The organism is Streptomyces cahuitamycinicus (genome assembly GCF_002891435.1).
Lineage (GTDB): Bacteria > Actinomycetota > Actinomycetes > Streptomycetales > Streptomycetaceae > Streptomyces > Streptomyces cahuitamycinicus.
This window is the reverse complement of record NZ_POUC01000011.1, coordinates 1-52,156: the sequence shown is the minus strand read 5'-3', so window position 1 is coordinate 52,156 and position 52,156 is coordinate 1. Positions and strand designations below refer to the sequence as shown.

Genomic DNA, 52,156 nt, shown 5'->3' with positions numbered 1-52,156 from the left:
CGGGTGGGCCCTCGGTGTGGCTGAGGTGGGCCTCGAAGGTGCCGAGGCCCAGCTCCTTGCGGAGTACTCCGTGGCAGTACTGGTCCACCAGTGACGGCGTTTCGATCATCCGGGCCTCCCGGTGTGGACCCTGTTGTTCTCAAGGGTCCTAACGGGTGAACCGTGTTCGAGGTCGCGGTCCCGGAGGGGGCAGCCGGTGCCGTGTGGCGGGTGCGGGCCTTGTGTGGTTGCTCTCGCAGTTCCCCGCGCCCCCGGAAACCAGCAGCCGGTTGCTCAGCCGTTCTTCGGGCCGCCCACCTGGATGCCCGCCATCCGCGACCACTCGTAGGGCCCCGTCTTGACCTTGGCCGCGAATTCGCCGTCGAAGGACTCGTGGGTCGTGATGCCCGACTTCTCCACGGCCTTCTCGGCGATCTCGTAGGAGGGGGCGACCAGGTCGCCCCAGTTTCCGTCCTCGCCGACCAGGACGATGCGGGCGCCGCGCTGGCCGAGGTAGGCGACCTGACCCTCTGCGCCGCCGTGGGCCGCGGAGAAGGAGGAGATCTGCTGGGCCAGCCGGGCCACCTTGCGCTCAGCCTTCGGGTCAACCTGCTGCGTGTCTGCCATGGCCAGGATGCTACTCACGGGTAGATCATCCCGCGAGGGCAGGGCGGTGTGACGTACGTCAGCGCAGGAACGGGTCGACAGCGACCGCCACGAACAGCAGCGAGACGTAGGTGATCGACCAGTGGAACAGGCGCATCTCCTTCAGCTTCGCGCCCGTCACCTCCGCCTTCGCCCGGTTCTGCAGGCCGTGCGCCTCCCAGAGCCAGAAGCCGCCCGCGACCAGCGCCACCGACGTGTAGAACCAGCCCGTGTAGCCGAGCGGGGTCAGCAGCAGCGAGACGGCGACCATGACCCAGCTGTAGATCACGATCTGCTTGGCGACGACCTTGTTGGAGGCGACCACCGGCAGCATCGGCACGCCCACGCGCGCGTAGTCCTCCCTGACCTTCATGGACAGCGGCCAGTAGTGCGGCGGCGTCCAGAAGAACATGACGAGGAACAGGATGACCGGCGCCCACGACATGGAGTTCGTGACCGAGGACCAGCCGATCAGCACCGGCAGGCAGCCGGCGATGCCGCCCCACACGATGTTCTGCGAGGTCCGGCGCTTGAGGATCATCGTGTAGACGACCACGTAGAAGAGGAGCGCGCCGAGGGAGAGCCAGGCGCTCAGCCAGTTCACGGTCAGGCCGAAGAGCAGGGTGGAGGTGATCGCCAGGGTGATGCCGAAGGCGAGACACTCGCGCGGGCTGACCATGCCGGTGACCAGCGGCCGCTGTGAGGTGCGGTCCATCAGCGCGTCGATGTCGCGGTCGATGTACATGTTGAGCGCGTTGGCGCCGCCCGCGGACATGTAGCCGCCGAGGCACGTCAGCAGCACCAGCGTCAGGTCGGGCACGCCCTGCTGCGCCAGGAACATCACCGGCACCGTGGTGATCAGCAGCAGCTCGATGATCCGCGGCTTGGTGAGAGCCACGAACGCCTTGACACGGGCCCCGAACGGCCGGTGGGCCGGGCTCTGGTCCGCCCCTAGCATCCCCGCTGGACGGGATTCAACGGCCGTCACGCACACCCCTACAGAGACATCCCAGCAAGCCTCGTCCCTGTGAAGTCCCGGTAAAGGCTCGCGCGTACCACGCCACTTTAGACGTTGCCCAGACTCGGACATTCGCGGGGGTCGGCTCGTGTTGGAGGGGGGCTTCCGAAGGGCGCGCCGAAGCTCGATTGAGCACCCGGATGAGCGGCTCCGTATTCACCTGTCGAATGCGGTACGCCCCAGTCAGGAGGCGGACCGGGATCAGCCCCGGCACTCTGGAGTGACCCGAAAAAACGCACGTCCCACGGGGGTAGGCTCGGCTGCGGCCGGTGGGCGCCCCGATACACCGGCATCCGACATGTGGAGAGGAGCCCTGACCCAGGGTGAGCACCAAGCCGACCACCACAGACCTCGAGTGGACCGAGTTGGACCAGCGGTCCGTCGACACCGCGCGTGTCCTGGCCGCCGATGCCGTACAGAAGGTCGGTAACGGCCATCCGGGTACGGCGATGAGCCTGGCGCCTGCCGCCTACACCCTCTTCCAGAAGGTGATGCGGCACGACCCGGCGGACGCCGACTGGGTCGGGCGGGACCGCTTCGTGCTGTCCGCCGGCCACTCGTCCCTGACCCTCTACACCCAGCTGTACCTGGCCGGTTTCGGCCTGGAGCTGGACGATCTGAAGTCCTTCCGCACCTGGGGTTCGAAGACCCCCGGACACCCGGAGTACGGGCACACGACCGGTGTGGAGACGACGACCGGCCCGCTCGGGCAGGGTGTCGCCAACGCGGTGGGCATGGCGATGGCCGCCCGCTACGAGCGCGGCCTGTTCGACCCGGAGGCCGCCGAGGGCGAGTCGCCCTTCGACCACTTCGTCTACTGCGTCGCCGGTGACGGCTGCCTCCAGGAGGGCATCTCCGCCGAGGCCTCGTCGCTGGCGGGTCACCAGAAGCTGGGCAACCTGATCCTGCTGTGGGACGACAACCACATCTCGATCGAGGGTGACACCGAGACGGCCGTCTCCGAGGACACCGCCAAGCGCTACGAGGCCTACGGCTGGCACGTGCAGCGGGTCGAGCCGCAGGAGAACGGCGACCTGGACCCGGCCGCGATCTACGAGGCGGTCCAGAAGGCGAAGGCCGTCACCGACCGGCCGTCGTTCATCGCGATGCGCTCGATCATCGCCTGGCCGGCCCCGAACGCGCAGAACACCGAGGCCGCGCACGGCTCGGCGCTGGGCGAGGACGAGGTCGCGGCCACCAAGCGGGTGCTGGGCTTCGACCCGGAGCAGTCCTTCGAGGTGGCCGACGAGGTCATCACGCACACCCGCAAGGCGCTGGAGCGGGGTCAGGCGGCCCGCGCGGTGTGGGAGAAGGCCTACCAGCAGTGGCGGGACAACAACCCCGAGCGCGCGGCCGAGTACGACCGCGTCGCCCGGGGTGAGCTGCCCACCGGCTGGGAGGAGAAGATCCCGGTCTTCGAGGCCGGCAAGGGCGTGGCCACGCGTGCCGCCTCCGGCAAGATCCTCCAGGCGCTCGGCGCGGTGATCCCGGAGCTGTGGGGCGGCTCGGCCGACCTGGCGGGCTCGAACAACACCACGATCGACAAGACCAGCTCCTTCCTCCCGGCGGACAACCCGCTGCCGGAGGCGGACCCGTACGGCCGCACCATCCACTTCGGTATCCGCGAGCACGCGATGGCCGCCGAGATGAACGGCATCGCGCTGCACGGCAACACCCGGATCTACGCCGGCACGTTCCTGGTCTTCTCCGACTACATGCGCAACGCGGTGCGGCTGTCGGCGCTGATGCACCTTCCGGTGACGTACGTGTGGACGCACGACTCCATCGGCCTCGGCGAGGACGGCCCGACCCACCAGCCCGTCGAGCACCTGGCGTCGCTGCGGGCGATCCCGGGCCTGAACGTCGTGCGCCCGGCGGACGCCAACGAGACGGCCATCGCCTGGCGCGAGATCCTGGCGCGCTGGACGAAGGAGTTCGGCAAGGGCCAGCCGCACGGTCTGGCGCTGACCCGTCAGGGCGTGCCGACCTACGAGCCCAACGAGGACGCCGCGAAGGGCGGTTACGTCCTGTTCGAGGCCGAGGGCGGCGAGCCCGACGTGATCCTCATCGCCACCGGCTCGGAGGTGCACGTCGCCGTCGAGGCGCGTGAGCAGCTCCAGGGCGCCGGCGTGCCCACCCGCGTGGTGTCCATGCCGTCGGTCGAGTGGTTCGAGCAGCAGGACCAGGGGTACCGGGACAGCGTCCTGCCGCCGTCCGTCCGGGCTCGTGTCGCGGTGGAGGCCGGGATCGGTCTCACGTGGCACAAGTACGTGGGGGACGCCGGCCGCATCGTTTCCCTGGAGCACTTCGGTGCTTCGGCCGACGGCAAGGTCCTCTTCCGCGAGTTCGGCTTCACTCCCGAGAACGTGGCCGCCGCCGCGCGGGAATCGATCGCCGCGGCTCAGCGCTGACGCTTATATACGACACGTAGGAGATGGAATTTCCATGACAGACGCACTCAAGCGCCTCTCCGAGGAAGGCGTGGCGATCTGGCTGGACGACCTGTCGCGCAAGCGGATCACGTCCGGCAACCTCGCCGAGCTGATCGACCAGCAGCACGTCGTGGGCGTCACCACCAACCCGTCGATCTTCCAGAAGGCGATCTCGCAGGGCGACGGCTACGACACGCAGCTGACCGACCTCGCCGCCCGGAAGGTCACCGTCGAAGAGGCCATCCGCATGATCACGACGGCGGACGTCCGTGACGCCGCCGACATCCTGCGCCCGGTCTTCGACGCCACCGGCGGCAAGGACGGCCGGGTCTCGATCGAGGTCGACCCGCGCCTGGCGCACAACACGCGGGCGACGGTCGCCGAGGCCAAGCAGCTCGCCTGGCTGGTGGACCGGCCCAACACGCTCATCAAGATCCCGGCGACCGAGGCGGGCATCCCGGCCATCGCCGAGACCATCGGCCTGGGCATCAGCGTCAACGTCACGCTGATCTTCTCGCTGGAGCGCTACCGCCTGGTCATGGACGCGTTCCTGACCGGCCTGGAGAAGGCCAAGGAGCGCGGCCTGGACCTGTCCCGGATCCACTCCGTGGCGTCGTTCTTCGTCTCCCGCGTGGACACCGAGATCGACAAGCGGATCGACGCGCTGGGCACCGACGAGGCCAAGGCCGCCCGCGGCAAGGCCGGTGTCGCCAACGCCCGTCTGGCCTACCAGGCGTACGAGGAGGTCTTCTCCTCGGACCGCTGGAGCGCGCTGGAGAAGGCGGGCGCCAACAAGCAGCGTCCGCTGTGGGCGTCCACCGGCGTGAAGGACAAGGCGTACAAGCCCACCCTGTACGTCGACGAGCTGGTGGCTCCCAACACGGTGAACACCATGCCGGAGGCGACCCTGTTCGCCACGGAGGAGCAGGGCGAGATCCGCGGCAACGCCGTCTCCGGCACGTACGAGCAGGCCCGCGCCGACCTCGACGCGGTCGAGAAGCTCGGGATCAAGTACGACGACGTGGTCCGGCTCCTGGAGGAGGAGGGCGTCGAGAAGTTCGAGGCGTCCTGGACCGACCTGCTGAAGTCGACCGAGGCCGAGCTTCAGCGCCTCGCCCCCTCGGAGGGCTGAACAGGTGTCGAGCAGCAACCCGCTGCGTGACCCCGCGGACCGACGGCTCCCGCGTATCGCGGGGCCGTCGGGCCTGGTCATCTTCGGCGTCACGGGCGACCTGTCCCGGAAGAAGCTCATGCCCGCCGTGTACGACCTCGCCAACCGGGGTCTGCTGCCGCCGGGCTTCTCGCTGGTGGGCTTCGCCCGCCGCGAGTGGGCGCACGAGGACTTCGCACAGGAGGTCCACGACGCGGTCAAGGAGCACGCCCGCACGCCCTTCCGCGAGGAGGTCTGGCAGCAGCTCATCCAGGGCATGCGCTTCGTGCAGGGCACGTTCGACGACGACGACGCGTTCGAGCGCCTGCGCTCCACGATCGAGGAGCTGGACAAGGCACAGGGCACGGGCGGCAACTTCGCCTTCTACCTGTCCGTGCCGCCCTCGTCCTTCCCGGTGGTCATCCAGCAGCTGAAGAAGCACCAGCTGGCCGACCAGACGGGCGGATCCTGGCGGCGCGCGGTCATCGAGAAGCCGTTCGGCCACAACCTCGCCTCGGCCGAGGAACTCAACAAGGTCGTCCACGAGGTCTTCGCCCCGGACCAGGTCTTCCGCATCGACCACTACCTGGGCAAGGAGACCGTCCAGAACATCCTGGCGCTGCGCTTCGCCAACACGATGTTCGAACCGATCTGGAACCGGTCCCTCGTGGACCACGTGCAGATCACCATGGCCGAGGACATCGGCATCGGCGGCCGGGCCGGCTACTACGACGGCATCGGCGCCGCCCGTGACGTCATCCAGAACCACCTGCTCCAGCTCATGGCCCTGACGGCCATGGAGGAGCCGGCCTCCTTCGACGCGGACGCGCTGGCCGCCGAGAAGACCAAGGTCCTCGGCGCCGTGAAGCTGCCGAAGGACATGGGCCGGGACACCGTGCGCGGTCAGTACTCCGCGGGCTGGCAGGGCGGCGCGAAGGTGATCGGCTATCTCGACGAGGACGGCATCGACGCCTCGTCGAAGACCGACACCTACGCCGCGATCAAGCTGGAGATCGACAACCGCCGCTGGGCGGGCGTCCCCTTCTACCTGCGCACCGGCAAGCGGCTGGGCCGCCGGGTGACGGAGATCGCCGTCGTATTCCAGCGGGCCCCGCACTCCCCCTTCGACTCGACGGCCACCGAGGAGCTCGGTTCCAACGCGATCGTCATCCGCGTCCAGCCGGACGAGGGCGTCACGGTCCGCTTCGGCTCGAAGGTGCCGGGCACGTCGATGGAGATCCGGGACGTGTCGATGGACTTCGCGTACGGCGAGTCCTTCACGGAGTCGAGCCCGGAGGCGTACGAGCGTCTGATCCTGGACGTTCTGCTCGGTGACTCGAACCTCTTCCCGCGCACGGAGGAGGTCGAGCTGTCCTGGAAGATCCTCGACCCGATCGAGGAGTACTGGGACAAGAACGGCAAGCCCGCCCAGTACCAGGCCGGTACCTGGGGTCCCGTCGAGGCGGACGAAATGCTCGAGCGACACGGACGGAGCTGGCGCCGGCCATGAAGATAGACCTCACGGACACCACCGCGAGCAAGGTCAACAAGGCGCTGGTGCAGGGCCGTCGGGCGATCGGCACCCCGGCGGTCGGCATGGTGCTCACGCTGGTCATCGTGACGGACGAGGAGAACGCCTACGACGCGCTGAAGGCCGCGAGCGACGCCGCGCACGAGCATCCCTCGCGCACGCTCGTGGTCATCAGGCGCGTCTCCCGCTCGCCCCGCGACCGCACGCAGTCCCGCCTCGACGCGGAAGTCCGGGTCGGCGCCGACGCCGGTTCCGGTGAGACGGTCGTGCTCCGGCTGTACGGCGAGGTCGCCGACCACGCCCAGTCGGTCGTGCTGCCGCTGCTCCTGCCGGACGCCCCGGTGGTGGTGTGGTGGCCGGTGAACGCGCCGCTCGACCCGGCGAAGGACCCCCTGGGTGCCCTCGCGCAGCGCCGCGTCACCGACACGTACGCCTCCGAGCAGCCGGTACGGGACCTGGCCACCCGGTCCCGGGCCTACACGCCCGGCGACACGGACCTGTCCTGGACGCGCATCACCCCTTGGCGTTCCATGCTGGCGGCGGCCCTCGACCAGGTCACCTGCGAGGTCCGGGCCGTCGAGGTGGAGGGCGAGGAGTTCAACCCGAGCTGCGAGCTGCTGGCGATGTGGCTCGCGGACCGGCTGGACGTCCCCGTGAAGCGCTCGCTGTCCGGCGGACCCGGTCTGACGGCGGTGCGGATGGACACCAACTGCGGCCCGATCAAGCTGGACCGTGCCGACGGTTCCCTGGCGACGCTCTCCATCGAGGGCCAGCCGGACCGGGCGGTGGCGCTCAAGCGCCGGGAAACCGCCGAGCTGATGGCGGAGGAGCTGCGGCGCCTGGACCCGGACGACACGTACGCGTCGGCGCTGCGGTACGGGGTGGACCGGCTGAAGTCCTCGTCGTCGGAGCAGTCGACGCCGTCGGTGCCGTCGGTGCCCAAAAGTGAAGGGCGAGCAGGACTCGCCCTCCCCGCTCCCGTTGAGGCGGCTGCGAAAGCACCCGCTGCGGAAGCGACGGCGCAGGCACCGGTGAAGGCGGAACCGCCCAAGCTGGAGCCGGTACGGAAGGCGACCACGAAGTGAGGGCGACGACGAAGTGAGTACGGCACCACAGCTGGTCGTGCACCGCGACAAGGAGCTGATGGCGCAGGCCGCGGCGGCCCGGCTGATCACCAAGATCGTGGACGCGCAGGCCTCCCGGGGCTCGGCGTCCGTGGTCCTGACGGGCGGCCGCAACGGCAACGGCCTGCTGGCCGCCCTCGCCGCGGCGCCGGCCAGGGACGCGATCGACTGGAGCCGGATCGACCTCTGGTGGGGCGACGAGCGGTTCCTGCCCGAGGGCGACCCGGAGCGCAACGTCACTCAGGCGAGGGAGGCTCTCCTCGACTCGGTGCCGGTCGATCCGAAGCGCGTGCACGCGATGCCCGCGTCGGACGGGCCGCACGGCACCGACGTGGACGCGGCGGCTGCCGCGTACGCGGAGGTACTGGCGCGGGCGGCCGGCCCGGAGAACCACGGCCCCGTGCCCACGTTCGACGTGCTGATGCTGGGCGTCGGGCCGGACACGCATGTCGCGTCACTGTTCCCCGAGTTGCCGGCGGTCAGGGAGACCGACCGCACGGTGGTCGGCGTCCACGGTGCGCCGAAGCCGCCGCCGACCCGGGTGACGCTGACGTTGCCTGCGATCCGAGCGGCGCGTGAGGTGTGGCTGCTGGCGGCCGGGGAGGACAAGGCGCAGGCCGCGGCGATCGCCCTCTCGGGGGCGGGCGAGATCCAGGCCCCGGCGGCGGGGGCGTACGGCCGCAGCAGGACGCTGTGGCTGCTGGACGGGCCGGCGGCTTCGCAGCTGCCCCGTTCCTTGTACCCGCCGGCGTCTCCCTGAACGTCTTCGGGCCCCCACTTCGTAGCGAAGTGGGGGCCCGACTTGCATGCGCTACTTCACCGATCCCGCCATCACGCCCTGCACGAAGTGCCTCTGGAACGCGAAGAACACGACGACGGGGACGACCAGGGACACGAACGCCCCGGGCGCGAGGACGTCGATGTTGCTTCCGAACTGCCTTATCTGCGACTGGAGTTGCACGGTCAACGGCTGTGAGGAGCTGTCCGCGAACAGCAGCGCCACCAGCATGTCGTTCCACACCCACAGGAACTGGAAGATGGCCAGGGAGGCGATCGCGGGCCGCCCCACGGGCAGGACGAGCCGCGTGAAGATGCGCCACTCGCTGCCCCCGTCCATGCGGGCCGCCTCCAGCATCTCCTTCGGCATTTCCGCGAAGTAGTTCCGCAGCAGGAACACCGCGAAGGGAAGGCCGTACGCCACGTGGAAGAGCACGACGCCGGGGATGGTGCCGAACAGGCCCAGCTGTCCGAAGAGTTTGGCGACCGGCAGCAGACCGATCTGCACCGGCACCACCAGCAGCGCGACCACGACCAGGAAGACCGCCTCCCGCCCGGGGAAGTCCAGCCACGCGAAGGCATAGCCCGCGAGCGCCGCGAGCACCACGACCAGCACCGTCGTCGGCACCGATATCAGCACCGTGTTCCAGAACGCCTGGGTGATCCCGGCGTTCCCGAGCAGCGACGAGTAGTTGTCGAAGGACAGCTGCCCGGGGCTGGTGAACACCGTCCACCAGCCGCCCTTCGCCGTGTCCTCGGCGGATCGCAGCGAGGACAGGAACAGACCGGCCAGGGGCGTCATCCACACCAGGCCGACCACCACGAGGAAGGCCTGGACGACGCCGTTGCCCAACCCGCGCCGAACCGCGTTCATCCGGTCTCTCCTTCGTGGATTCCACGGCCTTCAGGCCGCTCACCGGTCACCGGTCGACATCCTTTGCTCACACGGAAGTTGATAGAGTGTGAGGCATGACACAGCAGGTCAAGCGGGCGTTCAAGTACCGCTTTTACCCCACGACCGAGCAGGCAGCTGAGCTGTCCCGCACGTTCGGCTGTGTCCGCCTCGTGTACAACAAGGCGCTGGAGGAGCGCACGCGGGCCTGGTACGGCGAGCAGCGCCGGATCTCCTACGTGCAGTCGTCCGCCGCGCTGACGGAGTGGAAGAAGACCCAGGAACTCGCCTTCCTCTCGGAAGTGTCCTCCGTCCCGCTCCAACAGGCACTGAGGCACCTTCAGGCGGCGTTCGGGAACTTCTTTGCCAAGCGGGCCAAGTACCCCAGGTACAAGAGCCGGAAGAAGTCGCGTGCGTCGGCCGAGTACACCCGCAGCGCCTTCAAGTGGCGCGACGGACAGCTCACGCTGGCCAAGATGGCGGAGCCCTTGAGTGTCCGCTGGTCTCGGCCCCTCCCGCAGGGATCGGAGCCGACGACCGTCACCGTATCCTGCGACGCGGCCGGACGCTGGTTCGTCTCGATGCTCGTCGAGGACACCATCGCCCCGGCACCCGCCGCGAACGCGGTGGTTGGCATCGACGCCGGGATCACGTCGCTCGTGACCCTGTCCACCGGCGAGAAGATCGCCAACCCGAAGCACGAGCGGCGTGACCGAGCTCGTCTGGCGAAAGCCCAGCGGGACCTGTCGCGCAAGGCGAAGGGCTCGGCGAACCGGGGAAAGGCCCGGCGTCGCGTCGCCAAGCTCCACGCGCGGATCGCCGACCGGCGCCGGGACTTCCTGCACAAGCTGTCGACTCGGCTCGTCCGTGAGAACCAAACGGTCGTGATCGAGGACCTGGCCGTCCGCAACCTGATGAGGAATGGCACGCTCGCGCGCGCCATCTCGGACGCGGCCTGGACGGACCTGCGCAGGATGCTGGAGTACAAGTGCGCCTGGTACGGGCGTGAACTCGTCGTGATCGACCGCTGGTTCCCCAGCTCGAAGCTGTGTGGAACCTGCGGAACGATCCGCGGGAAACTGCCGCTGAACGTCCGCGAGTGGACGTGCGGGTGCGGAACCGTGCATGACCGCGACGTGAACGCGGCACGCAACACCCTGGCCGCCGGGCTGGCGGCGTCTGCCTGTGGAGACGGTGTAAGACCTCAACGGGAGTCCTCCCGGACGGGGCGGTCGTCGGTGAAGCAGGAATCCCAGCGGGCGACCGCTGGAGTCCCCCGCCTTCCGGCGGGGGAGGAAGTCAACGTTGACTCCTTCGGAAACGGCGGACGTTGAACACCATGGCCGGGACGACCAGCAGCAGGAGCAGCACGCCGAGCGCACTGCCGAGCCCCTGGTTGTTGCCGCCGCCGAACGACACCAGCCACATCTGCGTCGCGAGTACGGTCGCGTCCTCCTGCACGGGCCCGGGCGCGATGATGTAGACGAGGTCGAAGACCTTCATCACGTTGATGACGAGGGTGATGAAGACGACCGACAGGACGGGTGCCAGCAGGGGCACCGTGATCCGGCGGAAGATCTGCCACTCGTTGGCGCCGTCCATCCGCGCCGCCTCCAGGGCGTCCCTGGGCAGCGTCGACAGTCCCGCGCCGATCAGCACCATGGCGAAGCCGGTCCAGATCCACAGGTAGGCGCCGATGATCGCCGGGGTGACCAGCGCCGGACCGAGCCAGGAGACACCCTCGTAGGGCGGGGCGAAGTTGGAGGACGGCAGTTTCACCTCGTAGGAGCCGGGTTCGAGCCCTTCGAAGCGGAAGGAGCCGTCGGCGGCGGTGGTGGTCGAGGCGACCTGCTCGCCGTCGCGGACCGCCTCGACCTTCATGTCGGGCAGTCCGCTCTCCCGCCGGTCGACCTTGCCCTGCTCCCCTCCCCCGCCGGGCGTGAAGTCCAGGTAGACGACCCCGCGCAGTTCGTCGGCGGCGGCCTTCTGCCCCGCCGCCGTGTACGCCGGCTCGGCCCCGCCCGGCAGGTCGCCGGGCTGCACGCCGACCAGGCCCAGCGCCACCGCGTCCCCGGGGGACACGCCGGCACTCGTGCGGTACGAGCCGTCCTTGTCCTTCGTCAGGCCCTGCCCGTCACGCCCACGGGCCGTCGGGTACGAGGACTGCTCCTCGAAGGCGTCGTGGACGGAGACCACCGCGGCGTTGAGCACGCCCTTGTCGGGGTCCTCGTCGTAGGCGAGCCGGAAGATGATGCCGGCGGCGAGGAAGGAGACCGCCATCGGCATGAAGAGCAGCAGCTTGAAGGCCGTCGCCCAGCGGACCTTCTCCACCAGCACGGCGAGGATCAGCCCGAGTCCGGTGAGCAGGGCCGGGGCGATGACGACCCAGATGGCCGTGTTGCGGACGGCCTTGAGGGTCGCCGGGTCGCGGAACATCTCGGCGTAGTTGCCGCCGCCGACGAAACTCGTCCCGGAGGCGTCGAAGAAGCTGCGGCCGATGCTGAACAGCACGGGGTAGACGACGAGCGCGCCGAGCAGCAGCAGCGCGGGCAGCACGAACAGCAGGGCGATGATCTTCCCGCGCCGGCGCAGTCGCCGGGTGCGGTCGGCGACCGGGCCGGGCGGTGGGGAGCTCGTCTCTTGGACGAGGGTCGCTGTCATGGCGTATCAGTCCTGGTAGGCCTTGGCCGCCGCCGCCTCCAGCTTCGCCGCGGTGCCCTTCGGGTCCGACGGGTCGCGCAGGAAGTCCTGGAGCAGCTTCCACTCGCCGGCGCCCTTCGTGCCGCCGAACGCGGCCGGGGCCTGGTCGGACATGTCGAAGCGGACCGAATCCCCGGCGTCGACGAGGGACTTGGCGGTGGCGCGGGTGACGTCGTCGCCGTAGGACGCGAGGTCGAGCTTCTTGTTCGGGGAGAGGAAACCGCCCGCCTCGGCCCAGACGGCGGAGGCCTCGGGGGTCGCGAGGTACTCCAGGAGGGCCTGGGCGGCCTTCTGGTTCTTGCCGTCCTTGAGGACGACGGCGGCGTCTCCGCCGCTGACGACCGGTGCCTCGCCGCCGCCGACGGCCGGGAACGGGAAGAAGTTCGCGTCCTCGCCGACCTTCTTGCCGAACTGGTCCTTGGCGACACCGGCCACGAAGTCGCCCTCGTAGACCATGCCGGCCTCGGGTTCCGGCCCGAAGACCTTCTCGACCGAACCGGGGAAGTCGGTGTTCAGGGCGCCCTTCTGGCCGCCGGCGATGAGCTGCTTGTCCTTGAAGAGCTTGCCGAGGGTGGTGAGGGCGTCGACGACGGACGCGTCGGTCCACTTCAGCTTGTGTGCGGCGAGGGCGTCGTACTTCTCGGGTCCGGCCTGGGAGAGGTAGACGTTCTCGAACCAGTCGGTGAGCGTCCAGCCGTCCTGTCCGGCGACGGAGAACGCGGCGAGGCCGGAGTCGGACACGGTCTGCCCGGCCTTCAGCATCTCGTCGTAGGTCTTCGGGGGCTGCACGCCGGCCTGGGCGAGGGCGTCGGGGCTGTACCAGACGGTCGACTTGTGGGCGGCCTTGAAGTACAGGCCGTAGAGGGTGCCGTCGACGCTGCCGTACTCCTTCCACACGGGGGCGTAGCCCGCGTCGACGGACTGCTCGGTCTTCTTCGACAGCGGCTTGAGCCAGCCCTTCTGCGCGAACTGCTTGAGCACGCCGACCTGCGGGACCATCACGACGTCGGGGGCGTTGCCGCCCTCGATCTTGCTGCCGACGACGGTGGAGACGTTGTCGCCGGTGGACGTGAACTGCGTCTTGGCGCCGGTCTTCTCGGTGAAGGCGTCCAGCACCTTCTGGAAGTTCTTCTGCTCGGTGCCGGACCAGACACCGGCCACGGTGATGGTCTGGCCGTCGAGCGCCTTGTCGCCGCCGCCGGCCGCGACGGGGCCGCCGCCGCAGGCGGTCGCGCCGAGCGCCAGGACGAGGGTGGTGCAGCCGGTGAGCAGGGTGGTGCGTCGTCGCATCATCGTTGATGTCCCTTCGGGGAGTTGACTTGCGGGGAGTTCAGGAACGGATCCACCAGGCGGCCGTCGAGCCGGAGAGCACTCCGGACGGGCAGTGGCCGCTGGCGAGCAGGGGGGAGCCGGAGACCGGCGCGGGGGTGGGGGCGGTACCGAAGTTGACGGCGCAGACCAGGTCGTCGCCGCGTTCGAAGGCCAGGACGCCGGGCGGGGCGTCCAGCCAGCGCAGCGTGCCCTCGCCCAACTGCGGCAGCGCGGCGCGCAGTTGGAGGCCGTCGCGGTACAGGTGCCAGAAGGAGCGGGTGTCGGCGAGGGCCCGGTCGGTGGCGTACTCGGCGAAGTACTCCGGCTGCGGGAGCCACGGCTTGGCGCTCTCCACCCCCGGAGTGAAGCCGAACGGCGAGGCCTGGCCCGACCAGGGCAGGGGGACCCGGCAGCCGTCGCGGATGCGGGCCCTGCTCCCGGTGCGGCGGAAGATCGGGTCGGTGAGCACGTCGTCGGGCAGGTCCACGACCTCGGGCAGGCCGAGCTCCTCGCCCTGGTAGATGTACGCGGCTCCGGGCAGGGCCAGCATCAGCAGCGCGGCGGCACGGGCGCGGGCGGCGCCGAGGCCGCTGCCCTCGGTGGCGGGTTCGCCGTAGCGGGTGACCGTGCGGACCTGGTCGTGGTTGTTGAGGACCCAGGTGACGGTCGAGCCGGTGCCGGCGATGTCGTCCATGGCCTCCGAGATGACCTTCCGGAAGGCGTCGGCGTCCCAGGAGGCGCTGAGCAGGTCGAAGAAGAAGGCCTGGTGCAGCTCGTCGGGGCGGACGTACTGCGCGTGCTCGCGGGCGGTGGGGACGGACACCTCGCCGACGAGGAGGCGTTCGCAGCCGTCGCGCTCGGTGTACTCCTCGCATATGGAGCGCCAGCGCCGCCACACGTCGTGCACCTCGGGCTGGTTCCAGGCGAGCGGGTTGACCGAGTCGCGGGTGCGGGCGTCGGCCTCGGGGTCGTCCGAGTCGGGCAGCTCCGGGTGCTTGTAGAGGCCGGCGGCGACGTCGATGCGGAAGCCGTCGATGCCCCGGTCCAGCCAGAAGCGCAGGACCCTGTCGAACTCGGCGCCGATCTCGGGGTTGCGCCAGTTCCAGTCGGGCTGCTCGGGCGCGAACATGTGCAGGTACCACTGGCCGGGCGTCCCGTCCGGCTCGGTCACCCGGCTCCAGGCGGGGCCGCCGAACATGGAGTGCCAGTTGTTGGGCGGCTCGGCGCCGTCCGGACCGCGGCCGTCGGCGAAGTGGAAGCGGGCCCGGGCCAGGCTGCCGGGAGCGGCGGCGAGCGCCTCGCGGAACCAGGGGTGCTCGCTGGAGCAGTGGTTCGGGACGATGTCGAGCAGCACCTTGACGCCGAGCCGCCGTGCGGCCCCCCCCAGCTCGTCGAACTCGCCGAGGTCGCCGAAGAGCGGGTCGACGTCGCAGTAGTCGGCCACGTCGTAGCCGTGGTCGTGCTGCGGCGAGGGATAGAAGGGGCTCAGCCAGATCCCGTCGACGCCGAGCTTCTTGAGGTACGGCAGTCCGGCCCGGACGCCGGCGAGGTCGCCGATGCCGTCGCCGGTGCTGTCGAGGAAGCTGCGGACGTAGACCTGATAGATCACTGCGTCACGCCACCAGTGGTGCCTGTTCAACCCATCGACCTGTCTCTGAGAAGGGCAGCGGTTATGCATGCATGTTAAGTAGCCGTGTCGAGAGGGTGTCAATGAAAAGACAGAAGCAACTGACTGGTTGAGGCGCGGAACCAGGACTTATCGGGCGCCATGAGGCAAGATGAGATCCCCGCGTTACCTAACAAGTAACTAGAGGGGTGCCCGAGTGAAGCTAGCGGTGCGAGATGACCGCGAGCTCTCGCGCCAGCCGCCGCACCGCTGCCGCGGGCGTCCGGTGCCCGGCCATCGCGTCGTGCACGACCGCCTGCACGACGAGACTGACCTGGTCGTAGCGCGGGCTCTTGGGGCGCGGCTCGGCCGCGAGCACACTCGTCCGCAGAGTCGGCAGGTACGGGAACCTGCGGATGAGAGCCGGGTCCTGGTAGAGATCGGCCCGCACGGGCGGCAGCGCGCCACGGGTGAGGACCTGGCGCTGGACGCGCTCACTGGTGAGGTACGCGATCAGGCGGGCCGCCGAGTCGGGGTGCCGCGCGTGGGCGCTGACGGCCAGGTTGGAGCCGCCCAGAACGCTGGTTCCCGGCCCGTCGGGTCCGGGCAGGGGGACGGCGCCGATCTTCCCGGCGACCTTCGAACCGGGGGCGGAGGCACCGACGTAGGCGTAGGGCCAGTTCCGCAGGAAGAGCAGCCGGCCGTCCTGGAAGGCCTGTTTGGACTCCTCTTCCTTGTACGTCAGCGCTTCCCGGGGGATCCACCCCTCGCGCACCCCACGCGCCAGGAACCCGATGCCCTCGCGGGCCGCCGCCGAGTCGACGGTGACGCGCTCGCCCTCGTCCCCGAGGATCGACCCGCCCGCCGAGTAGACGGCCTCGGCCGCGTTGACGGTGAGGCCCTCGTACGGCAGGAACTGTCCGGCGTAGCCGTCGAGGCCGTGCTTCGGGGCGATGGTCTTCGCGTACCGCTCCAGCTCCGCCCAGGTGCGCGGTGGCTCGACGCCCTCCTTCGCAAGGACGTCCTTGCGGTACAGGAGCAGGCCGGCGTTGGTGACGTACGGGACGGCGTAGAGCTGCCCGTCGTAGGTCGCCGTGTCCACGACCGGCTGGAGGAAGGCCCTCAGCGGGAAGCGGTCCCGGGGCAGGGGCCTGATCCAGCCCGCCGCGGCGAACTCCGGGGTCCAGTTGACATCGATGTTGAGCACGTCGAACCGGCTGCGGTCGCCGTCGCGCAGGTCGGTGACCATCTGGGCCTGGGTCTCGTCGGCCGAGTCCGGCAGCTCGACGAGGGTGACCTTCTCGCCGGGGTGGGTGCGGTTCCAGCCCTCCAGCAGGGGGCCGAGGTAGCCGGTGAGGTCTCCGGCGGTGGCCAGGGTGAGGGGGCCGCGACCGCTCTCAGGGGGCTCGCCCGCCTGCGCTCCGGCGGCAACGTAGCCTGTCAGGACCACGACCAGAACGAGAAGGCCCCTACCCGCGGCATGGATCCACCGCATAGGTTCCTCCCTGTACACCGGCGCTGGGCACCCTTGCCCGGAATCAGAGGCCATGTATACCTGTTAGGTATGGGCGATACTAGGGCCTGGAGCACATTGGACCGGACAGGAGGACTGCACGCGTGCGCCTGCCCCTCCTGGCCCTCCTCGCCCGCGGGCCCGCCCACGGCTACGAGCTCAAGCAGGACCTTGAGCAACTGCTGGGCTCCGCGTACCCTCAGCCGAATGTCGGCCAGATCTATGTGACCCTCGGCCGCCTCGAGAAGTCGGGACTGATCGAGGGCGAGGACGTGGCGCAGTCCAGCCGACCCAACAAAAAGGTCTACCACCTCACCGACGCCGGGCGGGAGGCGCTGCGCGCCTGGTTCGAGGAGCCCGAGGACGAGCCGCGGGTGCGGGACGAGTTCTTCATGAAGCTGGCGCTCGCTCCGCAGACCGGTCTCGCCGAGCAGATCACCCTGATCAACCAGCAGCGGCGCCAGTACCTGAACACCATGCGGCAGCTGTCGAAGCTGGCCGCCGCAGAAGACCGCGACAACCGCATCGCCCAGCTGCTGATCGAGGGCGCGATGCTGCACCTGCAGGCCGATCTCGACTGGCTGGAACGGTGCCAGGAAGAGCTGGAGGAGCTGGAGTGAGCGACGACCGTCCGGCTCCTGTGCTGCGCGCCGAGGGCCTGGTCAAGACCCACCACGGCGAGGGCGCCCCGGCGCATGCCGTGCGCGGGGTCGACCTGTGCGTACGGCAGGGCGAGTTCGTGGCGATCACCGGCCCGTCCGGCGCCGGCAAGTCGACGCTGCTGCATCTGCTCGGCGGGCTCCAGCGGCCGGACGCGGGCAGCATCTGGCTCGACGGCGAGTCCACCGACACCTATGGCGAGGCCCGCTGGGCGGTGGAGCGCCGCAAGCGGATCGGGATCGTCTTCCAGTTCTTCAATCTCGTCTCGAACCTGTCCGTCGCCGACAACGTGGAACTGCCCGCCCTGCTCGCGGGCACCTCGCCGAAGCAGGCGCGCGCCGAGCGTGAGGCGCTCCTGGCCGAGCTGGGCCTGACGGGCAAGGAGCGCAGCATGCCGGGCGAGCTGTCCGGTGGTGAGCAGCAGCGCGTCGCCCTGGCCCGGGCCCTGGTCAACCATCCGCCGCTGCTGCTGGCCGACGAGCCGGCGGGCAGCCTCGACAGCAAGGGCACCCGCGAGGTGATGCGGCTGCTGTCCCGCTTCCACCAGCGCGGCCAGACGATCGTGCTGGTCACCCATGACGCCCGGCTGGCGAGCGCCGCGGACCGGGTGATCAGCTTCTTCGACGGCCGGATCGCCGACGACGCGGAACTCGACGGCGGCGCCACACCGCCGCGCCGCGCCGGGATTTCCGGAGTGCTGGAGCTCAGGGACTGACATGCGCGACGTCCACGACGACTGTGCGGCCCTGCGCGTCCACGACCGCGCGGCCCGCGGGCCGAGGGGCTGAGGCCCGTGCGAGCCACCCTGCGCTGGGCCCACTCCGATCTGCGCACGCACCGCGGCGAGGCGCTGTTCCTCGTCCTCGCCACGGCGGGCATCGTCGCCTCCCTGCTGCTGGCCACGGCCCTGTTCGGCTACGCGACCAACCCCTGGCAGCGCGTCTTCACGCAGTCGCACGGCGCTCATGTGTGGCTGCACACCGACAAGGCGGCCGACACCGGCAAGCTGGCCGGTCTGGACGGCGTGGACACCGTCGCCGGCCCCTACCCCACCGCCTCCGTCACCGTCTCCGCGCGCGGCAGCCGCGCATCCGTCGAACTGCGCGGGACACCGGAGCGGCCCTCGGTCGGCCACCCGCCGATCGTCTCCGGCCACTGGCTGGACCCCTCGGCCCCGAACGGCGTGGTGCTGGAGAGCCGTCTCGCGCGGGCCCTGCTGGCCGAGCCCGGCGACACCCTCACCGTGCCCGGCACCGCCCGCGAGCTGACCGTCGTGGGCGTCGCGGACAGCGCCGAGCCGCGCTACCGGCCCGGTGAGCAGCCAGGCCTGGTCTGGGCACTGCCGTCAGCCGTTCCGGACCCCGGCGGCCAGGTGATCGGGCTACGGCTGACGGACCCGGGTGACACGTCCTACATCGTCCAGCGCGCCGTGACGGTGCTGGGCTCCGGGGCGATCGGCGAGGTCTCGACCTGGCAGCAGGCGCGTGCCGAGGCTCAGGGCGACAACCGGTTGCTCGGCCAGGTGCTGGGGCTGTTCGGGCTGGGAGCGCTGGTCGCGGCCGGGTTCGCGGTGCACGGGGCGATCGGCACGCGTATCCGCGGACACCTGCGCGACCTCTCCGTGCTGAAGGCCATCGGCTTCACTCCCGGCCAGGTCGTCCGGGTCTTCCTGCTCCAGCACCTCGCCTACGCCCTGCTCGGCGCCCTGGCCGCCGCCGGGCTCGCCGAGGCCCTGGGCAGCCGCATCCCCGGGCGGCTCGGGGACGCGGTCGGTGTGTGGCAGGGGCTGCCCGGCCACACCGTGGCGCTGATCGTGGTGCCGGTCGGCGCGGTGCTGTTCATCGGCGCGACCACCGGCCTCGCCGCCTGGCGGGCCGGACGCGTGCCTCCGGTACCGGTGCCTCGCCCCGCCACGACCTCGGGCGGACGGCTTTCCGGCGTGGCGCGCCGGGCCCTGGGCCTGCGGATTCCGCCCGCGCTGGTGCTGGGCTGGCACACGGCGTTCACCCGCCGCCCCCGCTCCCTGGCCACCGTCGCCCGTCTCACGCTGCCGCTGCTGCTCATCGTCGTCGCGATGAGCGCCTGGACCACCATCGACCGCTTCCACAGCGAGCCCGAGCAGGTCGGCCTGCCCGCCGCGCTCAGCGTCCGCGCCGACGCCGGGCGCAGCGAGCAGCAGATCCGCACCCTGCTGGAACGCGACCCGGGGGTGGCCGCCGCATACCCGGGCGTCGAGACGGCCGCCCTGGGTCCGAGCCAGACGGCGACCATCGCGCTGCGCGGCCTCGGCACCCACCGGGATCCCTACCCGCACACCCTCGCCGAGGGCCGCCCCGCCCGCGGCGCCGACGAGGCCGTGGCCGGGCAGGGGCTGCTCGATCTGCTGGACGCGCGGGTCGGCGACTGGGTCCGGATGACCGTCGGCGACCAGCCGCTGATCCTGCACATCGTGGGCCGCAGCATCGAGCCGGAGAACGCCGGCCGGGTCATCTCCACGTCCCTCGACACCCTCCGCGAGAACGATCCGGGGCTCCGCCCGACCCTCTACGAACTCCGCCTTCACCCCGGCGCCGACCCGCGGGAGGTCGCCGACCGGCTCACCACGGCCGGAGGCGGCCACCTGGACGTGCATACGGTGGCCAACCCGGCGGACGGACTGTCCCCGCTGCGCGCGGTCGTGGCCGGGCTGATCGCCGTGCTCGCCCTCATCGGGCTCATCGAGCTGCTGACCGCGATCGGCGGGACCGTCCGCGAGAGCGAACGGGACCTGCTGGCCCTGAAGGCCATCGGCCTGTCCCCCCGGCAGATCACGGCGATCACCGTCACGGCCACCGGCCTCACGGCCCTGGCGGCCGTCCTCGTCGCCACCGCCCTGGGCCTGCCCCTCGCCCACTGGCTGATCGACGCCCAGGGCCGCTCCAGCGGCATCGGCGCGGGCCTCGCCCAGGGCCCCTCCGCGATCCTCGTGGTGCCCCTCGGGGCGGCAGCGGTCCTCTGCGCCGCCGCGCTGGCAGCCGTCCCCGCGGCCCGGGCCGCCCGCCGGCGCCTCGCGGACACGCTGAGCGCGGTGGCCTGACCTCGACGCCGCTCAGCCGTTGTAAGGGCGCTGCGGGTTGTACGGCGGCTGCGGGTGCGGGGCGTACGGGCGCTGCGGGTTGTACGGCGGCTGCGGGTGCGGGGCGTACGGGTGCTGCCCGCCCGGCATGTGGGGACGGCCGTGCGGGTTCGCCTGCGGCGGCAGGTACGGCGCTCCCGCCGGGGGCATGCCCGCGGGCATTGCAGGCACCGGCCCGGGCGCCGGTGCCTGCGTCGTCGGATGGGCCTTCAGCCGGATCCCGTACCGTCGCTTCAGCCGCCCCATCTCCAGCAGCGCGATGGCGGTGACCGTCACCGGCGCCCCCAGGATGAAGATGATCCCCAGGGTGAGGCTGAGCCCGTGCAGATCACCGGTGACGAGGTCCGGGACGGCCATCAGCCAGCTGGTCACCACGGCGAGCAGCGGCGGCAGACAGCGGTGCACTGCGGCCGTGCCGAAGAAGTTGCCGGAGACCCGCACCGCTCCGTAGGCCGTGAAGATGAGCATCCACATCATCGTCAGGCCGACCCCGATGATCACGGCGGGGTTCGCCGTCCCGTTCACGGTCTGCACCAGCACCAGCACGGCGGCAACGCATCCGACGAACAGCAGGAGCAAGAGGAGGGAGTTGACCAGGGGCACGCGCAGTTGCCGTACGGTGCCGCCGCGCCGCCAGACCCAGAGCATCGCGCCGACCGTCAGCGGGGTGAGGAAGAGCAGGACGACGGAGGCCGTCATCGCGTTCTCCAGCAGCTCCCTGAAGTCGAAGCCGCCCTCGATGAAGGTGAAGACCCCGAGGGACGCCACCGCCCCGGCGATGACGCGGAACCTCTTGAGCCGCTCCACCGACGGATCGAGCGGCTGCGGTATCCACGCGGGGTGGAACACCGCCCGCGCCACGTCCTGGGGTTTGAGCAGGGACCGGGCCGTCAGGGCGCCACCGGTCCAACTTCCGCGTGTGCGTGCCACTTCGCGCTCCCCCGAGCACTCGCCGTGATGATCGTCCGGGAGTCTACGGGAAGCGGACGGCGCGCTGCCGCCCGCCTTCCCGTCCGGCTCTCGTCACTGCCGGCCGCGCAGCTCCCGGTAGGTGGCGACCAGCGCCGTGGTCGACGCGTCCAGGCCCTCGACCTCGGCACCCTCCGTCAGCGCGGGCTCGACGCGCTTGGCGAGGACCTTGCCGAGCTCGACGCCCCACTGGTCGAAGGAGTCGATGTTCCAGACCGCGCCCTGCACGAACACCTTGTGCTCGTAGAGGGCGACCAGCTGGCCGAGGACCGACGGGGTCAGCTCGGGCGCGAGGATCGTGGTCGTCGGGTGGTTGCCCTGGAACGTCTTGTGCGGCACCAGCTCCTGCGGCACGCCCTCGGCCCGCACCTCCTCGGGCGTCTTGCCGAAGGCCAGCGCCTGCGTCTGGGCGAAGAAGTTGGCCATCAGCAGGTCGTGCTGCGCCTTCAGCTGTTCGCTCAACTCGGCGACCGGCCGGGCGAAGCCGATGAAGTCCGCCGGGATGAGCTTGGTGCCCTGGTGGATGAGCTGGTAGTAGGCGTGCTGCCCGTTGGTGCCCGGCGTGCCCCACACCACCGGCCCGGTCTGCCAGTCCACCGGGTTCCCGTCGCGGTCCACGGACTTGCCGTTGGACTCCATGTCGAGCTGCTGGAGGTAGGCGGTGAACTTGGACAGGTAGTGGCTGTAGGGCAGCACCGCGTGCGACTGGGCGTCGTGGAAGTTGCCGTACCAGATGCCCAGCAGGCCCAGCAGCAGCGGCACGTTGGACTCGGCGGGCGCGGTCCGGAAGTGGTCGTCGACGATGCGGAAGCCGTCGAGCATCTCCCGGAAGCAGTCCGGGCCGATGGCGATCATCAAGGCCAGGCCGATCGCGGAGTCGTAGGAGTAGCGGCCGCCGACCCAGTCCCAGAACTCGAACATGTTGTCGACGTCGATGCCGAACTCGGCGACCTTCTCCGCGTTCGTCGACAGTGCGACGAAGTGCCTGGCGACGGCGTCGTCGTCACCCAGCGCGGCCAGCAGCCAGGAGCGCGCCGACATCGCGTTGGTGACCGTCTCGATGGTGGTGAAGGTCTTGGAGGCGATGACGAACAGCGTCTCCGCCGGGTCCAGGTCCCGTACCGCCTCGTGCAGGTCGGCCCCGTCCACGTTCGACACGAAACGCACCGTCAGCGCCCGGTCGGTGAAGGCCCGCAGCACCTCGTAGGCCATCGCCGGGCCGAGGTCGGAGCCGCCGATGCCGACGTTGACGACGTTCCGGATCCGCTTGCCGGTGTGTCCGGTCCACTCACCCGAACGCACCCGGTCCGCGAAGGCGGCCATCTTGTCGAGCACCGCGTGCACGCCGGGGACGACGTTCTCGCCGTCGACCTCGATCACGGCGTCGCGCGGGGCGCGCAGCGCGGTGTGCAGCACGGCCCGGTCCTCGGTGGTGTTGATCTTCTCGCCGCGGAACATGGCGTCCCGCAGCCCGAAGACATCGGTGGCGGCGGCCAGTTCACGCAGCAGCCGCAGGGTGTCGTCGGTGACGAGGTGCTTGGAGTAGTCGACGTACAGATCTCCGACCCGGAGGGTGTACGCGGTGCCGCGGCCGGAGTCGGCGGCGAACAGCTCGCGCAGCCGGATGTCGCCCAGCTCCTCGCGGTGCTTGGCCAGCGCCGTCCACTCGGGTGTCTGGTTGAGCCTGGTACGGCCGTCTGCGTTCATCTCGGAGTTCAGCCTTCTTTCCTGTCCTGCCTGCGTACCCTGCCCCGCTGCCGGTCCCAACCTAGTTGATCAGCGCGTGACATCGGCTGTCGTGGCGCCGTCCTCCGGCTCGGCAACAGATACGTTCACCTGGCGCACCGGTATCAGTGCGATGACGGCGAGGGCGAAGAAGGCGGCCGTGAGCAGGGGTGGGGTGTGCGGCCCCCGGGCGGCGGCGACGGCACCGCCCAGCAGGGCGCCGAGGGGCACTCCGGCGAAGGCCAGCGTCCGGAAGGCCGAGCTGACCCGGCCCAGGAGCCCGGCGGGGCTGCGCTCCTGCATGAGGGTCGTGGTGTTGACGTTCCACACCATGCCCAGGAGCCCGAAGACGGCCAGCGCGCCCACCAGCACGGCCAGGCTGCGTACGGTGCCCATCACGACGAGCAGCGCGGTCTGCACCGAGCCGGCGAGCAGCACCGACCGGAGCCGGCCGAGCCGCGCCACCAGCCGGCCGTTCACCACTCCCCCGGCCAGGCTGCCCAGCGTGAAGGCGGTGCCTGCCGCCGCATAGCCCGCGGGGCCCGCCCGGAGCCAGTCGGTGACGAGGACGACCAGCAGGGCGATCAGGGTGCCCATGCCGATGTTGCACAGGGCCGTGGCGGCGCACAGGGCGCGCAGGGCGCGGTCGTGCCAGAGGGTGCGCAGGCCCTCCGCGATCTCCCGGCGCAGTGTGCTGCCCGCCGGTCTGGGCTTCCGGCCGGACTCGGCGGCCGGCAGGGAGGCGATCAACGCGGCGGCCAGGAGGTAGGTCACGGCGTCGGCCGCGAACGGCACGGCCGCCCCGGATGCCAGCAACAGGGGCACGACGGGCCCGCCGAGCAGACCGCCGGCGATGCGCTGGCCGGTCATCAGCCGGGCGTTGGCGCTGCCGAGCGCGCCTCGGTCGACCAGGGTGGGCAGCAGCGCCGTGGCAGCGTTGTCGAAGAGGGTCTGCAGGGTGGTGAGGGCGACGGCCAGCACGATGAGTAGACCGATCGAGGCGTGTCCGAGCGCGACGGCGACCGCGAAGGCGGCGACCAGCAGCCCGCGTAACGCGTCTGCCATCCACATGGCCCGCCGCTGGTCCACCCGGTCGGCGACGGCCCCGCCGAGCAGGCCGAAGACGATCCAGGGCAGATAGCCGCAGGCCGTGACGGAGGCGATGAGCAGCGGATCGTCGGTCAGGGTGACGGCCAGCAGGGGCAGTGCGGCCGTCCGCAGCGCGTCGCCGAAGCTGGACAGCACGGCGGCACTCCACAGCCGCCCGAAGCCCCCGCGCCACGCGGGCGGAGCACTGCTCCCCACCTCGACCGTCGCCACCGCTCCCCCTCATGGTTCGTCCGATGCACAAACCGTAGAGGGCACCACTGACATTGATACTCGTAGCGGGTTCCGGTGGTCGTGGCTCTGCCACTGGCTGACGACCGGCCGGCGGTGACGGCGGGGAAGCAGCTCCGGCCGGGCACCTGCTGGTGCCCGGCCGGTTTCGACTTCTAGATCTCGCCCCGCAGTTTGGCGAGAGCCTCGGCGAGGATGGCCTCGCCGTCAGCGTCGCTGCGCCGCTCACGCACATACGCCAGGTGCGTCTTGTAGGGCTCGGTGCGCGGCGGGTCCGGGGGGTTGTCCCGGTCCTGGCCTGCCGGAAAGCCGCAGCGGGGACAGTCCCAGGTATCGGGCACCTGCGCGTCGCTGGCGAAGCTCGGCTGGGTCTCGTGTCCGTTGGAGCACCAGAAGGAGATGCGCAGCCGCGGCGCGGACTCGCCGCGCTCGGCCTCGCCCATCGGCCCCGCCCCGACCCGGCTTCCCCGGATCGCGTTGCCACTTGCCACGGTCGTAACTCCCTGCGTGATGGTGCCGCGAAGCGAGTCGGCGTTCCGCTTCGCTGCGAGCGCCTCAGTCTACGTAAGGCCCAACGCGCGTCCAGTGATTGGAGTTACAACCCTCACACCTAGACGCAAGCCCCATGATAGGCCGCGCTCAGCTGCGCGTACCGAACATGGGGCCTTACGTACGGGTTCCGTGCGGATTGCGGCTCGGTCAGTTGTTCACCTTCATCAGGATGCCGAGCACGATGATGCACGCGAACCACAGCAGACCGATCACGACGGTGATCCGGTCGAGGTTCCGCTCGGCGACCGAGGAGCCGCCGACGGAGGACTGCATGCCACCGCCGAACATGTCGGAGAGGCCGCCGCCCTTCCCCTTGTGCATCAGCACCAGCAGCATCAGCAGCAGGCTGAAGACGATCAGGGCGATCGAGAACCCCAAAACCACGGCTGGACCAACTTCCTCGGATTCGGATGACGACGCGGGGCCCAGCACAGCGCTGGACCCCGCAAGGGTACGACGGATCGCCGCTACCGCATACTCGCTGTTTACCGGGTCGCCTACGGGGCGCTCCGAGACGGTGTCGAGAGGCCGACCGTGCTCAGCGCATCAGGCCTCAGCGTGCTCGTCCTCTCGATACCGGCCGCGCCCCTTCGGCTCACTGGTCGCGGAAGCGCACGATCTTGACGAACTCGTCCGCGTCGAGCGAGGCGCCGCCGACCAGGGCACCGTCGATGTCGGCCTGGGCCATGATCTCCGCGACGTTGCCCGCCTTGACCGAGCCGCCGTACTGGATGCGGATCTTGTCGGCCAGGTCCTGCGAGTACAGCTCGGCGATCTTGCCGCGGATCGCCGCGCAGACCTCCTGGGCGTCCTCGGCGCCGCAGACCTTGCCGGTGCCGATGGCCCAAACGGGCTCGTAGGCGATCACGACGGTCTCGGCCTGCTCGGCGGGGAGGTCCTTCAGACCGCCCTCGACCTGGGCGAGGGTGTGGGAGACGTGGTTGCCCGCCTCGCGGACCTCCAGCTCCTCGCCGACGCACAGGATCGGGGTCAGGCCGTGCTTGTAGGCGGCCTTGACCTTGGCGTTCACCAGCTCGTCGGTCTCGGCGTGGTACTGGCGGCGCTCGCTGTGGCCGATGGCGACGAACGTGCACTTCAGCTTGGCCAGCATGGGGCCGGAGATCTCGCCGGTGAAGGCACCGCTGTCGTGCGCCGAGATGTCCTGGGCGCCGTACTTGATCTTGAGCTTGTCGCCGTCGACCAGGGTCTGCACGGAGCGCAGATCGGTGAAGGGCGGCAGGACGGCGACCTCGACGGCCTCGTAGTCCTTGTCGGCCAGGGCGAAGGCGAGCTTCTGGACGTGGGCGATGGCCTCGAGGTGGTTGAGGTTCATCTTCCAGTTGCCCGCCATCAGCGGCGTGCGCGTGCTCATATGGGGTCAGTCCTCCAGTGCGGCGAGGCCGGGGAGCGTCTTGCCCTCGAGGTATTCGAGGGAGGCGCCACCACCGGTCGAGATGTGGCCGAATGCGTTCTCGTCGAAGCCCAGGATGCGGACGGCGGCGGCGGAGTCGCCGCCACCGACCACCGTGAAGGCCTGGGAGTCGAGGAGAGCCTGGGCGACCGCCTTGGTGCCCTCGGCGAAATCGGGGTGCTCGAAGACGCCCATGGGGCCGTTCCAGAAGACGGTGGCGGCGTCGGCGATCTTCGAGGCGTACAGCTTGCGGGACTCGGGGCCGATGTCCAGGCCCATCTGGCCGGCCGGCATGGCGTCGGCGGCGACCGTGGTGGGCTGGGCCGGCGCCTTGGTCTTGAGATCCGGGAACTCGGGCGCGACCACGACGTCCACGGGCAGGACCAGCTCGACGCCGTTCTTCTCGGCGCGCTCGACGTACTCCCGGACGACCGGGAGCTGGTCCTCCTGGACCAGGGAGGAGCCGATCTCGTGGCCCTTGGCCTTGAGGAAGGTGAAGACCATGCCGCCGCCGATGAGCAGGCGGTCGGCCTTGCCGAGCAGCTGGTCGATGACCGCGAGCTTGTCGGACACCTTGGCGCCGCCCAGGACGACGGCGTAGGGCCGCTTGACGTCGTCGGTGAGCTTCTTCAGGACGCCGACCTCGGTGGCGATGAGGTGGCCGGCGTAGTGCGGCAGCCGGGCCGGGAGGTCGTACACGGACGCGTGCTTGCGGTGCACCGCGCCGAAGCCGTCGCCGACGTAGACGTCCGCGAGGGCGGCGAGCCGGTCGGCGAAGGCGCCGCGCTCGGCGTCGTCCTTGCTGGTCTCACCGGCGTTGAAGCGCAGGTTCTCGACGACCGCGACCCGGCCGTCGGCCAAGCCGGCGACGGTGGTCCGGGCGGACTCGCCGACCGTGTCGGCCGCGAAGGCGACCTCCGCCCCGAGGAGTTCGCCGAGGCGCGCGGCGGCCGGAGCGAGGGAGAAGGCCGGGTCCGGGGCGCCCTTGGGGCGGCCCAGGTGGGAGGCGACGACGACCCGGGCGCCGGCGTCGGCGAGGGCCTTGACCGTGGGCAGCACGGCGCGGATGCGGCCGTCGTCGGTGATGCGTGTGCCGTCCAGCGGCACGTTCAGGTCGGCGCGGACGAAGACCCGCTTGCCCGCTACCCCTTCGGTGAGGAGTTCGTCGATCGTCTTCATGAGGGGACTCCTGAAAGAGCTCGTAAGCGCTCGAAAGTGCTCGTGATCGAACAGCTCTGATCTGTACGTGAGTCAGGGCTCGGACGGCGCGTCCTCGCGCCGCCCGAGCCCTGCTCTCACATGGACGTGCCTGCTCGGTTGATCAGAGCTGGTTGCCGACGAAGACCGTAAGGTCCACGAGGCGGTTGGAGTAGCCCCACTCGTTGTCGTACCAGCCGATGACCTTCACGCTCTTGCCCTCCTGGACCATGGTCAGGGAGGAGTCGAAGGTGCAGGACGCCGGGGCGTTCACGATGTCGGAGGAGACGATCGGGTCCTCGGTGTACTCGAGGATGCCCTTCAGCTCGCCCTCGGCCGCCTTCTGGAAGGCGGCGTTGACCTCTTCCTTGGTGACCTCGCGGCCGAGCTCCAGCACCAGGTCGGTGACCGAGCCGGTCGGGACCGGGACGCGCATGGCCATGCCGTCCAGCTTGCCCTTGAGCTGCGGCAGGACCAGCGCGGTGGCCTTGGCGGCACCCGTGGTGGTCGGAATGATGTTCTCGGCGGCGGCACGCGCGCGACGCAGGTCCTTGTGCGGGAAGTCCAGGATGCGCTGGTCGTTGGTGTACGCGTGCACCGTCGTCATCAGGCCCTTGACGATGCCGAAGTTCTCGTCGAGGACCTTCGCCATCGGCGCCACACAGTTGGTGGTGCAGGAGGCGTTGGAGATGACGTGGTGGTTCGCCGGGTCGTACTGGTCCTGGTTGACGCCCATCACGATGGTGACGTCCTCGTCCTTGGCCGGGGCCGAGATGAGGACCTTCTTCGCGCCACCGGTGATGTGCTTCTCGGCGTCGGCCTTCTTGGTGAAGATGCCCGTCGACTCGATGACGATGTCGACGCCCAGCTCGCCCCACGGGATGTCGGCGGGGTTGCGCTCGGCCAGGACCTTGATGGTCTTGCCGTCGACCGTGATCGTGTCGGCGGTGTGCGTGACCTCCTGCTTGAGGCGGCCCAGGATGGTGTCGTACTTCAGCAGGTGGGCGGTGGTCGCGGTGTCACCCAGGTCGTTGACAGCCACGATCTCGATGTCTGCACCCTGCTCCAGCAGCGCGCGGAAGTAGTTGCGACCGATACGACCGAAGCCGTTGATGCCTACGCGGATCGTCACGAACCGATCTCCTCGTTGGTACGCCGGCCACGAGGTGCCGGCGAGCTCTGTTTGGGATGTCCCCGACCGCCTACGACCCTACCTCTCTGAAGCACTGGTAGTGACATTCAGATGCCTCATACACGGCAGGGCGGTCCGTACCCGCCAGTAGGGGTACGGACCGCCCACGGCCGAAAGCGGAACCACTCGATTTCGCTATCGCACGAGTTCCCCGTTGACCAGGGATGTCACCCGTCCAGGGAAGCGAGGGCCTTCCTCATCAGTGCCGTCCGGTCGGCCGCCGCGGTGACGTGCTCCAGGCCGAAGCCCAGCAGCACGGTGTCGTCCGTGGTGACCGCGCCGTACGTCTGGAACAGGGCGCCGGTGCGTGCCCAGTCCTTGAGGACGGCCGGGCTGCCCTCGGGCGGTCCGGCGACCTTCCAGGCACCGAGCGAGGTCTCGAATCCCTCGGTCTCCTTCGCCGTGCCGCCGGCGACGAGCGAGGCGTCGTCGGCGAGGACGCCGTGCCCGCCGCTGCCCGGATCGGTGACGTAGCTGATCGAGACCTCGACCGTCCTGCCGGCGTAGGCACTCAGATCGAAGTTCACCTGCTGCCAGCCGTCGGAGGCTCCGGTGAGGCTGTTCCAGGTGCCGGTGGTGCCGGTCGCGGTGCAGCCGTCGTCCGCCACGGTGAGGTAGTGCTTCAGCCAGGGGTGCTCGTTGACGTAGAACCCGGCCTGGCACTCCGCGGGAACGGCCGTTCCGGTGGCGCCGCCCGCCTCGGGAAGGGTGGTCCAGTCGTCGGCGCCCGCGGTGCGGGCCTCGACGATGGCGTGGTCGTAGCCGGACTCGGTGTCCCAGAGGAGCTGGGTGCGCAGGGTCGGCTTCTCGGCCGCGGGGGTGCCGGTGAGGTCCACGGTGCGGGTGAGGCGCTTGTAGGAGTCGTCGGTGTGGACGGCGGCGGCCATCGACGATCCCGCGTACGGGCCGTACGGGTTGACCGTGCCGGCGAACTGCCCGGCGCCCTTGCTCGCGAACTGCGGGAACGCGTCGGTCCCCAGTTCGTCGGAGGTGACGCTGTAGGTGCCGGCCCGGTCCAGCGGGTTGCCGGGGGCCGCGCCCAGCGTGCCCGTGACGCCGCCCAGCTCGCCGGAGCCGGTGAAGCCGGTGGCCCCGGGCGTGGCGGTGCGGGTGTAGGCGCCCAGGTAGTACTGGCTGAAGTCGTTCGACAGCACACCGCCGCCGAGGTCCACGTTGCCGCCGGCCTGCTCACCGGCCTCGATCAGCCGGCCGCCCTCGTTGAGGAAGGCCCGCAGCTGGAGCTGGGTGGCGACGCCCGGGACGCTCGCGCCCGTGTAGTGGACGGCCGTGTCGAAGTGGCTCAGCACGCCCAGCGCGTCCGGCACGCCCTGCTCGGCCACGTCCCACACGACCGCCTTGCGGCCGCTCGCCTTGAGCGCGTCCACGTACGTCTGTGCCTGCGTGGCGGCGGCGCCCTCCTCGGCTACCACGAGGGTGTTCGCCCGGGGCCGCTCGGCGACGGTGTAGGTGAAGCGCTCGCTGGAGACCTTCTTGCCGCTCCTCGCCTCGCCGGTGAACCACACCTCGACCTTGTCGCCCGGCTCACCGTCCTTGACCTTCGCCCGGTACTCGTCGAAGTAGAGGTTGTCCTCACCGCCGTAGGTCTCGCCCCCCTTCCACGGCTTGAGCGCCATGTCCTCGGTGCGGCCGCCGTTCACGCGGTACTTGAGCTCCTTGTCGCGCACGGACTTCCGTACGACGACGGAGACCTCCTGGTCGGCGCCGCGGGAGTACGACGTGCCGAACGCGGCCGGGGTGAAGTCGGCGGCGTTCAGGCCGACCGACGACGACGGCCGGTCCGGACGGGCGGCGGACTCGGCGACGGAGAGCGCGAACGGGACGTTCTTGGCGTACTCCTGCTGGATCAGCTTCTCGTCGTCCGGGAAGGTGAAGACCGACTGGCAGTCGGCCGCCTTCCACTCGTCGTCGGGGTAGAGGTCCGAGACGGTCTGGCAGGTCGACATCTCGGGGGTGAACATCGCCAGGCCGTTGACGTTCGCCGCGTGGCCGTCCGCCTCGCCGTTGGTGGTGTACAGCTCGGAGGAGAGCTGCGGGTGGTAGCCGGGGATCGCGGAGTTGTCCGGGGTGCCGGCGAGGGCCTCGTACAGGACGTCGTCCGGGGTGTGCGTGGCCACCTGCCAGCCGACCCCGTAGAGGAGGAGTTCGGCGGCGGAGTGGTAGTTGATGCCGTACGTGAAGCCGATCCGCTTCTGGAAGGCGTCCAGGGCCTTGGTCTCCGGCTCGGAGTTCGGACCCGCGCCGCGGTAGGTCTGGCTGGTGGGGTTGGGGGACGAGCCCTCGTCGTCGTAGCCCCACTTGTAGGCGAAGTTGCGGTTGAGGTCGACGCCGTCGCCGGTGGTGATGGTGCCGTCGCCGTTGACGTCCCGCAGGTTCTTGCGCCACTGCCGGTTGGCGGGGTCGGCGAAGGTGTAGTCGTAGCCGTCGGGGTTGGCCGACAGCAGGAACCACAGTTCGGTGGAGTCGACGATCTTCTTGACGCGCCGGTCCTTCTTGTAGTTGTCCAGGTAGTGGTGCATCAGGCGCCGGGTCATCTCCGGCGTGATCCACTCGCGCGCGTGCTGGTTGGACATGTAGAGGACGGAGGGCTTGGAGCCGTCCTTCGTCTTCTTCGCGCCCTTGGTGAGCTTCAGCGCGAGGATGTCCTGGCCCTTGATCGTCTTGCCGATGGAGACGACCTTGGTGAGACCCGGGTTCTCCTGCGCGGTCCGCAGGAGTTCCTCCCGCAGGCCGCCCTTGCCGCTGTACGGGCGGAACACGCCCTCGGCGGCGTCCTCGACACGGGCCTCGGCCCGGGCGGAGATCTCGTGCTCGGTGAGGCCGACGCCCTGTTTCTCCAGCTTCTTCGCCTGCTGGTCCGTCAGGTAGACCTCGACGGTCGCGGTGCCCTTCTCGGGCACCCGCTCACTCAGCTCGTGTCCGTCCTGGCCGGCGGCCAGCAGCAGGGGTACCTGCTTCTGGGTGACCTCGGCGCGGAACACCTTGACCTCGTCCGGGTCGGACGGGTTCGGACTTCCCGGTTGTGCCTGGGCGATGGGTGCGAAGCTCGCTCCGCCGATCAGGAGCGCGCCGACGGCGAGGATCGATCTCGCTCTTCGTCTCATGAACCCCCCTAGCGTGGGTCCGCCACAGCAGCGAACAGATGCCAGGCTCATGACAGTCCATGATCGAGTCAAGGGCGCCTCAGCGACACGCGAAAGCCGGTGCCGGTCACCCGAGTGGGGGTCGGCACCGGCTTTTTGACGTCGTGTGGGATCAGCCCACCAGGTTGTCGGCCAGCTCCTCGCTGAGGTTGGCCTCCGTGCCCGGGATGCCGAGGTCGGAGGCGCGCTTGTCGGCCATGGCCAGCAGGCGGCGGATCCGGCCGGCAACCGCGTCCTTGGTCAGCGGCGGGTCGGCGAGCGCGCCCAGCTCCTCCAGGGAGGCCTGCTTGTGCTCCATGCGCAGCCGGCCCGCGGCGGCCAGGTGCTCGGGCACCTCGTCGGCGAGGATCTCCAAGGCGCGCTGCACCCGGGCACCCGCTGCGACGGCCGCGCGGGCCGAGCGGCGCAGGTTGGCGTCGTCGAAGTTGGCGAGCCGGTTCGCCGTGGCGCGCACCTCGCGGCGCATCCGGCGCTCCTCCCAGGCCAGCACCGACTCGTGCGCGCCGAGGCGGGTCAGCAGGGCACCGATCGCGTCGCCGTCCCGGACGACGACGCGGTCCACACCGCGCACCTCACGGGCCTTGGCGGCGATCGACAGCCTGCGGGCGGCGCCGACCAGGGCGAGCGCGGCCTCGGGGCCCGGGCAGGTCACCTCCAGGGAGGAGGAGCGGCCGGGCTCGGTGAGCGAGCCGTGCGCCAGGAACGCGCCACGCCAGGCGGCCTCGGCGTCGCAGGTGGCCCCCGAGACCACCTGCGGCGGCAGGCCGCGGATCGGGCGGCCCCGCCCGTCGACCAGGCCGGTCTGGCGCGCCAGCTGGTCGCCGCCCGCCACCACCCGTACGACGTACCGCGAGCCGCGGCGCAGGCCGCCCGGAGCCATCACGATCAGTTCGGAGCTGTGGCCGAAGATCTCCAGGATGTCCCGCTTGAGACGGCGGGCCGCCATCGCCGTATCCAGCTCCGCCTCGATCACAATCCGACCGCTCACCAGGTGAAGGCCGCCGGCGAACCGCAGAATGGCGGAGACCTCCGCCTTTCTGCAGCAGGTCCGGGTGACGGGGAGCCGGGAGATCTCGTCCTTCACCGCTGCCGTCATCGCCATGGGCCGATCCTTCCATGCATCCGAAAAATACGGTCGTACGCGGCGGCCAACAGCTCCGGGTCGTGCCTCGGGGTTCCGTCGGGTCCGGCCACCGGCGCCAGCTCGACCGCGGCCCCGAACCGTTTGGCGGCATCGGTCAGGGAGTCGCGGTCGGGCACGGCGGCCTCGTCGGCCAGCACCACGTCCAGGGCGAGTTTAGGGGCGTGTCGTCCCAAAACCTCCAAATGACGCTGCGGGGAGAAGCCGTCGGTTTCTCCGGGTTGCGGCGCGAGGTTCAGGGAGAGCACCCGGCGGGCCTTCGTCTGGATGAGCGCGTCCAGCAGCTCGGGGACGAGCAGGTGCGGAATGACCGAGGAGAACCAGGAGCCGGGGCCGAGCACCACCCAGTCCGCGTCCAGGACGGCCTCGACCGCCTCGGGCACCGCCGGCGGGTCGTTCGGCACGAGGTGCACGGACTGCACCTCACCCGGGGTGAGGGCGACGGTCGCCTGGCCGCGGACCGTGTCGACCTCCTCCGGACGCGCCGGGTCGTGGCCCTTGACCAGGGCCTGGAGCTCCAGCGGGACGGCGGACATCGGCAGCACGCGCCCCTGGGCACCCAGCAGCCGTCCGACCAGGTCGAGGGCCTGCACATGGTCGCCGAGCTGCTCCCACAGGGCGACGATCAGCAGGTTGCCGACCGCGTGTTCGTGCAGGTCGCCCTGCGACTGGAAGCGGTGCTGGATGACCCGGGCCCAGGTCTGGCCCCAGTCGTCGTCACCGCACAGCGCGGCCAGAGCCTTGCGCAGGTCTCCGGGCGGCAGCACGCCGAGCTCGTCGCGCAGGCGCCCGCTGGAGCCGCCGTCGTCGGCCACGGTGACGACGGCGGTGAGGTCGCCGGTGATCCGGCGCAGCGCGGCGAGCGAGGCGGACAGGCCCATGCCGCCGCCGAGGGCGACGACCTTGGGCTGGGTGCCCCGGCGGCGCGCTCTGCCGCCCCGGGCCTCGGCGGGCCGGGCGGCCTTTCCGCCGTTGCCCTCGGGCACCACCCGGCGCAGCCGGCTCAGCCGCGGTGTACGTCGTGTCATTCGCGTCCCATGTCCCGGTGTACGACCACCGTCTCCACGCCCTCGGCGGCGAGCCGGGCGGCGAGCTTCTCCGACATGGCGACCGAGCGGTGCTTGCCACCCGTGCAGCCCACGGCGATCGTCACATAGCGCTTGCCCTCCCGGCGGTAGCCGGTGGCGACGAGCTGGAGGAGCTCGGTGTACCGGTCGAGGAACTCCTTGGCGCCGGGCTGGTTGAAGACGTAGCCCGCGACCTCGTCGTTGAGGCCGGTGTACGGGCGCAGCTCCGGGACCCAGTGCGGGTTCGGCAGGAACCGGCAGTCGACGACGAGGTCGGCGTCGACCGGCAGGCCGTACTTGTAGCCGAACGACATGACCGTGGCCCGCAGCTCCGGCTCCTCCTCGCCGGCGAACTGGGCGTCCATCTTGGCGCGCAGCTCGTGCACGTTCAGGCTGGAGGTGTCGATCACCAGGTCGGCGTCGCCGCGCAGCTCACGCAGCAGCTCACGCTCGGCGTCGATGCCGTCGACGATGCGGCCGTCGCCCTGCAGGGGGTGCGGGCGGCGCACCGACTCGAAGCGGCGGACCAGGGCCTCGTCGGAGGACTCCAGGAAGACGATCCGCCGCGTGACGTTCTTCGCCTCCAGGTCGGCGAGGGACTCGCGGAGGTTGTCGAAGAAGCGGCGGCCGCGGACGTCGACGACGACGGCGATCCGCGCCACGTTGCCCTGGGAGCGGGCGCCGAGCTCCACCATGGTGGGGATCAGCGCGGGCGGCAGGTTGTCGACGACGAACCAGCCGAGGTCCTCCAGGCACTTCGCCGCCGTGGAGCGCCCGGCTCCGGACATGCCGGAGATGATCACCAGCTCGGGGATGGCCGCGTCGGGCGCCGGGGCCTTCTCGTTGGGCGCCGGGGCCTTCTCGTTGGGCGTGCCCGTACTCACCTGTGCTCCGTCTGTGGCTTGCTCTGTGCGGCCGTCGTGCTCGTTCACATTCATGTCTCCTGCCCCCGTCGTTCGTCCGGGGCTCCCATCGTCACGGGTTCCCCACTGGAACCCATGGTGCCGGGTTCCTCCTCCATGATCTCTCCCGTCGCCGTGTTGACGGCGGGTGCGGCCGGGGCCGAGCGGGCGAGGGCCACGGCGATCGTCTCGGCCGTCTTGCGGCCTATGCCGGGGACCTCGCAGATCTGGTCGATGGTGGCGGCTCGCAGTCTCTTCAACGAACCGAAGTGCTTCAGAAGTGCCTGCTTGCGGGTGTCCCCCAGGCCGGGGACGTCATCCAGGGGACTGGAGCGGAAGCGCTTGGACCGCTTGGCGCGCTGATAGCTGATCGCGAACCTGTGCGCCTCGTCACGGACGCGCTGGAGCAGGTACAGGCCCTCGCTGGTGCGGGGGAGGACCACCGGGTCGTCGTCGCCGGGCAGCCAGACCTCCTCCAGGCGCTTGGCCAGGCCACACACGGCGATGTCGTCGATGCCGAGTTCGTCAAGGGCGCGCCGGGCCGCCGCGACCTGCGGGGCGCCGCCGTCGACGACGACGAGCTGGGGCGGGTAGGCGAACTTCTTGGGGCGGCCGTCGTCCTCGGTGAGGGTGCCGGCCATGGTGAGCTCGCCGTCCTCGGTGCTCTCGGGGACCTCGCCGTCGGTCCACTCGCCCGTCTTCTCCTTCTCGGCGAGATAACGCCGGAAGCGACGGGTGATCACCTCGTGCATCGAGCGGACGTCGTCCTGTCCGGCGAAACCCTTGATCTGGAAACGCCGGTACTCGCTCTTGCGGGCGAGCCCGTCCTCGAAGACGACCATGGAGGCCACGACATCGTCGCCCTGGAGATGGGAGATGTCGTAGCACTCGATCCTGAGCGGGGCGCTGCCCAGGTCGAGCGCGTCGGCGATCTCCTCCAGGGCACGCGAGCGCGTGGTCAGGTCGGAGGCCCGCTTGGTCTTGTGCAGCACGAGCGCCTGCTGGGCGTTGCGCTGCACGGTCTCCATGAGCGCCCTCTTGTCGCCGCGCTGCGGGATGCGCAGGGAGACGCCCGAGCCGCGCCGCCCGGCCAGCCACTCCTGGACGGGCTCCACGGGGTCGGGCAGTGCCGGGACCAGGACCTCCTTGGGGACGGCGTCGCCCGTCTCCTCCCCGTACAGCTGCTGCAGGGCGTGCTCGACGAGGGCGCCGGTGGTGATCTCCTCCACCTTGTCGGTGACCCAGCCGCGCTGGCCGCGCACGCGTCCGCCGCGCACGTGGAAGATCTGGACGGCCGCCTCCAGCTCGTCCTCCGCGACCGCGATCAGGTCGGCGTCGGTCGCGTCGGCGAGCACGACCGCGTTCTTCTCCATGGCCTTCTTCAGGGCCTCGATGTCGTCGCGCAGCCGGGCCGCCCGCTCGTACTCCATCTCCTCGGCCGCCTCGGCCATCTGCTTCTCCACGCGGCGGATGTACGTGTTCGTCCGGCCGGTCATGAAGTCGCAGAACTCGTCGGCCAGTTCGCGGTGCTCCTCGGCGGAGACCCGGTCGACGCAGGGCGCAGAGCACTTGCCGATGTAGCCGAGGAGGCAGGGACGGCCGGTACGGGCGGCGTTCTTGAACACGCCGGCCGAGCACGTGCGCACGGGGAAGACACGCAGCAGCAGGTCGACCGTGTCACGGATCGCCCACGCGTGCGCGTACGGCCCGAAGTAGCGGACCCCCTTCTTCTTGTGACCACGCATCACCTGCACGCGCGGGTACTCCTCGTTCATCGTCACCGCGAGGTACGGGTAGCTCTTGTCGTCGCGGTACTTGACGTTGAACCGGGGGTCGTACTCCTTGATCCACGAGTACTCCAGCTGGAGCGCCTCGACCTCCGTGGACACCACCGTCCACTCCACGGACGCGGCAGTGGTCACCATGGAGCGGGTGCGCGGGTGCAGGCCCGCCAGGTCCTGGAAGTAGTTCGCCAGGCGCTGGCGCAGGCTTTTCGCCTTTCCGACGTAGATCACCCGGCGGTGCTCGTCACGGAACCTGTAGACCCCCGGCGAGTCGGGGATCTCACCCGGTTTGGGGCGGTAGCTGGAGGGGTCGGCCATGTCTCACACCCTACTGGCGAGCACCGACAGTCCGGCGCGGCCCGGGACACGATCAGGGCCCCGGCGAGGGGGCAGTTTCCAACGGCATGTCCCGCCCCGGGGTTACGGCCCCCCGGGAGCGGGAATGGGGCTCACCCACGGGACATGGCGACGTCCGGCGGACGGAGTCCGTCCCGGTGCAGGCACAGGTTGTCGGTGCGGACCGTCGTTCCCGGTGCGGAGCGGGCGGGCCACGGGTCGGAGGGCTGCGCACATGAAGCAGATGCGGATCGAGAAATCCCGGCGGGCGGCCCGTACCCGCCACTACACGGACGAGCCGTTGGCGCTGCGCGACGCCCTGGACCCGCGCGATCCCGACATCGCGCGCGCCAAGCGCCTAGCCCTCCGGAAACAGGGCGGAAGCGACCACTCCTAGAAGCACACATCCACAGCACGCATCCACAGCACGCATCCACAGGGAACGCCCGGGGCGCACGCCCCGGGCGTTCGCATGTCCGGACGGCACCGGCGGGTGCGTGTACGTCACTGTCCGGCATCAGGTGTTGTCGGGACCAGGTCAACACGCTTCAATGCGGGGGAACTCGGGGCCCTGAACGACGGCGTACGCATGTGAAGACCCGCCCCGCGCCGGCGGGACGGCACCCGGGCGGCCCGCGCGAACGGTCTGACCAGCCGTCGCCGACTCACAGAGAGGCCCCTGCATGCCGCACGCCCCACAGCACGCGGACGTCGCCACCGCGGAACTGGACTCGGCCCTGCGAGGCGGCCCCTTCCACGTCGCCCTGCGGGCCGCGATCGCCGCCCGCGGGCTGCCACTGCAACGCGTGCAGCACCATCTGTCCCGCCACGGGGTGAAGGTCGGCGTCACGAGTTTGAGTTACTGGCAGCAAGGGGCCAGGCGTCCGCAGCGCCCCGAGTCGCTGCGGGCCGTACGCGCGCTGGAGGAGATCCTGGAGCTTCCCGAGGAGTCGCTGATCCGACTGCTCGTCGAGTCCGGGGAGGGCCCGTCCGGGCTGCGGCCCGCCGCCCGCTCCTACCGCTCCCTCGTCGAGGCCTCCGGTGTGCTGGACCAGTTGCTGGCCGAGCTGGACTGCCCACCGGACGGGGGCCTGCACACCCTCGGCCACCACGAACGGCTCCGGATCGGGGCCCGGCGCGAACTGGCGGAGCGCGAGTCGCATCACATCGTGCGCGCCCACCGGGACGGCATCGACCGCTTCGTGGCCGTCCACCACGGCGACCAGGGAGCCGTGCCCGAGCGCATGCGGGTGCACGCGCTGGAGAACTGCCGCACCGGCCGCGTCCGTTGGCACCGCGACACGGGAGTGCTAGCGGCCGAACTGCTATTCGACACCGGGCTGATGGCCGGGGAAACCTTCCTGTTCCGCTACGGCGTCGAGGACGGCACAGCGGATGCGTCACGCGAGTACGTCCGCGGCTTCGACTCCCCCGGCGGCCAGTACGCCCTCCAGGTGTGCTTCGACGCGGCGGCCCTGCCGGTGCGCTGCCACCGCTTCGCCCAGCACTCGGCGGCGGCGCCCCGCAGCGGACGCCAGGACCTGGCACTGAGCGGCCGGCACCGGTCGGTCCATCTGGTCGAACCACGGGTGCGGCCGGGGTACCTCGGAATCAGCTGGGACTGGGAGTAGCGGACCGGGCCCAGAACGCCCTCCCGCAGCTGCGCCCCGGCGTCGGACGTAAACGATTGCGCAAACGTTTACGTCCGGCGCTTCATGCGATATCTTCCCCGGCGAAAGCGCCGGAAGCGGAGGAAGCGCCGTCAGCGGAGGAGGGAACGTCCATGACGACCATGGCCGACGTCGCGCGGAGCGCCGGTGTCTCCGTGGCGACGGTCTCGCACGTGCTGAACGACACCCGGCCCGTGCTGCCCCACACCCGCCAGGCGGTCCTGGACGCCGTGGAGGAGCTCGGCTACACCACGAACACACTGGCCCGTTCCCTGGTGACGGCCCGCACGCGGTCCATCGGGCTGGCGGTCTCGGCGATCAGCAACCCGTACTTCACGGAGATCCTCCAGGGCGTCGAGGCCGCCGCGCTGGAGGCCGGCTACAGCCTGCTGATCGCCGATCCGCACGACGACCCGGAGCACGAGCGCAAGGTCGTCCAGCTGCTGCACGAGCGCCGGGTGGACGGCGTGATCGTCGCGCCCTCGGCCGATCCGCGCGGACTGCTCGCCTATCTGAAGCGGCACGACGTACCGGCCGTGTTCCTGGACCGGCTGGTGGACGGACCCGGGACCGACGGCGGTCCGCGCTTCGACCAGGTGTGTGCCGACAACGCCGAACCGACGTCCCGGCTGGTAACCCATCTGGCCGGGCTCGGTCACCGGAGGATCGGGCTGGTGGCGGGGCGGCAGGGGCTCAGCACCACCAGCGAGCGGATCACCGGCTACCGCAGCGGTCTCGCGTTCGCGGGGCTGCCGTACGACGGGCGGCTGCTGGTGCACGGCGATTCGGAGTCCGCCGGTGCCGGGCAGGCCACCGGGGCCCTGCTGTCCCTCGGCGTGCCGCCCACCGCGCTGGTCACCGGCAACAACGCCATGACCATCGGCGTGCTGCGAGCCCTGGGCGCGCACGGCCTGTCCGTGCCGGAGGACATCGCCCTGTGCTGCTTCGACGACTTCGCCTGGGCGGACCTGTTCTCGCCCCGCCTCACCGCGATCGCGCAGCCCGGCAGGGACATCGGCGCCCGGGCCGTCCGCGTGCTCCTGGAGCGTCTCGCCGAGCCGGACCGGCCCGCCCGGACCGTGCGCCTGCCCTGTGCCTTCGTCCACCGCACGTCGTGCGGCTGCCCCAGCCCGTCCGAGGAAGGAACCCCGTCGTGATCGTCGTCGCCGGTGAGGCTCTGATCGACCTGGTACCGCAGGGCACTGGTGCCCTGGCGGCGCTACAGCCGGCGCTGGGCGGCGGCCCGTACAACACGGCCGTGGCGCTGGGCCGACTCGGCTCCCCCGCCGCCTTCTGCTCCAGGGTGTCGTCCGACGCCTTCGGAGAGGCCCTGCTGGACCGGCTGCGCGCATCCGGGGTCGTGGTGTCCCCGGTGCAGCGGGGCACCGAACCGACGACCCTCGCGGTCGCCACGGTCGGCGCGGACGGCTCGGCGGCGTACTCCTTCTACGTCGACGGGACGGCGGACCGGCTGTTCGAAGCACCCCCCGCGCTGCCCTCCGGCACCCGCGCGGTGTCGTTCGGCACCTGTTCGCTGGTGCTGGAACCGGGGGCGAGCGCGTACGAGGAGCTGATGCGCAGGGCGTCCGCGCAGGGCGTGTTCACCTCGCTGGACCCGAACATCAGGGCCGGGCTGATCCCGGACGCGGACGCCTACCGGGCGCGGTTCAAGAGCTGGCTGCCGTCGGTGTCGCTGCTGAAGCTGTCCGCGGAGGACGCCGAGTGGCTCGGTGGCACGCCCCGGGAGTGGCTGACGGCCGGCCCGGCGGCGGTGGTGATCACCCGGGGCGGCGACGGACTGACCGCCTTCACCGCCGACGGCGGCGAGTACGCGGTGCCGGGCGAACGCGTGGAGGTCGTGGACACGATCGGCGCGGGCGATACAGTCAACGCGGCGCTGTTGCACGGGCTCGCCGTACGCGACGCCCTCAGCGCCCGGGCGCTGGCCGAGCTGGGCCCCGGCGGTTGGACGGAACTGCTGGGCTTCGCGGCCCGCGCGGCGGCGATCACCTGCTCGCGAGCCGGGGCGGAGCCGCCGTACGCGCACGAGCTGGAGAGCTGAGCCGGGCAGGCGGCCCCTCCGGCGGCTGGGGCGGGACCGGGTGTCTTCAGCCGGTCTCCCCATCGCCACCGCCCGCGGGTCGCCGGGGCGGCGGCCCGGCGCCCTGCGGGCGGCGGGCCCGCCTTGGCCGGGGTGACGGCATCGCGCCAGGTGCGCAGGAACGTGCCCTACTCGTTGTCGCTCGCCCGCCGAACGTGAACGCGCCGTGCCCCACAGGACGATGCCTGTGGGGCACGGCGCGTTCAAGGGGACACCTCAGGCTTTGCCGGCCCGGGTCGTCTTCTTCGCGGCGGCCTTGGTGGTCTTGGCCGCCGTCTTCTTGGCGGCCGTGTTGTTGACCGTCTTGGTGGCCGTGGTGCGGGTCGCTGCCGTCCTGGCCGCGACCGTCTTGCGCGGCGCCTGCACCGAGGACGCATCGCTGACGCGGTCGGCGCCGAGGACCTCACGCAGGAACTTGCCCGTGTGGCTGGCCGGGACCCCGGCCACCTGCTCGGGCGTGCCCTCGGCGACGACCAGACCGCCGCCGGCGCCGCCTTCGGGGCCCATGTCGACGATCCAGTCGGCGGTCTTGATCACGTCGAGGTTGTGCTCGATGACGATGACCGTGTTGCCCTTGTCCACCAGTCCGGACAGGACCGTCAGCAGCTTGCTGATGTCCTCGAAGTGCAGACCGGTGGTCGGCTCGTCCAGGACGTAGACCGTACGGCCGGTGGAGCGCTTCTGCAGCTCGCTGGCGAGCTTCACGCGCTGCGCCTCGCCGCCGGACAGGGTCGTCGCGGCCTGGCCGAGGCGGACGTAGCCGAGGCCGACGTCCTTCAGGGTCTTCATGTGGCGGGAGATCGCGGGGACCGCCTCGAAGAACTCCGTGGCCTCCTCGATCGGCATGTTCAGGACGTCGGCGATGGACTTGCCCTTGTAGTGGACCTCCAGGGTCTCCCGGTTGTACCGGGCGCCGTGGCAGACCTCGCACGGGACGTAGACGTCCGGGAGGAAGTTCATCTCGATCTTGATGGTGCCGTCGCCCGCGCAGTTCTCGCAGCGGCCGCCCTTGACGTTGAAGGAGAAGCGGCCGGGCATGTAGCCGCGGACCTTCGCCTCGGTGGTCTCGGCGAACAGCTTGCGGATGTGGTCGAAGACGCCGGTGTACGTGGCCGGGTTGGAGCGGGGGGTACGGCCGATGGGCGACTGGTCCACGTGCACGACCTTGTCGACGAGGTCGTCGCCGTCCACGCGCGTGTGCCGCCCCGGCACGCTTCGCGCGCCGTTCAGCTCGCGTGCCAGGTGCGTGTACAGGATGTCGTTGACCAGCGTCGACTTGCCGGAGCCGGACACGCCGGTGACGGCGGTGAACACGCCCAGGGGGAACGAGACGTCGATGTCCTGGAGGTTGTTCTCCCGGGCGCCGTGCACCGTGAGCTGCCGGGACGGGTCCAGCGGGCGGCGGATCTCGGGCAGCGGGATGGCCTTCTTGCCGGACAGGTACTGACCCGTCTGCGACTCGGCGTTGGCGAGGAGCTCCTTCAGGGAGCCGCTGTGCACCACCTTGCCGCCGTGCTCACCGGCGCCGGGGCCGATGTCGACGACCCAGTCGGCCATCTTGATCGTGTCCTCGTCGTGCTCGACGACGATGAGCGTGTTGCCCATGTCCCGCAGCCGCACCAGGGTTTCGATCAGCCGGTGGTTGTCACGCTGGTGCAGACCGATCGACGGCTCGTCGAGCACGTACAGGACGCCGACGAGGCCGGAGCCGATCTGGGTGGCCAGGCGGATGCGCTGTGCCTCACCGCCGGACAGGGTGCCGGCCGCGCGGTTCAGCGAGAGGTAGTCAAGGCCGACGTCGACCAGGAACCGCAGCCGCTCGTTGACCTCCTTGAGCACGCGCTCGGCGATCTTCTTGTCGCGGGCGGTGAGCTTCAGCTCGCCCAGGAAGTCCGCACAGTCGCTGATCGACATCGCGGAGACCTCGGCGATGGACTTGCCCATGACCGTAACCGCGAGGACGACCGGCTTCAGGCGCGTGCCCTGGCAGGTCGGGCAGGGCACCTCGCGCATGTAGCCCTCGAAGCGCTCGCGGCTGGAGTCGCTCTCGGCCTCGCTGTGCCGGCGCTTGACGAAGGGGACGGCGCCCTCGAAGGCCGTGGTGTAGCGGCGCTCGCGCCCGTAGCGGTTGCGGTAGCGGACCTCGACCTGGGTCTTGTGGCCGTGGAGCAGGGCCTTCCTGGCGCGCTGCGGCAGGCCCCCGAAGGGGATGTCCGTGCGGAAGCCCAGCGCGTCGGCGAGGGCACCGATCAGACGGCCGAAGTAGTCCTTGGTGTGACCGTGCGACCAGGGGTGGATGGCGCCCTCGTCGAGGCTCTTGTCCGGGTCCGGGACGATGAGCTCCGGGTCGACCTCCATGCGCGTGCCGATGCCGGTGCAGTCCGGGCAGGCGCCGAAGGGCGAGTTGAAGGAGAAGGAGCGGGGCTCCAGCTCCTCGAAGGACAGGTCGTCGTACGGGCAGTACAGGTGCTCCGAGTACATGCGCTCGCGCTCGGGGTCGTCCTCGGGAAGGTCGACGAAGTCGAGCACGACCATGCCGCCGGACAGGCCGAGGGCGGTCTCCACGGAGTCGGTGAGACGGCGCTTGGCGCCGTCCTTGACCGTGAGGCGGTCGACGACCACCTCGATGGTGTGCTTCTCCTGCTTCTTCAGCGTGGGCGGGTTCGACAGCTGGATCGTCTCGCCGTCCACGCGCGCGCGGGAGTAGCCCTTGGTCTGAAGGTCGGAGAAGAGATCGACGAACTCGCCCTTGCGCTCGCGCACCAGGGGCGACAGCACCTGGAAGCGGCTGCCCTCCGGCAGCTCCAGGACCCTGTCGACGATGGCCTGCGGGGACTGGCGCGAGATCGGGCGGCTGCACTCGGGGCAGTGCGGCTTGCCGATGCGCGCGAAGAGCAGACGCAGGTAGTCGTAGACCTCGGTGATGGTGCCTACCGTGGAGCGCGGGTTGCGCGAGGTCGACTTCTGGTCGATGGAGACGGCCGGGGAGAGGCCCTCGATGAAGTCGACGTCCGGCTTGTCCATCTGGCCGAGGAACTGCCGGGCGTACGAGGAGAGGGACTCCACGTAGCGCCGCTGCCCTTCCGCGAAGATGGTGTCGAAGGCCAGCGAGGACTTGCCCGACCCCGACAGGCCCGTGAAGACGATGAGCGAGTCGCGCGGGAGGTCGAGCGAGACGTTCTTGAGATTGTGCTCGCGCGCTCCACGAACGATGAGACGGTCGGCCACGCCGGTCCGCACCTTTCTTGAGAGAAGTGACAGGGGCGGGGCCCCCGTCTTTCTCAGACTAGGGGGAGCCACTGACAACGCCGGTCGGATTCACGGGTTGCCAACAAACCCCGGCTCTCCAGCATGCCCGACGCCACGTCCGACCATATAGCACGTGCTTTCGAATTACGGCACTGCTTCACCGCCTTCACCCGAAGGAGTGGCGGAGCTAGGGTCAGCAGCATGATTGATCACGCTCATGACCTGGCGTCTGTACGGGACGCGACGGAGCGGCTGCTGAGCGCAGTCGGCAAGCTGGACAACGCGTCTGTGACGCAGCCGTCACGGCTGCCCGGCTGGAGCCGTGGCCATGTCCTGGCCCACCTGGCGCGCAACGCGGACGCCCTCGTGAACGTACTCGAAGGGCGCCCCATGTACGTCTCCGGCGAGGCCCGGGACACCGACATCGAGCGGGACGCCCCCCGCGCCCTCGACGTCCAGCTCGCCGACCTGCGCGAGAGCTCGGCCCGCTTCCAGGAGGCCGGGGACGCTCCCGCGGACTGGTCGCGCACGGTGGAGCTGCGCAACGGCGTCACGGACTCCGCGTCCCGGGTGCCGTTCCGGCGGTGGGTGGAGGTGGAACTGCACCACGTGGACCTAGGGATCGGATACGAGCTGGAGGACCTGCCGCCGGAGTTCACCGAGCGGGAGATCGACTTTCTCGCCGACCGGTTCGCCGGACACCCCGACGTACCGGCCACCCGGGTCACGGACGGTACGCGCGCGTGGAGCACCGGACGGAAGCCGGGCGGGCAGGGGGCCGAGGTGACGGTCACCGGCCCTCCGGCCGACCTCCTGGGCTGGCTCGCCGGCCGCCGCGACGGATCCGCGCTCGCCTCGGCCGGCGGCCCGCTTCCGGCGTTGCCGCCGCTATAGGCTGGCGGGCATGACGTACAGCGGAGAGGTGACGGTCGGCGGACCGGCCGATGTGCACGAGCTCAAGGACCTGATGATCACCAAGATCGCCGTGGGTCCGATGAACAACAACGCCTATCTGCTGCGCTGCAGGGCCACGGACGAGCAGTTGCTGATCGACGCCGCGAACGAGGCGGACACCCTGCTCGGCATGATCGGTGGTGACGGCATCGCGTCCGTCGTCACCACCCACCGGCACGGCGACCACTGGCAGGCGCTCGCCGAGGTGGTTGCGGCCACCGGTGCCCGCACGTACGCGGGCCGGGAGGACGCCGAGGGCATCCCCGTACGGACCGACGTGCCGGTCGACGACGGCGACACCATCCGGGTGGGGCACGTGGAACTCACCGCACGCCACCTGGTCGGGCACACGCCCGGTTCGATCGCCCTCGTCTACGACGACCCGCACGGGCATCCCCACGTGTTCACCGGGGACTGCCTGTTCCCTGGTGGTGTGGGCAACACCAACAAGGACCCGAAGGCGTTCGCCAGTCTCCTCCACGACGTCGAGACCAAGATCTTCGGCGCCCTCCCGGACGAGACCTGGGTCTACCCGGGGCACGGCAACGACACGAGCCTGGGCGCGGAGCGCCCGCACCTGCCGGAGTGGCACGCACGCGGATGGTGAGACGCGTGCAGGGGCTGTGAGGCACGGGCTGTGAGGTACGGGCACGGCGCGGTGGGTGGCTGCGCGGTGGTGAAGGGCTCGCGGGGCGTCGTCGCGTTGCACCTGCGGGGCGCCTTGGCGTTGCGCGCGGGGCGCCGTCGCGCTGAGGGGTGACCGCGCACGCACCCCGTGTGAATCGTTCACACACGCCGGTGTCGCACACGCGCTCCCCGCGAACCTTGTTGCGCAGTCAACTGATACCAGCCCCGCGCAGGATGACGGCTCCTGGGCGGATGGGCCGCCGGCCTGTCGTTCCCCGCCCTCGGCCGGCGGCCCCGGCACCAGGGCCTGGAGGGCGGCCTGATGCTGGAGCGCGGCACCGCCAGAGCCGGGCTGTAAGGGGCACCCGCCCAGGCCGGCGGGCCTTACCGGCGACGGCTCACGCGTCCGCCTTGCCCGCTCCAGCCAGCACCGCGACGCGCTCCACACCGAATACGTACCCCTGCACGCCGCAGCCCGCGATGACCCCGTCGGCACGCAGCGAGACGTACGAGTGGTGCCGGAACGCCTCGCGCTGGTGGATGTTGGAGATGTGGACCTCCAGCACCGGCAGGCCGTCGCAGGTGTTGAGGGCGTCCAGGATGGCGACGGAGGTGTGCGAGTAGGCACCGGGGTTGATCACGATGCCGCAGTGGTTCAGCCGCGCCTCGTGGATCCAGTCGACCAGCTCGCCCTCGTGGTTGGACTGGCGGAAGTCGACGGTTCCGCCGTGCGCGGCCGCCGCCTTGGCGCACAGTGCCTCGACGTCGGCGAGGGTGTCGGAGCCGTAGATCTCCGGCTGACGCTGGCCGAGGAGGTTCAGGTTGGGCCCGTTGAGGATCATGATCGGGGCGTGGGCCAGGGTGCGGGGCACGGTTCCTCCGGTCCGTTCAGGGTCGCGCGGCCCGTGACGGACCGCCGCTCACAGCCGGTCTATCACGGTGCGCGCACCGATCTCGCCCCGGTGCCTAAGGCCGGATCATCACGGTGCGCGCACCGATCTCGCCCTGATGGCCGCAGGCCGGATCATCACGGTGCGAGGGTTGACCTCGCCCCGGTGCCTCAGGCCGGATCACCACGGTGCACCGGCAGACCACGGGACCGTAGCCTCCCGGTATGACGAGCCCGACCAGCCCGGTCTATCCCCCAAGCCGTCCCCCGGCGACCGCATCGCCGTGATCTGGCCGTCCTCCGGCCTGCCGGGGCTCTTCCCGCTCCCCTACGAGCTGGGCCTGGAGCGGCTCCGCAAGGAGTACGGGCTGGAGCCGGTCGAGTATCCGGCGACCCGCACGATGGGCTCCACGCCCCGGGAGCGGGCCGACGACATTCACGCCGCCTTCGCCGACCCGGGGATCAAGGCCGTCATCGCGTCGATCGGTGGCGACGATCAGATCACCGTGCTGCCCTACCTGGACCGGGAGTTGGTCGAGGCCAACCCGAAGCCGTTCTTCGGGATGAGCGACAACACGAATCTGCTCGCGTTCCTGCGCACCTGCGGCATCGTCGGCTTCCACGGCGGGAGCGTGATGTGCGAACTGGGCCGCCCCGGCGCCGTGCATCCGCAGACCGCCGAGTCCCTGCGCGCGGCCCTGTTCACCTCGGGGACGTACGAGCTGAGGCCCGCCGGGCGGTGGCGTGACATCGACCGGGACTGGGCGGTCCCGGCGACCTTCGAAGCGGAGCCGGAGACGCGGCCCGGTACCGGCTGGGCCTGGGTGAACCCAGACCGTGTCATCGAGGGCCGCACCTGGGCGGCTGCCTGGAGATCGTCGGACGGCTGCTGATGGCCGACCGGGAGATCGCACACGATCTGTCGGAGTACGACGGCGGCGTGCTGCTCCTGGAGACCTCGGAGGGCATGCCGAGTGCCACGGAGGTCTTCTCCACTCTGCGGAACATGGGCGAACGCGGGCTGCTGGGGCGCTTCCCGGCCCTGCTGATGGGCCGGCCGAAGACATGGTCCTTCGAGCGGCCCAACACCCCCGAGGAGGCCGCTCGTTTCGCGGCCGACCAGCGGGAGGCCGTCCTGCGTGCCATGCGGACCCATGCCTTCGACACCACGATCGTCTTCGACGTGGACTTCGGGCACACCGATCCGCAGCTGGTGATCCCGTACGGCGGCACCGTGCGCGTGGACGGACCCGCCCGGCGCATCACGGTCACGTACTGAGGGCCCCGAGCCTCCTGCGTGTCGCGGTGGCTGGGCATGCCGGTGTCGAGGCGGCCGGTTGTGCTCGTGTCACGCCGTCCGGGCGTGCTCCTGCCATGCCCGGTGCGCACACACGTGCGTGAGCGTTTGCGCGCGCCTACGGGTTGATCGCCAGCTCCAGGTACGCCGCGAACAGCACCAGGTGGACCCCGCCCTGGAGCGGTGTGGCCCGGCCCGGCACCACGGTCAGCGAGGCGACCACCACGGTCAGGGCGAGCAGCACCATGTGGGTGGCGCCCAGGCCGAGGACCAGAGGACCGGACAGCCACACCGAGGCGAGGGCGACGGCGGGGATGGTCAGACCGATGCTGGCCATGGCCGAGCCGAGGGCGAGGTTGAGGCTGGTCTGCACCCGGTCGCGGCGGGCGGAGCGCAGCGCGGCGATGGTCTCCGGGAGCAGCACCAGCAGCGCGATGATCACGCCGACCACGGCCTGGGGCAGTCCGGCTGCCTGCACCCCCGACTCGATGGTCGGTGAAACCCCCTTGGCCAGACCGACCACGCCGACCAGGGCGAGGCCCAGCAGCCCCAGGCTGGTCAGGGCGGTACGGGCGGTCGGCGCCTCGGCGTGCTCCTCGTCGGTGATCACTTCGCCGTGCCGGGTGATCGGCAGGAAGTAGTCCCGATGGCGCCGGGTCTGTGTCGTGACGAACAGGCCGTACAGGACGAGCGAGGAGAGCGCCGCGAAGGTCAGCTGGACGGTGGAGAACTCCGGCCCCGGCTTGCTGGTGGTGAAGGTCGGCAGGACCAGGCTGAGAGTGGCGAGGGTTGCGACGGTCGCGAGTGCGGCGCCGGTGCCTTCTGGGTTGAAGACGGCTGTGCCGTGCCGCAGCGAGGCGACCAGCAGGCACACGCCGACGATGCCGTTGCATGTGATCATCACGGCCGCGAAGACTGTGTCCCGGGCCAGGGTCGCGCTCTTGTCCCCGCCGTCGATCATCAGGGTCACGATGAGGGCGACCTCGATGATCGTGACGGCGACGGCAAGCACGAGGGAACCGAACGGTTCCCCGACCCGGTGGGCCACCACTTCGGCGTGATGCACTGCGGCCAGGACGGCGCCCGCGAGGACCAGCGTCACCAGCACGACGATCCCCGCCGGCAGATCACGCCCCCAGGTGAAGACCAGCAGCACGGCCGCGAGCAGGGGAACCAGAGTCGTCCACTGTGCCGTGAGCGGCCTGCGCCGAGCGGTCATGCCGTGATCGTCGCAGACGCGAATTGGCGTCGCACTGCGGTCGCCTGATGCCCCTGAACCTGTGCTGCGGTGCTACTCGAGGTCACGGGCGTCCACGAGGTCGCAGTTGGTGAAGACCCGCTCGTTGAGGGAGAGGGCGTCCAGCCGCTCCGCCATCCGGCTGGTTTCGGGATCGTCACTGTTACGCATGGCCTCCTCGAACGATGCGAACTCGATGAGCGCGAGATAGCGGTTGGGGCGGTCCCGGTCCTTCAGGAGCATGCTGTGGGTGGGGCCGCCCGGCCGGCCGGCGGAGCGTTGCCCGGCCTCCTCGATCACCTGCCGCATCTCCTCCAGGCGATCGGTCTCGAAGTCGATGATCTGCACGAATTTCATGGTGCCTCCAGCCGGACTCGGCGTCCCCGGTGGAGGGAACGCACCCAGGAACAAGCAAGCACCAGGAGCGGTGGTCGGCAATTCGCCGAGCACCGCTCCTGAGCATGCTTCACCTGGATCCGATGCGGCCGGACAAGGTCAGACGTCGATGCTGTCCTTGGTGACGCCGTCGCTCTTCCCCTGCGCCGCCTCGGCCGCCGCCTGCTTCTTGGAAGCTCGCAGGCTGGTGATCGTGGTGACGACCAGGACTGCGCAGATCACGCCGAGCGAGACCGGAATGCTGATCTCCGGGACGTGCACCCCGGACTCGTGCAGCGCGTGCAGCACCAGCTTGACGCCGATGAAGCCCAGGATGATCGACAGTCCGTAGCTGAGGTGGACCAGCTTCCTGAGCAGGCCGCCGATGAGGAAGTACAGCTGGCGCAGACCCATCAGGGCGAAGGCGTTGGCCGTGAAAACGATGTAGGGGTCCTGCGTCAGACCGAAGATCGCGGGGATGGAGTCGAGGGCGAAGAGCACGTCAGTGGTGCCGATGGCCAGCATCACGACCAGCATCGGGGTCATGACCCGCTTGCCGTTCTCCTCGATCCACAGCTTGGTGCCGTGGTACCGGTCGGCCACACCGAAGCGGCGCTCGGCGGCCTTGAGCAGCTTGTTCTCCTCCCAGTCCTCGTCGTCCTCGTCCGCCCGGGCCTCCTGGATGAGCTTCCAGGCGGTGTAGATGAGGAACGCGCCGAAGATGTAGAACACCCACGCGAAGCTGGCGAGGATCGCCGCACCGGCCGCGATGAAGATCGCTCGCAGGACCAGGGCTATGAGGACGCCGATCAGCAGCACACGCTGCTGGTACTGCGACGGCACCGCGAACTTCGCCATGATCAGGACGAAGACGAAGAGGTTGTCGACGCTGAGCGACTTCTCGGTGATGAAGCCGGCAAAGAACTCACCGGCGGGCTGGCCACCGGCGAACAGGAGCAGGCCGACGCCGAAGAGCGCGGCCAGGACGATCCAGACGACCGTCCAGATCCCGGCTTCCTTGATCGAAACGTCGTGCGGCTTGCGGCCGATGAAGAAGTCGACGGCGATGAGGGCCGCGAGGCCCACGATCGTCAGGACCCATAGGGTCATGGAAACATCCACTGCGCCTCCGGCAGTCGTAACGGCAAATGTCAGCGTCGTCGCTGCCGGAGGTCTCTTCCACCCATGGATGGGCCGACGCCCCGGGATCTGGCCTGATCCGTATTGACGGGTACGCCGCAGCAGACAGGGAGTACTCCCCTCCGTGCCGTCAACAGTACCCCAATCACCAAGAACAGGTAAAGCGCTTGGTAAAAGAAGGGCCAAAACTCCTGGTCAGAGCGCTTTACGAGAACTTGGTGCGGGCGGTGGCCACCTGGGAGAGCACCTGTTGGAGGATCAGGCTGCCGGGCGGCACGAGCGACGGCTCGTACGTCCAGGCGTGACCGACCCACGGGTCGGCGAGGTGGTCGTCGGCAACCGGCGTCAGTCGCAGCAGCGAACGCCACAGCGGGTCGAGCAAAGGCCCGTATCCGGAGGACTGTTCACGGTCGGCCACCATCATCAGGTGGACGCCGAAGGCGGGGCCCTCGTCGGCGAGGTAGCGCAGCTGGTTGACGGCCCGGTCGTCGAAACCGTGCGGGAAGTCGTTGACGATCACAAGCTGCTGGGAGGTGTCGAAGCCGGGCGGCAGGGAGTCGGCGGCGCCGCCCCGGACCGCCATCTGCACCAGGTCGACCCGCTGGGTGAGCCGGCCCAGCACGTCCGCCACCCCGGCGGCGCCGAGCGCGGGCGGGGCCGCGAGCACACCGGTCTGCACGAGGGGCGCCAGCGGCTGCGCCCCCGAGCCGGCCGGGTCGATGACGTGGACGGTGAACTCGCCCGCCGGGTACACGGCGAGCAGCCGGGCCGCGTGCGCGACCGCCGTCTCCAGAGCGAGACGGCTCATGGCGTGGGAGTCCGTGAACGAACCGTCGGACGATCCGGCCGGTCCGCTGTCGATCCACAGGCCGCGCTCCAGCGGCAGCCGGACCAGCATCGGGATGCGGATCCGGTCGGCCTCGGGGAGGTGGAGGTCGCCCAGGCGCAGGGCCATGGGGATCTCCATCGGCACCCGATAGGCGTGCCACGCCGGGCTGTCCCAGCGGGCGTACGCGGGTGGCAGTGCCGGTTCGACGACGTCGGCCTCGGCAGCGAGCTGCGCGAGGTCCCGGTCGAGGGCCTCCTGGGCCTGGGCGACGAGCTGGGCGTACCGGGCCCGGGCCGCCTCGCGGACGGCGTCTCCCTGCCCGCCGATCCGGCTGCGCGGGTCGGAGAGGACCTGCTCCAGCTCCTTGTCCATCCGTGACTCGGCGAAGTCGGCCGCGCTGCGGTAGGCGGCGGTGGTGCGGGCCAGGTCCTCGAACATGCCCCACACCTGGTTGTAGAGCCGCTCCTCCATCGACCAGCCGGTCGCGTCGCCCGCGACGGGCCGTGCGGGCTGCCCGGGTTCGGCCGGGGGCACGGTCGGCGGCGGGGGCGGAGCGGCGC

General features: G+C 70.4%; 40 protein-coding genes and 3 pseudogenes. 16 read left to right on the top strand and 27 right to left on the bottom strand.

Translation table 11 applies throughout. The annotated features are described in order from the left end of the window. The 3 genes and pseudogenes from C1J00_RS45000 to C1J00_RS03125 all read right to left on the bottom strand — a co-directional run. Positions 1 to 109 (bottom strand): annotated as a pseudogene (locus C1J00_RS45000) (amidohydrolase); the annotation flags it as partial. A gap of 164 nt (positions 110 to 273) precedes the next feature. After that, entirely contained in the window at positions 274 to 606 is a 333-nt protein-coding gene (locus C1J00_RS03130; protein WP_102907488.1) for a hypothetical protein, read from the bottom strand. A 58-nt stretch (positions 607 to 664) separates the two neighbouring features. Further along, a complete protein-coding gene (locus C1J00_RS03125) occupies positions 665 to 1,582 on the bottom strand; it encodes a heme o synthase (protein WP_180989379.1) in 918 nt (305 codons plus the stop codon). A gap of 383 nt (positions 1,583 to 1,965) precedes the next feature. On the opposite strand from C1J00_RS03125, the gene tkt reads away from it, so the two are divergent. Genes tkt through pgl form a run of 5 tightly spaced genes read left to right on the top strand, consistent with a single transcriptional unit; the run spans position 1,966 to position 8,639 of the window. Then, the gene (tkt, locus tag C1J00_RS03115; RefSeq protein WP_102907486.1) at positions 1,966 to 4,053 is read left to right on the top strand and encodes a transketolase; all 2,088 of its coding nucleotides are present in this window, start codon (positions 1,966 to 1,968) and stop codon (positions 4,051 to 4,053) included. Between the two features lie 34 nt (positions 4,054 to 4,087). Beyond that, on the top strand, positions 4,088 to 5,206 hold the full coding sequence (gene tal, locus C1J00_RS03110) for a transaldolase (RefSeq protein WP_102907485.1): 1,119 nt from the start codon (positions 4,088 to 4,090) through the stop codon (positions 5,204 to 5,206). A 4-nt stretch (positions 5,207 to 5,210) separates the two neighbouring features. Then, a complete protein-coding gene (gene zwf / locus C1J00_RS03105) occupies positions 5,211 to 6,734 on the top strand; it encodes a glucose-6-phosphate dehydrogenase (protein WP_102907484.1) in 1,524 nt (507 codons plus the stop codon). Then, positions 6,731 to 7,840: a glucose-6-phosphate dehydrogenase assembly protein OpcA gene (gene opcA, locus C1J00_RS03100; protein ID WP_102907483.1), complete on the top strand. Its 1,110-nt coding sequence runs from the start codon at positions 6,731 to 6,733 to the stop codon at positions 7,838 to 7,840. Before zwf ends, opcA begins: the two co-directional genes overlap by 4 nt. Before the next feature lie 13 nt (positions 7,841 to 7,853). Further along, entirely contained in the window at positions 7,854 to 8,639 is a 786-nt protein-coding gene (gene pgl / locus C1J00_RS03095) for a 6-phosphogluconolactonase (RefSeq protein WP_102907482.1), read from the top strand. 51 nt (positions 8,640 to 8,690) lie between these two features. Here pgl and C1J00_RS03090 read toward each other — a convergent pair whose 3' ends face one another. Beyond that, entirely contained in the window at positions 8,691 to 9,530 is an 840-nt protein-coding gene (locus C1J00_RS03090) for a carbohydrate ABC transporter permease (RefSeq protein ID WP_102907481.1), read from the bottom strand. Between the two features lie 95 nt (positions 9,531 to 9,625). On the opposite strand from C1J00_RS03090, the gene C1J00_RS03085 reads away from it, so the two are divergent. Further along, positions 9,626 to 10,882: an RNA-guided endonuclease InsQ/TnpB family protein gene (locus C1J00_RS03085; protein WP_102907480.1), complete on the top strand. Its 1,257-nt coding sequence runs from the start codon at positions 9,626 to 9,628 to the stop codon at positions 10,880 to 10,882. Here C1J00_RS03085 and C1J00_RS03080 read toward each other — a convergent pair. From C1J00_RS03080 to C1J00_RS03065, 4 genes are all read right to left on the bottom strand, one after another. Continuing rightward, positions 10,848 to 12,209, bottom strand: a complete 1,362-nt coding sequence (locus C1J00_RS03080) for an ABC transporter permease (protein WP_102907479.1) — start codon at positions 12,207 to 12,209, stop codon at positions 10,848 to 10,850. The two genes, C1J00_RS03085 and C1J00_RS03080, sit on opposite strands and share 35 nt — an antisense overlap. Before the next feature lie 6 nt (positions 12,210 to 12,215). Then, on the bottom strand, positions 12,216 to 13,541 hold the full coding sequence (locus C1J00_RS03075) for an ABC transporter substrate-binding protein (RefSeq protein WP_102907478.1): 1,326 nt from the start codon (positions 13,539 to 13,541) through the stop codon (positions 12,216 to 12,218). Between the two features lie 37 nt (positions 13,542 to 13,578). Next, complete coding sequence (locus C1J00_RS03070) at positions 13,579 to 15,237, bottom strand: glycoside hydrolase family 13 protein (protein WP_102907477.1); 1,659 nt, start codon at positions 15,235 to 15,237, stop codon at positions 13,579 to 13,581. Between the two features lie 151 nt (positions 15,238 to 15,388). After that, positions 15,389 to 16,660, bottom strand: a complete 1,272-nt coding sequence (locus C1J00_RS03065) for an ABC transporter substrate-binding protein (protein ID WP_102907476.1) — start codon at positions 16,658 to 16,660, stop codon at positions 15,389 to 15,391. Between the two features lie 122 nt (positions 16,661 to 16,782). Here C1J00_RS03065 and C1J00_RS03060 point away from each other — a divergent pair, with 122 nt between their 5' ends. The 3 genes from C1J00_RS03060 (at position 16,783) to C1J00_RS03050 (ending at position 20,414) form a co-directional block, all read left to right on the top strand. Further along, on the top strand, positions 16,783 to 17,298 hold the full coding sequence (locus C1J00_RS03060) for a PadR family transcriptional regulator (RefSeq protein WP_102907475.1): 516 nt from the start codon (positions 16,783 to 16,785) through the stop codon (positions 17,296 to 17,298). After that, entirely contained in the window at positions 17,295 to 18,053 is a 759-nt protein-coding gene (locus tag C1J00_RS03055; RefSeq protein ID WP_245936161.1) for an ABC transporter ATP-binding protein, read from the top strand. The genes C1J00_RS03060 and C1J00_RS03055 overlap by 4 nt, the downstream gene beginning before the upstream one ends. Before the next feature lie 78 nt (positions 18,054 to 18,131). After that, positions 18,132 to 20,414 carry an ABC transporter permease gene (locus tag C1J00_RS03050; protein ID WP_102907473.1) on the top strand — a complete coding sequence of 761 codons (2,283 nt, stop codon included), beginning with the start codon at positions 18,132 to 18,134 and terminating at the stop codon, positions 20,412 to 20,414. A gap of 12 nt (positions 20,415 to 20,426) precedes the next feature. Here the strand turns inward: C1J00_RS03050 and C1J00_RS03045 are convergent, their stop codons facing one another. The 13 genes from C1J00_RS03045 to uvrC all read right to left on the bottom strand — a co-directional run bounded on the left by C1J00_RS03045 (position 20,427) and on the right by uvrC (position 37,210). After that, entirely contained in the window at positions 20,427 to 21,383 is a 957-nt protein-coding gene (locus tag C1J00_RS03045; protein WP_102907472.1) for a DUF3824 domain-containing protein, read from the bottom strand. Positions 21,384 to 21,476: 93 nt separating this feature from the next. Beyond that, positions 21,477 to 23,129: a glucose-6-phosphate isomerase gene (gene pgi / locus C1J00_RS03040; RefSeq protein ID WP_102907471.1), complete on the bottom strand. Its 1,653-nt coding sequence runs from the start codon at positions 23,127 to 23,129 to the stop codon at positions 21,477 to 21,479. Positions 23,130 to 23,198: 69 nt separating this feature from the next. After that, entirely contained in the window at positions 23,199 to 24,467 is a 1,269-nt protein-coding gene (locus C1J00_RS03035) for an MFS transporter (protein ID WP_102907470.1), read from the bottom strand. 173 nt (positions 24,468 to 24,640) lie between these two features. Next, positions 24,641 to 24,976 carry an RNA polymerase-binding protein RbpA gene (locus C1J00_RS03030; protein ID WP_003957010.1) on the bottom strand — a complete coding sequence of 112 codons (336 nt, stop codon included), beginning with the start codon at positions 24,974 to 24,976 and terminating at the stop codon, positions 24,641 to 24,643. Positions 24,977 to 25,184: 208 nt separating this feature from the next. Continuing rightward, positions 25,185 to 25,421, bottom strand: a complete 237-nt coding sequence (secG, locus tag C1J00_RS03025) for a preprotein translocase subunit SecG (protein ID WP_219728313.1) — start codon at positions 25,419 to 25,421, stop codon at positions 25,185 to 25,187. Positions 25,422 to 25,632: 211 nt separating this feature from the next. Further along, positions 25,633 to 26,409 (bottom strand): triose-phosphate isomerase, encoded by a 777-nt coding sequence (gene tpiA, locus C1J00_RS03020; protein ID WP_102907468.1) that lies wholly within the window; start codon positions 26,407 to 26,409, stop codon positions 25,633 to 25,635. Between the two features lie 6 nt (positions 26,410 to 26,415). After that, complete coding sequence (locus C1J00_RS03015; RefSeq protein ID WP_102907467.1) at positions 26,416 to 27,627, bottom strand: phosphoglycerate kinase; 1,212 nt, start codon at positions 27,625 to 27,627, stop codon at positions 26,416 to 26,418. A 142-nt stretch (positions 27,628 to 27,769) separates the two neighbouring features. After that, positions 27,770 to 28,777, bottom strand: a complete 1,008-nt coding sequence (gene gap / locus C1J00_RS03010; RefSeq protein ID WP_102907466.1) for a type I glyceraldehyde-3-phosphate dehydrogenase — start codon at positions 28,775 to 28,777, stop codon at positions 27,770 to 27,772. A gap of 227 nt (positions 28,778 to 29,004) precedes the next feature. Next, positions 29,005 to 31,959 carry a M14 family metallopeptidase gene (locus C1J00_RS03005; RefSeq protein WP_102907465.1) on the bottom strand — a complete coding sequence of 985 codons (2,955 nt, stop codon included), beginning with the start codon at positions 31,957 to 31,959 and terminating at the stop codon, positions 29,005 to 29,007. A gap of 151 nt (positions 31,960 to 32,110) precedes the next feature. After that, positions 32,111 to 33,100: a DNA-binding protein WhiA gene (gene whiA, locus C1J00_RS03000; RefSeq protein ID WP_030791337.1), complete on the bottom strand. Its 990-nt coding sequence runs from the start codon at positions 33,098 to 33,100 to the stop codon at positions 32,111 to 32,113. After that, positions 33,091 to 34,167, bottom strand: coding sequence for a gluconeogenesis factor YvcK family protein (locus C1J00_RS02995; protein WP_102907464.1), 1,077 nt, complete (start codon positions 34,165 to 34,167; stop codon positions 33,091 to 33,093). The genes whiA and C1J00_RS02995 overlap by 10 nt, the downstream gene beginning before the upstream one ends. Beyond that, entirely contained in the window at positions 34,164 to 35,144 is a 981-nt protein-coding gene (rapZ, locus tag C1J00_RS02990; RefSeq protein WP_102907463.1) for an RNase adapter RapZ, read from the bottom strand. Before rapZ ends, C1J00_RS02995 begins: the two co-directional genes overlap by 4 nt. Beyond that, positions 35,141 to 37,210 (bottom strand): excinuclease ABC subunit UvrC, encoded by a 2,070-nt coding sequence (gene uvrC, locus C1J00_RS02985; RefSeq protein WP_102907462.1) that lies wholly within the window; start codon positions 37,208 to 37,210, stop codon positions 35,141 to 35,143. Before uvrC ends, rapZ begins: the two co-directional genes overlap by 4 nt. Positions 37,211 to 37,463: 253 nt before the next feature. Between uvrC and C1J00_RS44995 the strand changes: the two genes are divergently transcribed. The 4 genes from C1J00_RS44995 to C1J00_RS02970 all read left to right on the top strand — a co-directional run bounded on the left by C1J00_RS44995 (position 37,464) and on the right by C1J00_RS02970 (position 40,960). Beyond that, on the top strand, positions 37,464 to 37,625 hold the full coding sequence (locus C1J00_RS44995) for a hypothetical protein (protein WP_180989378.1): 162 nt from the start codon (positions 37,464 to 37,466) through the stop codon (positions 37,623 to 37,625). A 286-nt stretch (positions 37,626 to 37,911) separates the two neighbouring features. After that, positions 37,912 to 38,859, top strand: a complete 948-nt coding sequence (locus C1J00_RS02980; RefSeq protein ID WP_102907461.1) for a hypothetical protein — start codon at positions 37,912 to 37,914, stop codon at positions 38,857 to 38,859. 152 nt (positions 38,860 to 39,011) lie between these two features. Continuing rightward, positions 39,012 to 40,055, top strand: a complete 1,044-nt coding sequence (locus C1J00_RS02975) for a LacI family DNA-binding transcriptional regulator (RefSeq protein WP_102907460.1) — start codon at positions 39,012 to 39,014, stop codon at positions 40,053 to 40,055. Beyond that, complete coding sequence (locus C1J00_RS02970; RefSeq protein WP_102907459.1) at positions 40,052 to 40,960, top strand: carbohydrate kinase family protein; 909 nt, start codon at positions 40,052 to 40,054, stop codon at positions 40,958 to 40,960. Before C1J00_RS02975 ends, C1J00_RS02970 begins: the two co-directional genes overlap by 4 nt. Positions 40,961 to 41,215: 255 nt before the next feature. Here the strand turns inward: C1J00_RS02970 and uvrA are convergent, their stop codons facing one another. Next, complete coding sequence (gene uvrA / locus C1J00_RS02965) at positions 41,216 to 44,227, bottom strand: excinuclease ABC subunit UvrA (protein WP_102907458.1); 3,012 nt, start codon at positions 44,225 to 44,227, stop codon at positions 41,216 to 41,218. Between the two features lie 222 nt (positions 44,228 to 44,449). Between uvrA and C1J00_RS02960 the strand changes: the two genes are divergently transcribed. Then, on the top strand, positions 44,450 to 45,142 hold the full coding sequence (locus tag C1J00_RS02960) for a maleylpyruvate isomerase family mycothiol-dependent enzyme (RefSeq protein ID WP_102907457.1): 693 nt from the start codon (positions 44,450 to 44,452) through the stop codon (positions 45,140 to 45,142). 10 nt (positions 45,143 to 45,152) lie between these two features. Next, the gene (locus C1J00_RS02955; protein ID WP_102907456.1) at positions 45,153 to 45,809 is read left to right on the top strand and encodes an MBL fold metallo-hydrolase; all 657 of its coding nucleotides are present in this window, start codon (positions 45,153 to 45,155) and stop codon (positions 45,807 to 45,809) included. Between the two features lie 418 nt (positions 45,810 to 46,227). Here the strand turns inward: C1J00_RS02955 and aroQ are convergent, their stop codons facing one another. Beyond that, positions 46,228 to 46,701, bottom strand: a complete 474-nt coding sequence (gene aroQ, locus C1J00_RS02950; RefSeq protein WP_102907455.1) for a type II 3-dehydroquinate dehydratase — start codon at positions 46,699 to 46,701, stop codon at positions 46,228 to 46,230. A gap of 295 nt (positions 46,702 to 46,996) precedes the next feature. On the opposite strand from aroQ, the pseudogene C1J00_RS02945 reads away from it, so the two are divergent. Further along, positions 46,997 to 47,997 (top strand): annotated as a pseudogene (locus C1J00_RS02945) (S66 family peptidase). A gap of 136 nt (positions 47,998 to 48,133) precedes the next feature. On the opposite strand, the gene C1J00_RS02940 reads toward C1J00_RS02945, so the two are convergent. The 4 genes and pseudogenes from C1J00_RS02940 to C1J00_RS02925 form a co-directional block, all read right to left on the bottom strand. Further along, a complete protein-coding gene (locus C1J00_RS02940; RefSeq protein ID WP_102907454.1) occupies positions 48,134 to 49,234 on the bottom strand; it encodes a calcium:cation antiporter in 1,101 nt (366 codons plus the stop codon). Positions 49,235 to 49,306: 72 nt separating this feature from the next. Further along, on the bottom strand, positions 49,307 to 49,609 hold the full coding sequence (locus tag C1J00_RS02935; RefSeq protein ID WP_102907453.1) for a hypothetical protein: 303 nt from the start codon (positions 49,607 to 49,609) through the stop codon (positions 49,307 to 49,309). 138 nt (positions 49,610 to 49,747) lie between these two features. Beyond that, entirely contained in the window at positions 49,748 to 50,749 is a 1,002-nt protein-coding gene (locus tag C1J00_RS02930; RefSeq protein ID WP_102907452.1) for a TerC family protein, read from the bottom strand. A gap of 223 nt (positions 50,750 to 50,972) precedes the next feature. Beyond that, positions 50,973 to 52,156: pseudogene (locus tag C1J00_RS02925) on the bottom strand (TerD family protein); the annotation flags it as partial.

Excerpts from the sequence above, each read along its gene's own strand:
- C1J00_RS03130 (WP_102907488.1), bottom strand. The coding sequence starts at position 606 with ATGGCAGACACGCAGCAGGTTGACCCGAAGGCTGAGCGCAAGGTGGCC.
- C1J00_RS03125 (WP_180989379.1), bottom strand. The coding sequence starts at position 1,582 with ATGCTAGGGGCGGACCAGAGCCCGGCCCACCGGCCGTTCGGGGCCCGT.
- tal (WP_102907485.1), top strand. The coding sequence starts at position 4,088 with ATGACAGACGCACTCAAGCGCCTCTCCGAGGAAGGCGTGGCGATCTGG.
- opcA (WP_102907483.1), top strand. The coding sequence starts at position 6,731 with ATGAAGATAGACCTCACGGACACCACCGCGAGCAAGGTCAACAAGGCG.
- C1J00_RS03090 (WP_102907481.1), bottom strand. The coding sequence starts at position 9,530 with ATGAACGCGGTTCGGCGCGGGTTGGGCAACGGCGTCGTCCAGGCCTTC.
- C1J00_RS03085 (WP_102907480.1), top strand. The coding sequence starts at position 9,626 with ATGACACAGCAGGTCAAGCGGGCGTTCAAGTACCGCTTTTACCCCACG.
- C1J00_RS03080 (WP_102907479.1), bottom strand. The coding sequence starts at position 12,209 with ATGACAGCGACCCTCGTCCAAGAGACGAGCTCCCCACCGCCCGGCCCG.
- C1J00_RS03075 (WP_102907478.1), bottom strand. The coding sequence starts at position 13,541 with ATGATGCGACGACGCACCACCCTGCTCACCGGCTGCACCACCCTCGTC.
- C1J00_RS03070 (WP_102907477.1), bottom strand. The coding sequence starts at position 15,237 with ATGCATAACCGCTGCCCTTCTCAGAGACAGGTCGATGGGTTGAACAGG.
- C1J00_RS03065 (WP_102907476.1), bottom strand. The coding sequence starts at position 16,660 with ATGCGGTGGATCCATGCCGCGGGTAGGGGCCTTCTCGTTCTGGTCGTG.
- pgi (WP_102907471.1), bottom strand. The coding sequence starts at position 23,129 with ATGAACGCAGACGGCCGTACCAGGCTCAACCAGACACCCGAGTGGACG.
- tpiA (WP_102907468.1), bottom strand. The coding sequence starts at position 26,409 with ATGAGCACGCGCACGCCGCTGATGGCGGGCAACTGGAAGATGAACCTC.
- C1J00_RS03015 (WP_102907467.1), bottom strand. The coding sequence starts at position 27,627 with ATGAAGACGATCGACGAACTCCTCACCGAAGGGGTAGCGGGCAAGCGG.
- C1J00_RS03005 (WP_102907465.1), bottom strand. The coding sequence starts at position 31,959 with ATGAGACGAAGAGCGAGATCGATCCTCGCCGTCGGCGCGCTCCTGATC.
- whiA (WP_030791337.1), bottom strand. The coding sequence starts at position 33,100 with ATGGCGATGACGGCAGCGGTGAAGGACGAGATCTCCCGGCTCCCCGTC.
- C1J00_RS02995 (WP_102907464.1), bottom strand. The coding sequence starts at position 34,167 with ATGACACGACGTACACCGCGGCTGAGCCGGCTGCGCCGGGTGGTGCCC.
- rapZ (WP_102907463.1), bottom strand. The coding sequence starts at position 35,144 with ATGAATGTGAACGAGCACGACGGCCGCACAGAGCAAGCCACAGACGGA.
- uvrC (WP_102907462.1), bottom strand. The coding sequence starts at position 37,210 with ATGGCCGACCCCTCCAGCTACCGCCCCAAACCGGGTGAGATCCCCGAC.
- C1J00_RS44995 (WP_180989378.1), top strand. The coding sequence starts at position 37,464 with ATGAAGCAGATGCGGATCGAGAAATCCCGGCGGGCGGCCCGTACCCGC.
- C1J00_RS02980 (WP_102907461.1), top strand. The coding sequence starts at position 37,912 with ATGCCGCACGCCCCACAGCACGCGGACGTCGCCACCGCGGAACTGGAC.
- C1J00_RS02975 (WP_102907460.1), top strand. The coding sequence starts at position 39,012 with ATGACGACCATGGCCGACGTCGCGCGGAGCGCCGGTGTCTCCGTGGCG.
- C1J00_RS02960 (WP_102907457.1), top strand. The coding sequence starts at position 44,450 with ATGATTGATCACGCTCATGACCTGGCGTCTGTACGGGACGCGACGGAG.
- C1J00_RS02955 (WP_102907456.1), top strand. The coding sequence starts at position 45,153 with ATGACGTACAGCGGAGAGGTGACGGTCGGCGGACCGGCCGATGTGCAC.
- C1J00_RS02940 (WP_102907454.1), bottom strand. The coding sequence starts at position 49,234 with ATGACCGCTCGGCGCAGGCCGCTCACGGCACAGTGGACGACTCTGGTT.
- C1J00_RS02935 (WP_102907453.1), bottom strand. The coding sequence starts at position 49,609 with ATGAAATTCGTGCAGATCATCGACTTCGAGACCGATCGCCTGGAGGAG.